General features: G+C 57.5%; 41 protein-coding genes and 1 tRNA gene (1 of these 42 running past the window's edge). 19 read left to right on the top strand and 23 right to left on the bottom strand.

Features of this window, described 5'->3' with window-relative positions; translation table 11 throughout:
- Positions 1-441 carry the final stretch of an MFS transporter gene (locus HMPREF2884_RS08505; protein ID WP_005508870.1) on the top strand. 960 nt of this gene lie to the left of the window's left edge, so the window shows 441 of its 1,401 coding nt (coding positions 961-1,401); its start codon lies beyond the left edge, outside the window; the stop codon is at positions 439-441.
- 154 nt (positions 442-595) lie between these two features.
- Here HMPREF2884_RS08505 and HMPREF2884_RS08500 read toward each other — a convergent pair whose 3' ends face one another.
- Positions 596-2,014, bottom strand: a complete 1,419-nt coding sequence (locus tag HMPREF2884_RS08500) for an NAD(P)H-quinone dehydrogenase (RefSeq protein WP_044142785.1) — start codon at positions 2,012-2,014, stop codon at positions 596-598.
- Positions 2,015-2,168: 154 nt separating this feature from the next.
- Positions 2,169-5,918, bottom strand: coding sequence for a transcription-repair coupling factor (mfd, locus tag HMPREF2884_RS08495; protein ID WP_070616770.1), 3,750 nt, complete (start codon positions 5,916-5,918; stop codon positions 2,169-2,171).
- Between the two features lie 557 nt (positions 5,919-6,475).
- Here mfd and HMPREF2884_RS08490 point away from each other — a divergent pair.
- The 12 genes from HMPREF2884_RS08490 to HMPREF2884_RS08435 all read left to right on the top strand — a co-directional run bounded on the left by HMPREF2884_RS08490 (position 6,476) and on the right by HMPREF2884_RS08435 (position 25,913).
- A complete protein-coding gene (locus HMPREF2884_RS08490; RefSeq protein ID WP_049355948.1) occupies positions 6,476-8,842 on the top strand; it encodes a fibrinogen-like YCDxxxxGGGW domain-containing protein in 2,367 nt (788 codons plus the stop codon).
- 528 nt (positions 8,843-9,370) lie between these two features.
- Positions 9,371-11,839 (top strand): fibrinogen-like YCDxxxxGGGW domain-containing protein, encoded by a 2,469-nt coding sequence (locus HMPREF2884_RS08485; RefSeq protein ID WP_070616767.1) that lies wholly within the window; start codon positions 9,371-9,373, stop codon positions 11,837-11,839.
- 344 nt (positions 11,840-12,183) lie between these two features.
- Positions 12,184-13,044, top strand: a complete 861-nt coding sequence (locus tag HMPREF2884_RS08480; protein WP_070616766.1) for a hypothetical protein — start codon at positions 12,184-12,186, stop codon at positions 13,042-13,044.
- A 213-nt stretch (positions 13,045-13,257) separates the two neighbouring features.
- Positions 13,258-16,641: a fibrinogen-like YCDxxxxGGGW domain-containing protein gene (locus HMPREF2884_RS08475; RefSeq protein ID WP_246827952.1), complete on the top strand. Its 3,384-nt coding sequence runs from the start codon at positions 13,258-13,260 to the stop codon at positions 16,639-16,641.
- A 476-nt stretch (positions 16,642-17,117) separates the two neighbouring features.
- The gene (locus HMPREF2884_RS08470) at positions 17,118-17,906 is read left to right on the top strand and encodes a CDP-alcohol phosphatidyltransferase family protein (protein ID WP_070616762.1); all 789 of its coding nucleotides are present in this window, start codon (positions 17,118-17,120) and stop codon (positions 17,904-17,906) included.
- 11 nt (positions 17,907-17,917) lie between these two features.
- Positions 17,918-18,868 (top strand): glycosyltransferase family 2 protein, encoded by a 951-nt coding sequence (locus HMPREF2884_RS08465; RefSeq protein ID WP_005506972.1) that lies wholly within the window; start codon positions 17,918-17,920, stop codon positions 18,866-18,868.
- A gap of 17 nt (positions 18,869-18,885) precedes the next feature.
- Complete coding sequence (locus HMPREF2884_RS08460; protein WP_070616760.1) at positions 18,886-20,241, top strand: O-antigen ligase family protein; 1,356 nt, start codon at positions 18,886-18,888, stop codon at positions 20,239-20,241.
- Positions 20,238-22,190 (top strand): lipopolysaccharide biosynthesis protein, encoded by a 1,953-nt coding sequence (locus tag HMPREF2884_RS09410; RefSeq protein WP_005506968.1) that lies wholly within the window; start codon positions 20,238-20,240, stop codon positions 22,188-22,190. The genes HMPREF2884_RS08460 and HMPREF2884_RS09410 overlap by 4 nt, the downstream gene beginning before the upstream one ends.
- 66 nt (positions 22,191-22,256) lie before the next feature.
- The gene (locus tag HMPREF2884_RS09405; RefSeq protein ID WP_070616758.1) at positions 22,257-23,489 is read left to right on the top strand and encodes a Wzz/FepE/Etk N-terminal domain-containing protein; all 1,233 of its coding nucleotides are present in this window, start codon (positions 22,257-22,259) and stop codon (positions 23,487-23,489) included.
- 206 nt (positions 23,490-23,695) lie between these two features.
- On the top strand, positions 23,696-24,178 hold the full coding sequence (locus tag HMPREF2884_RS08445) for a UDP-N-acetylglucosamine--LPS N-acetylglucosamine transferase (RefSeq protein ID WP_005508881.1): 483 nt from the start codon (positions 23,696-23,698) through the stop codon (positions 24,176-24,178).
- A gap of 278 nt (positions 24,179-24,456) precedes the next feature.
- Complete coding sequence (locus HMPREF2884_RS08440) at positions 24,457-25,167, top strand: glycosyltransferase (protein WP_070616757.1); 711 nt, start codon at positions 24,457-24,459, stop codon at positions 25,165-25,167.
- A 248-nt stretch (positions 25,168-25,415) separates the two neighbouring features.
- Positions 25,416-25,913, top strand: a complete 498-nt coding sequence (locus tag HMPREF2884_RS08435; RefSeq protein ID WP_005508885.1) for a DUF2505 domain-containing protein — start codon at positions 25,416-25,418, stop codon at positions 25,911-25,913.
- A 169-nt stretch (positions 25,914-26,082) separates the two neighbouring features.
- Here the strand turns inward: HMPREF2884_RS08435 and HMPREF2884_RS08430 are convergent, their stop codons facing one another.
- From HMPREF2884_RS08430 to rfbB, 7 genes are all read right to left on the bottom strand, one after another.
- Positions 26,083-26,580, bottom strand: coding sequence for an FAD synthase family protein (locus HMPREF2884_RS08430; protein ID WP_005508886.1), 498 nt, complete (start codon positions 26,578-26,580; stop codon positions 26,083-26,085).
- A 530-nt stretch (positions 26,581-27,110) separates the two neighbouring features.
- Positions 27,111-27,581: a Fe-S cluster assembly sulfur transfer protein SufU gene (gene sufU / locus HMPREF2884_RS08425; protein WP_070616754.1), complete on the bottom strand. Its 471-nt coding sequence runs from the start codon at positions 27,579-27,581 to the stop codon at positions 27,111-27,113.
- A gap of 65 nt (positions 27,582-27,646) precedes the next feature.
- Positions 27,647-28,945, bottom strand: a complete 1,299-nt coding sequence (locus HMPREF2884_RS08420; RefSeq protein WP_070616752.1) for a cysteine desulfurase — start codon at positions 28,943-28,945, stop codon at positions 27,647-27,649.
- 186 nt (positions 28,946-29,131) lie between these two features.
- The gene (gene pth / locus HMPREF2884_RS08415; RefSeq protein ID WP_005506954.1) at positions 29,132-29,719 is read right to left on the bottom strand and encodes an aminoacyl-tRNA hydrolase; all 588 of its coding nucleotides are present in this window, start codon (positions 29,717-29,719) and stop codon (positions 29,132-29,134) included.
- Positions 29,720-29,906: 187 nt separating this feature from the next.
- A complete protein-coding gene (locus tag HMPREF2884_RS08410; protein ID WP_005506952.1) occupies positions 29,907-30,527 on the bottom strand; it encodes a 50S ribosomal protein L25/general stress protein Ctc in 621 nt (206 codons plus the stop codon).
- A gap of 243 nt (positions 30,528-30,770) precedes the next feature.
- Positions 30,771-32,195, bottom strand: coding sequence for a dTDP-4-dehydrorhamnose reductase (rfbD, locus tag HMPREF2884_RS08405; RefSeq protein ID WP_070616750.1), 1,425 nt, complete (start codon positions 32,193-32,195; stop codon positions 30,771-30,773).
- A complete protein-coding gene (rfbB, locus tag HMPREF2884_RS08400) occupies positions 32,195-33,193 on the bottom strand; it encodes a dTDP-glucose 4,6-dehydratase (protein ID WP_044142793.1) in 999 nt (332 codons plus the stop codon). The genes rfbD and rfbB overlap by 1 nt, the downstream gene beginning before the upstream one ends.
- Positions 33,194-33,267: 74 nt before the next feature.
- Here rfbB and rfbA point away from each other — a divergent pair, with 74 nt between their 5' ends.
- From rfbA to HMPREF2884_RS08380, 4 genes are all read left to right on the top strand, one after another.
- Positions 33,268-34,128 carry a glucose-1-phosphate thymidylyltransferase RfbA gene (gene rfbA / locus HMPREF2884_RS08395; RefSeq protein ID WP_012904014.1) on the top strand — a complete coding sequence of 287 codons (861 nt, stop codon included), beginning with the start codon at positions 33,268-33,270 and terminating at the stop codon, positions 34,126-34,128.
- Between the two features lie 96 nt (positions 34,129-34,224).
- Positions 34,225-35,697, top strand: coding sequence for a tyrosine-protein kinase domain-containing protein (locus HMPREF2884_RS08390; protein ID WP_070616748.1), 1,473 nt, complete (start codon positions 34,225-34,227; stop codon positions 35,695-35,697).
- Positions 35,698-35,809: 112 nt separating this feature from the next.
- Positions 35,810-36,667 (top strand): nucleotidyltransferase family protein, encoded by an 858-nt coding sequence (locus HMPREF2884_RS08385; protein ID WP_070616878.1) that lies wholly within the window; start codon positions 35,810-35,812, stop codon positions 36,665-36,667.
- Entirely contained in the window at positions 36,664-36,972 is a 309-nt protein-coding gene (locus HMPREF2884_RS08380) for a PqqD family protein (protein WP_070616740.1), read from the top strand. Before HMPREF2884_RS08385 ends, HMPREF2884_RS08380 begins: the two co-directional genes overlap by 4 nt.
- Positions 36,973-37,055: 83 nt before the next feature.
- Here the strand turns inward: HMPREF2884_RS08380 and HMPREF2884_RS08375 are convergent, their stop codons facing one another.
- From HMPREF2884_RS08375 to HMPREF2884_RS08325, 11 genes are all read right to left on the bottom strand, one after another.
- Positions 37,056-38,303 carry a glycosyltransferase gene (locus HMPREF2884_RS08375; protein ID WP_070616739.1) on the bottom strand — a complete coding sequence of 416 codons (1,248 nt, stop codon included), beginning with the start codon at positions 38,301-38,303 and terminating at the stop codon, positions 37,056-37,058.
- A gap of 12 nt (positions 38,304-38,315) precedes the next feature.
- Positions 38,316-39,263, bottom strand: a complete 948-nt coding sequence (locus HMPREF2884_RS08370; RefSeq protein ID WP_049338780.1) for a glycosyltransferase family 2 protein — start codon at positions 39,261-39,263, stop codon at positions 38,316-38,318.
- Positions 39,264-39,327: 64 nt separating this feature from the next.
- Positions 39,328-40,377, bottom strand: a complete 1,050-nt coding sequence (locus HMPREF2884_RS08365) for a glycosyltransferase family 4 protein (protein ID WP_070616737.1) — start codon at positions 40,375-40,377, stop codon at positions 39,328-39,330.
- A gap of 168 nt (positions 40,378-40,545) precedes the next feature.
- Positions 40,546-41,877 (bottom strand): hypothetical protein, encoded by a 1,332-nt coding sequence (locus HMPREF2884_RS08360; RefSeq protein WP_070616735.1) that lies wholly within the window; start codon positions 41,875-41,877, stop codon positions 40,546-40,548.
- Positions 41,874-42,998, bottom strand: a complete 1,125-nt coding sequence (locus HMPREF2884_RS08355; protein WP_070616733.1) for a glycosyltransferase — start codon at positions 42,996-42,998, stop codon at positions 41,874-41,876. The genes HMPREF2884_RS08360 and HMPREF2884_RS08355 overlap by 4 nt, the downstream gene beginning before the upstream one ends.
- Positions 42,999-43,015: 17 nt before the next feature.
- A complete protein-coding gene (locus HMPREF2884_RS08350) occupies positions 43,016-45,259 on the bottom strand; it encodes an N-acetylneuraminate synthase family protein (protein WP_005508905.1) in 2,244 nt (747 codons plus the stop codon).
- A 90-nt stretch (positions 45,260-45,349) separates the two neighbouring features.
- Positions 45,350-46,078: an acylneuraminate cytidylyltransferase family protein gene (locus HMPREF2884_RS08345; protein WP_005508906.1), complete on the bottom strand. Its 729-nt coding sequence runs from the start codon at positions 46,076-46,078 to the stop codon at positions 45,350-45,352.
- Positions 46,078-47,178, bottom strand: coding sequence for an RNA-binding protein (locus tag HMPREF2884_RS08340; RefSeq protein WP_070616731.1), 1,101 nt, complete (start codon positions 47,176-47,178; stop codon positions 46,078-46,080). Before HMPREF2884_RS08340 ends, HMPREF2884_RS08345 begins: the two co-directional genes overlap by 1 nt.
- On the bottom strand, positions 47,169-48,167 hold the full coding sequence (locus tag HMPREF2884_RS08335) for a CgeB family protein (RefSeq protein WP_049327938.1): 999 nt from the start codon (positions 48,165-48,167) through the stop codon (positions 47,169-47,171). Before HMPREF2884_RS08335 ends, HMPREF2884_RS08340 begins: the two co-directional genes overlap by 10 nt.
- Positions 48,168-48,426: 259 nt before the next feature.
- Entirely contained in the window at positions 48,427-49,347 is a 921-nt protein-coding gene (locus tag HMPREF2884_RS08330; RefSeq protein ID WP_070616729.1) for a glycosyltransferase family 2 protein, read from the bottom strand.
- A gap of 103 nt (positions 49,348-49,450) precedes the next feature.
- Positions 49,451-51,268, bottom strand: a complete 1,818-nt coding sequence (locus HMPREF2884_RS08325) for an ABC transporter ATP-binding protein (protein WP_070616727.1) — start codon at positions 51,266-51,268, stop codon at positions 49,451-49,453.
- Positions 51,269-51,577: 309 nt separating this feature from the next.
- Between HMPREF2884_RS08325 and HMPREF2884_RS08320 the strand changes: the two genes are divergently transcribed.
- A complete protein-coding gene (locus tag HMPREF2884_RS08320) occupies positions 51,578-52,708 on the top strand; it encodes an arsenate reductase/protein-tyrosine-phosphatase family protein (protein ID WP_070616725.1) in 1,131 nt (376 codons plus the stop codon).
- A gap of 136 nt (positions 52,709-52,844) precedes the next feature.
- Here HMPREF2884_RS08320 and HMPREF2884_RS08315 read toward each other — a convergent pair whose 3' ends face one another.
- From HMPREF2884_RS08315 to HMPREF2884_RS08305, 3 genes are all read right to left on the bottom strand, one after another.
- Positions 52,845-53,825 (bottom strand): ribose-phosphate diphosphokinase, encoded by a 981-nt coding sequence (locus HMPREF2884_RS08315; RefSeq protein WP_070616722.1) that lies wholly within the window; start codon positions 53,823-53,825, stop codon positions 52,845-52,847.
- Positions 53,826-53,845: 20 nt separating this feature from the next.
- Positions 53,846-55,300: a bifunctional UDP-N-acetylglucosamine diphosphorylase/glucosamine-1-phosphate N-acetyltransferase GlmU gene (gene glmU / locus HMPREF2884_RS08310; RefSeq protein ID WP_049352072.1), complete on the bottom strand. Its 1,455-nt coding sequence runs from the start codon at positions 55,298-55,300 to the stop codon at positions 53,846-53,848.
- 87 nt (positions 55,301-55,387) lie between these two features.
- A tRNA-Gln gene (locus HMPREF2884_RS08305) sits at positions 55,388-55,458 on the bottom strand.
- Positions 55,459-55,691: 233 nt separating this feature from the next.
- Here HMPREF2884_RS08305 and HMPREF2884_RS08300 point away from each other — a divergent pair.
- Entirely contained in the window at positions 55,692-57,536 is a 1,845-nt protein-coding gene (locus HMPREF2884_RS08300) for an ABC-F family ATP-binding cassette domain-containing protein (protein ID WP_070616721.1), read from the top strand.
- The last annotated feature ends 135 nt before the right edge of the window (positions 57,537-57,671 follow it).

Here is a 57,671-nt window from a genome sequence, read left to right as displayed (position 1 = left end):
GGTTGGCTGGCTGACAAGTACGGCCGCCGCACCCAGCAGCTGTGGACCACCATCGCGATGGCTGTCTTCGGTCTGTCCTTCGGTCTGTTCATCTCCCCCTCCGTTGTTGGTACCGGCGCGAACGCAAACGCCGCTGTGGTTACCCTCTTCATCTTTATCGGTATGTGCCTGATGGGTCTGTCCTTCGGTTCCATGTCCGCATACCTGCCGGAGCTGTACCCCACTAACGTGCGTTACACCGCCAGCGGTATCGCCTACAACGTGGCGTCCATCCTCGGTGCGGCACTGACCCCGTTCGTGGCTGTTTGGCTGAACACTTCCTACGGTGTGGCTGCAGTGGGCGGCTACCTGGCATTCGCCTCGATCCTGAGTGTTGTCTTCATCCTGCTCACTCACGAAACCCGTGACGTGGATATGAACGCCGTCAGCACCACGAAGTAAAACTTCGCAGGGGCTAAGGCGTCTCTACAGCAAAGCGGTGGGGGTCGCCTCCTGAATCTAAGGAATTCAGGAGGCGACCCCCACCGCTTTTATACTGTTCCGGGATGCTGCACCAGGCGGGGAACGCCCAGCTCAGCACCTAACAGGTTGATGCCTACAGACCGCGAGTGTGCAGCTTACGTGCAGCCTCAGCAATAGAGCCCGAGAGCGAGGGGTAGACCGTGAAGGTATCCGCCAGGTCATCCACCGCGAGCTTCTTCTCCACCGCCAGGGCAATGGGGTAAATCAGCTCGGAAGCACGCTGACCAACCACCACGCCACCAATGACGGTGCCGGAGTGTCGGCGAGCAAAAATCTTCACGAAGCCGTCGCGCATCGCCATCATCTTCGCGCGCGGGTTCGTGCCCAGCTGCAGGGTCACCGCGTCACCGCGGTAGGCGCCTTCGGCAAGGTCCTTCTCACTCACGCCTACAGTCGCAATCTCCGGGGAGGTGAAGATGTTCGCGGCAACCTTATCGGTACGCAACGGGCGCACCGCATCACCGAGGATATGGGCCATAGCGATACGGCCCTGCATCGCAGCCACGGAAGCCAGCGGGTACACACCCGTGCAGTCGCCGGCGGCGTAAATGCTGTTCACGCTCGTACGGGACACACCGTCCACCTTAATATGACCGCTCGGAGTCTGCTCAACACCGACGTCTTCCAGGCCCAAATCTTCAGTGTTCGGAATCGAACCAATAGCAACCAGACAGTGAGTGCCAGAAACCTTACGACCATCCGACAGAGTCACAATAACGCCGGAGCCGTCCTCAGTACGCTCAACAGCAGCCGCACGGGAACGCGGCATCACTCGCACACCGCGACGTTCAAAGACGTCCTCCAGCACGCGAGCTGCGTCCTCGTCCTCACCGGGAAGCACACGGTCACGCGAAGACACCAGGGTCACCTTAGAACCCAGACCGTTATACGCCGAAGCGAACTCGGCACCGGTCACACCCGAACCAATCACAATCAGTTCCTCGGGAACCTCGGAGAGGTTGTACAGCTGAGTCCAGGTCAGAATGCGTTCGCCGTCAGGCATACCGGTCGCCATTTCACGCGGATGCGTACCCACCGACAGTAGCACAAAGTCCGCGTGCAGGGGGTAGACGAGGCCCGCCTCGTCAGTCACCTGCACGGTGTGGCGGTCAAGGAGCTTACCGGTACCGTGAATAATCTTCACGCCTGCAGAGGCCAGGGCACGCTTAATGTCGGCAGACTGCTGCTGGGCCAGGTCGCGGACTCGGCGGTTCACGCGGTCCATATCAACACGAAGCTGCGGCGCCTTACCCTTCGTGTTTTCAATGCCCAGGCTACCCGCCTCGGAGAAGCGGGTCATCATATCCGCCGTAGCAATCAGGGTTTTAGAGGGCACAACGTCAGTCAGAACGGCGGAGCCACCAATGGCATTGCGTTCGATCAGAGTCACGTCCGCGTTGGATGCGGCAGCCACCATCGCTGCCTCGTAGCCGCCGGGGCCACCACCAATAATTACAATTCGCTGAGATGCATAGTTCACCGTTGAAGTCATGCCTTAATTGTGAGCTATGCCGCCCCTACGGGGCAAACGCACTCGCCGTGCAGATGTGCCATATTGTGGCAATCTGCACGGCGAGCATCTTCATGGTTCGGCATCATGGTTCGGCAGCCCGATATGACTGGGCGGCGCCTACCCCTGTATGTCTCTACTCCTCGAGAGCCTGCGGCTTCTCCGAGTAAATCGAGTTAATGAACTTCTCAGCCCACTGCAGCATCGCGCCATCCACCAGGTCCTTACCGCCCACCGGCATGGTCTTCGGGCGCGGAACCAGCGTCAGCCAGGTGTCCATACCCTTCGGCTGGGCGTGTGTGGAGCCAGGGTACACGCGCTTCAGACGCATCTGGCGGGACTCCGGCAGCGGCGTAGCGGTTACCACGCGCACCTTCGGGCCCAGAACCACCATCTCGTGAATACCGGCGGCACGGGCGTGCATACGCACCGTCGCCACGGCAAGTAGGTTCTCTACCGCCTCCGGCAGCTCGCCGTAACGGTCGACCAGCTCCTCGCGAGCCTCCGCAATCTTCTCTTCGGTATCGGCGGCAGCAATCTGACGGTATGCCTGCAAGCGCAGACGCTCAGAATCAATGTAGGTGTGCGGAATATGCGCGTTGACGGGCAGGTCAATCTTCGTCTCGACCTCGCGCTCTTCCTTCTCGCCGCGGTAGTTTGCGACCGCCTCGCCGACCAGGCGCAGGTACAGGTCAAAACCGACCCCGGCAATATGACCGGACTGTTCGCCGCCGAGCAGGTTGCCGGCACCGCGAATCTCCAGGTCCTTCATCGCAAGCTGCAGGCCAGCGCCCAGCTCATTATGGGTCGCCACAGCCTTCAGACGCTCGTGCGCAATCTCACCGAGGGTCTTATCCACCGGGTACAGGAAGTAGGCGTAGGCGCGCTCGCGGCCACGGCCCACTCGGCCACGCAGCTGGTGTAGCTGGCTCAGACCGTAGTTCTGGGCGTGGTCGACAATGAGGGTGTTCGCGTTCGAAATATCCAGGCCGGTCTCCACGATGGTGGTGCACACCAGCACGTCAAAGCGGCGCTCCCAGAAGTCCACAATAATCTGTTCCAGGCGCGATTCACTCATGCGGCCGTGGGCGGTGGCGATGCGCGCCTCCGGCACGAGCTTGCCGATTTCGGCGGCAACATCGTCGATGTCAGCCACGCGGTTGTGCACGAAGAACACCTGTCCTTCGCGCATGAGCTCGCGGCGGATTGCGGCAGTAATCTGGCTGTCGGTTCGCGGACCGACGAAGGTCAGCACGGGGTGGCGTTCCTCCGGCGCGGTGGCAAGGGTGGAGGTCTCGCGAATACCGGTTAGCGACATTTCCAGGGTGCGCGGAATCGGGGTTGCACTCATGGCGAGCACGTCCACGTTGGTGCGCATCTGCTTGAGCTTTTCCTTGTGCTCCACGCCAAAGCGCTGTTCCTCGTCAATGATGACCAGGCCCAGGTCCTTGAATACCACGCTATCCGAGAGGATGCGGTGGGTACCGATCACCACGTCCACCGCGCCGGATGCGATTTCTTCGGTAATCTGGCGGGTTTCCTTCGCCTTCTGGAAGCGGGATAGCACACGAATCTTCACGGGGAATCCCGAGAAGCGCTCGCTGAACGTCTCGTAGTGCTGCTGCGCGAGCAGGGTCGTGGGTACGAGCACGGCAACCTGTTTGCCGTCCTGCACCGCCTTGAATGCGGCACGTACGGCGACCTCGGTTTTGCCGAAGCCCACATCGCCGGAAATGAGGCGGTCCATGGGGATTTCTTTCTCCATGTCCTCCTTTACCTCGTGGATGGCGGTGAGCTGGTCGGGAGTCTCGTTGTAGGGGAAGGACTCCTCCAGCTCTCGCTGCCAGGGGGTGTCTGCGGCGAAGGCGTGACCGCGCGAGGCCTGGCGTGCCGAGTAGAGTTTCACCAGGTCGGCGGCGATTTCCTTGACTGCCTTGCGGGCGCGGGACTTGGTCTTCGCCCAGTCGCTGCCGCCCATCTTGGACAGGCTCGGGTTCTCGCCACCCACGTAGTTGGAGATCAGGTCCAGCTGATCCGAGGGCACAAAGAGACGGTCGGGAGCGCCACCGCGCTTGGCGGGGGCGTACTCGATGACCAGGTATTCCTTCATGGGCTGCACGCCGTTGACCGGGGAGGCGCCCGCCACCGGGCGAGAAGTCATCTCGACGAAGCGACCGATGCCGTGGCGTTCGTGTACCACGTAGTCGCCGGGGTTCAGCGCGAGAGGATCAACCGCGTTGCGGCGGCGGCGCGTCTTGAATTTCTGTCCGGCGGCGCCTCGGGGTGCGTAGGTGCCGCGGCGGCCGAGCAGTTCGGCTTCAGTGAAGACGGCGAGCTTCGCCTCCTCGATGAGGAAGCCTGCGGAGGCGGGCGCCTCGCAGACCTCAACGATGCCGTGTTCGAGGTCCCCGGCGGGGTCGGCTTCGAGGCTGGTTCGGCGGGCTGCGGGTACGGCGGGTGCCCCTTCGCCGGAGTGGAAGAGGTCGATGAGGCGGTCGGTGGAGCCGCGGCCGTTGGTGAGGGCGAGGACAGTCCACTGTTGCTGGATGAGGTCGCCGACCTGGCTGAGCATGCGTTCGACGGATCCGTTGAATGCGGTTGCGGGGGTGGCGTTGACAGTGTAGGTGTCGATGCCATCTTCGATGGCGTCAGCGATGTTCTGGTTTTCGAGTGCGCCTGCGGCGGCGTCTTCGAGCAGGTCTGCGTCGGTGACGAGTTCGGTGATTTCCCACCAGCTGAGTTTGGCTTCGAGTGCCTGTGTGGTGGTTTGGTCGATGGTGCGGAATCCGCTGTCGCTCATACGCAACTGGCCCAGGTCGATGGGCGAGACGGCGTCTGCTTCCGCGGCAGTGTCCCAGGCGGCGGCGAGGAATTCTTCGTTGGTGGCGACGAGGTCTTCGGCGCGGGCACGCACGCGTTCGGGTTCGACGTTGATAATCATGGACCCAGCCGGCAGTAGCTCGGTGAGGGTGTTCATGGATTCGATGAGTAGCGGGGTGAGTGATTCCATGCCTTCGACGTAGATTCCGCCGGCAATCTTTTCGAGCATGGTTGCGGCTGCCGGGTAGTCGGCTTTCAGGCGTGCGGCGCGGCTCATGACCTCGGGGGTAATGAGCAGTTCGCGGCAGGGCAGCAGGGTGAGTTCGGTGAGCTCCTCTCCCCCGCTGAGGGTGCGCTGGTCAGCGACAGAGAAGTGGCGCATTTCGTCGAGTTCGTCACCAAAGAATTCGAGACGTACGGGGGTAGTTGCGGTGGGCGGGAAGACGTCGATGATGCCGCCTCGTACGGCGTATTCGCCGCGCTTGGCGACCAGGTCTACGCGGGAGTATGCGGCGTCGTTGAGGCCGCGCACCACATCTTTGAAGGGGTATTCTTTGCCGCGGACCAGGTGCACGGGTTCGAGCTTTTCGATGCCGGTGACGATGGGCTGGATGACGGCGCGTACGGGTGCGATAACGACTTGGGGGCGTTTAGCCGCGTCCCCGGTCATGGCGCGCAGTACCTGCAGGCGGCGGCCGACAGTATCGGAGCGCGGTGAGAGGCGTTCGTGGGGCAGGGTTTCCCAGGCGGGGAAGAGCGCGATGTCTGCGGCGGGCAGGTAGGAGCGCAGGGCTGCGGCGAGGTCTTCTGCTTGACGGTCGGTGGGGGCGACGATGAGACTGAGCGCTTCAGCGGTGGTATCACGTACTGCAGTGGAGATGTCTGCAATGAGCGCGGCGTGGGTTCCGGCGACGGCGCCGATGAGGGTGCGTGCGCTGCGTTCGGTGGGCTGTGCGGAGGCGGCGGTGCGGATTGCGGCCCAGCTGCTGAGTTGGTTGAGGGTGTTCAGGAGGGGGTGCAGGGGTGCCTCGAGGGGCTGTGCGGTAGCTTTTCGGGTGGTGCTCACGGGTTCTCCTGAATCTGGGGTCTTCGCCTGCAGCGGTTGAGCTGGTGGAGGGCTGCTATGGATGGTCGGTATTGGGCGGTGCCGGTTGGGGGTGTCCGAGTGAATTTGCCTTTATTTCACGGTGCTTTATATGTGTTTTGGGTGTGTTTTATGCAGCTTTTCCATTGTAGGGCTAGTCTGCTTTTTCTGGCATTTTTCTCTGGTGTTCTTCTGCGATGGAATATATTCCTTTTTGCACTCGATTGTCGCTTTCGTGGGTGATACTTGAGTATGGTTTTCTTCCGTGTCTGTTCCTGTGCCACAACGTTCATCGCATGGGGCGTAAATCACACACTCACGGGCATCTTTGCACTTTGTGCACCATTATTTTCACAGCTTCATCCTGTACCCTAATCATTAACGCTTACAGAAAAACCAGACAGTATATCCCCTTCCGGATTCTGTTTACCTCTTCCAACCAACCTCAGGTTTTCAGTATTTACTGCGGTTTTTCTAGTGCGCTAAATTCACCGTATCTTTCGATGTTTCTTCCGGAACGTCGCATCAGAAAGACGCATATGACAACCACATACACGAACAAACCCGCTGAAAAGCGCCATGTCCATTCATGGTCTGCTAAAAAGTGGGCCGCTTTCGCACTCGCTTTTGGTACCGCTTTCACTGCGGCACCTCTTACTCCTACTACTCCCGCCTCGGCTGCGACCGGAACCCATGACGGTTCCAGCAGCGATAAAGCAGCTGCTTCCTGTTACGAGGTCAAGCAGGTTAATCCTTCTGCCTCCTCTGGCACTTACTGGCTGTACACCCCGCAGATGAGCGGCCCGGCGCAGTTCTACTGCGATCAGGAAACTGATGGCGGCGGCTGGGTCATGATTGGTCGCGGTCGTGAGGGTTGGACCGAGTCTTACAACGGCACCGGCGACCCGAATCAACTGCACCAGAACCCCACCGGTCCTGCCGCTTTTACTCCGGTCCAGCTTCCCGCAAACACTGTCGATGCGCTGCTGAACGGCGTTAAGCCTCAGGACCTTCCCGACGGCATGCGCCTGCGCCGTGCTCACAATGCGAGGGGAACCCAGTGGCAGAACGTTTATGTTCAGCGTCCTCAGACTGAGCAGTGGACCTGGGCGATGAGCTACGGTCAGCGTTGGGGCACCGTGAAGTTCACCGGCGCCGGCATTAACCGCACCGCTCATATGGGCGGTTCCGCTTCGGAGATGGCTCCGGGCATTACCACCAGCTCTGTTCGTTTCTTCGCGAACCCGAACCAGGGCTACCAGATTGGTTTTGCGTACGGTGCACTGGTGAACTTCGGTAATGAGAATTCTGATTCGTATATTTACCACAAGCGCGGTTCCTTCGGTTACTCTATCCCCTTCACTCAGGTGTTCCTGCGCCCGAAGCTGACTCAGCGTGACTTGAACTTCTCGCAGATTGGTTCTGGCTCTGCCGCCAGCAACCGTCGTGCTCTGCCCAATAGCTACACGATGCCCGTTCGTTGGCGCACCAGTGAACAGACTGGCACCGGCAAGAAGAACGAGATGAACACTTACGTTCAGGCTATTACTCAGGTAGGCGACACCGTCTTCACCGGTGGCGACTTCAAGTATGTGGAGTCGGCTGGCGGCGAGCGCGTTGATCAGTCGTACCTGGCTGGTTACAACGTGGATTCGGGTGAGCTGGTTCGTTCCTTCCGCCCGACTTTCAACGGCCAGATTAAGGCTCTTGAGGCTCTGCCGAATAACCGCCTGGCAGTTGGCGGCGAATTTACCGAGGTGAATGGCGAGAAGGTTAACCACTTCGTCATTCTGGACGCGACCACCGGTCAGATTGACCGCACCTGGGACCTTCAGATTCAGCGTCGCAATGGCGATGCCGCACAGGTGAAGACTCTGCTGGTTCAGGACGGTTACCTGTATATTGGCGGTAACTTCACCCACGTGAAGGGCAATACTTCTAAGGCGTACGCTTACTCGCGTGGTGCCGCTCGTATTAAGCTTTCGAACGGCGAGGTGGATTGGAACTGGCGCCCGAACTTCAACGGTACGGTCAACGGCATTACTGCCGCCTCGGATAATTCCACTGTTCACGCTGCGGGTTACTTCACTGAGCTGAATAACCAGCGTGCGTTCCGTCTGGCTGCTTTGAATGGTTCTAACGCTTCGAACATTAAGTGGGAGTGGGAGCCGTCGTTGAAGCTGAACATTACTGACCGTATTGTGTACGCGTTCCAGTTCGATGTTCAGGATGCCGGCTCGACTGTGTGGACTGGCGGTGCTGACCACCTGATTGCGAACTACTCGAAGAATGGTTACGGCCGTATTTCTTCGTCGATTTCTAAGTACGGTGGCGACTGGCAGGATCTGCACTTGAGCGGTAACACCATTTACGGTGCATGCCACTGCGGTGACGTACTCTTTGAGGGCTCTACCGGTTACCACACCTACTGGAAGGAGTCGAAGGCAGTTCACCGTATGCGCCTGGTCGCAGCGTTCGATAAGGACAGCGGCGAGGTTATCGGTGAGTTCAGCCCGGTTCTGAAGGGCGCTAGCGGCTACGGTGTCTGGGAGTCCTTCGTGGATTCTCGCGGCAATCTGTGGGTTGGTGGCGACATTAACCGTTCGCTGGGTGCTAATGGTGAGCAGCGCACTGTCGGTTTCGCTCGCTTTGCTTCTCGCGATGTGACCGCCCCCTCGACTCCGTCGAACCTGTCGGTTCAGCGTGATGGTTCGACCGATAAGCTGTCCTGGTCTGGCGTTCGTGAGAGCGGTACTCGCTACCAGGTGCTACGTGATGACCGTGTGATTGCTACGGTCTCGGGTACCAGCTACGAAGTTGAGCACACCGATGGCGCTCGCTACTACGTGCGTTCCATCGATGCATCTGAGAATTTCTCAGCTTCTACAGGAGCTGCTCAGGCTTAGGTCAGGTTGTTGATCTAGTTTCTTTGAGCCGCCGCCTGATTTGGGCTCTGCTGGGTTTGCGGGGTTCGAATCAGGCGGTGGCGCACCCGGGGTGTATACCCCCTATAGTTTTGGTTTAGCCCAAGTTGCCCAGTTTGCTATCGCTTCGCCTCTGCGGCGGCTATGATGGGTTGGGATTCATTGCGTCGGATGGGTTGCTTCCATCCTTCCGATGATGGGCTGAATCTTGGTCTGTGGTGTTTTTTCACTGTTGGTACGACAGGGGAAGCTTCACAGATTTTTTAGCGTTCTGTTTCTTACGGGTGCGTTGCCGTTGTTGGCTTCGTGCGTGAGGGGCGGGGCGTATTCATTCAATTTCCGATAACTACACTCACTGATTCCGGCAGCAGACTCTCTGTTAGTGCAGTTCATAACGCTTCTTCCCTCCCCGATGCATGGTTACTATGCTGTGCCCTGTGTTGGGTGGGTGTTGCTGTGTGAATTGCATTTTTCTGTTGTGTACCGGTTGAGGTCTCTAGGAGAGACATAATGAATTTTCTTCCGTTCGCGCGTGGAGGGCGTTCGCAGGGCGCTGCTTCGTCCGCTTCTGAGGGCTCTCGAGTAGCTTCTCGTGCTGGTTCCCGCGCTTTGGGTGCTGCGGCTGCTTCTTTTGCGATGGTTGCGGCTTCTTTGGGCCCGATTGCTTCGGGGGCTCAGGCTGCTGATGCTCGCTACTATGACGGTTCGTCGAGTGAGCGCGCAGCAGCAAGCTGTTGGGAAGTTAAGCAGAATAATCCGCGGGGTAAGAGCGGCGCGTACTGGCTGTACACCCCGCAGATGAGCACTCCTGAGCAGTTCTATTGTGATCAGGAAACTGACGGCGGCGGCTGGGTCATGATTGGCCGCGGTCGTGAGAGCTGGACCGAGAACTACAACGGTCGTGGCGATGCTAAGCAGCTTCACCAGAATCCCACTGGTTTTGATGCGGTGCAGTTGCCGGGCCAGACGGTGAACGCGCTGCTGAACGGCACCCATCCGCAGGATTTGCCTGACGGCGTGCGTTTCCATCGCGCCATGAACGTGAATGGTACCGCATGGCAGGATTTTAAGGCTACGCGTGCCGCGAGCACCGAGTGGTCTTGGACCCTTCGCTCAACGATGTACTGGTCGAACATTTCGATTACTCATCCGCGACAGTACCGTGGTTACAACTACTACCGTCAGGAGAAGACGGCGGGCAATATCTTCCGTTACGACTATTCGGACGATTTCCGTTCCCTGCACTTCGTGGAGAAGCCTTCGCAGGGTTATAAGCTGGGCTTTACCTATGGCTCGCGCGCTAAGATTACGGGTTGGTTCCAGGATTACCTGTTGAATAGGACTTCTTCCTATATCTACCGCCCGGCAAATGATTCGACCACCCCCCTGGTGTTCACTCAGATGTTCTTGCGCCCGAAGGTGACTCAGAACGATTTGGCGGCTAAGGGTCTGCACGCTTACGGCCAGCAGGGTGCTCCGGCAAGTAGCCGCCGTGCACTGCCCAATAGCTACTCTGAGAAGTGGAAGTGGCGTACGAGTACTGACACCGGTACCGGCAAGAAGGGTGAAATGAACACCCAGGTTGAGGCGATTACCGAGGTTGGTGGCGCTGTCTTTACCGGTGGCGATTTCGCGTACGTTGAGTCCGCAAGCGGCGAGAAGGTCGAGCAGGCCTTCCTCGCGGGTTACGAGGTAGGTACCGGCGAGCTACGCCGGTCTTTCCGCCCGAAGATTAACGGTCAGGTGAAGTCGGTTGAGGCTCTACCGAATGGCCTGCTTGCCGTGGGTGGTTCTTTCGACCAGGTGAACGGCGAGTACTATAACGGTTTCGTGCTTCTGGATCCGAAGACCGGTCAGGTGGCTAAGGACTGGGATATCCGTGTGGTCAGCCGTATTGCTTCTGTTCCGGTTCAGATTAAGACCCTGCACGTGCGTGACGGCTACCTGTACATTGGTGGTTCATTCACTCATTTGAAGGGTCAGACCTCCCCGACCTACGCGTACTCGAGGAACCTGGCTCGCATTAAGTTGAGCAATGGTGAGGTGGATTGGAACTGGCGTCCGGTCTTTAACGGCACTGTTAACGGTGTGAGCGCTTCCGAGGGTAACAGCCACGTGTACGTGGCCGGCTACTTCACGCAGCTTAACGGTGGTGAGGCATTCCGTATCGCCAACATTACCAATCCCCGCCAGAGCGGCGGCGACTGGACTCATGAGCCCTCGTACGTTCCTTCTAGTGCCCAGACCTGGGATTTGAAGAACGAGCGTAAGATGTGGGGTTTCCAGTTCGATGTTCAGGACGCTGGTTCCTCCGTCTGGCTGGGTGGCACCGAACATATGATTAGCCGTTACGAAAAGTCGAGCATGCGCCGCACCTACAGCGCGATTACTCGCGAGGGTGGCGATTTCCAGGATCTGCACCTGAATGGCAATACCATTTACGGCGCGTGCCACTGCGGTGACTTCATCTACCAGGGTGCAACCAAGGTTGATTCGGAGTGGGTGAACGCTACGGACGCCCAGACGATTCGTTTGGTCGCAGCGTTCGATAAGGATACCGGCCAGGTGCTACCGGAGTGGGCTCCGATTATGAACGGCGCCTACGGCTATGGTGTGTGGGAGTCCTTCGTGGATTCGACCGGCACGCTGTGGGTTGGTGGCGATATCCGTAAGTCGCTGGGTGCTAATGGTGTGCAGCCGACTATTGGCTTCGCTCGTTATGCGCCTCGCGATGTGGCGCCTCCGGCTACTCCGAGCAATCTGAAGGTGACGAAGAACGGCTCCAAGGATCAGCTGACTTGGTCGGGTATTTCCGAACGTAATGTGAAGTACCAGATTCTGCGCGATGATCGTCCTATTGCGACGGTTACGGGTACGAGCTATTCGGTAGATCACCGCGATGGCGCCCGTTATTATGTGCGCGCGGTAGATACTGCGGATAACTATTCGGCAAGTACCGAGGCTGTCCAGGCATCATAACCCCTCATCAGGGCGATATGCGCTTTTGTGACAAAGAATTTTAGTGATGTTCGCCCTATTGTCCCGGGCTGGTCCATAACCAGCCCGGGACTTTTTTGCACATTGTGAATCTATTTCATTCATTTACATGAAGGTTTTTTCATTCAGAGATATATATTTACCCTCTATTCGACCCGAAATAGAGCATTATTTAGGGCCTATTCTCATCATTTATAAAAACGTTATTTTTGCGAGTCCAAGTATTCTCCCAGCTTTGCGTGTTAGCCTTTAGGTGCTTTGTCATCGTGCAAGGTATTATCTTCCGGAAATAGTCAATCTCACTCCAACCACTAAAGAGGCTTCCTATGTCAGCATTCTTCAAGCAGCCCTCCCGGTCCCGCCTTCTGGGCACCTTGGGCACCCTTGCAGTATCTGCTCTGGTTCTGAGCGCTTGCGCTACTGAAAACCCGAGCTCCGACAGCTCTTCTTCGGCTTCTGCATCCGCCAGCGTTTCCGCTTCTGGGCACGCTTCTTCCGCTCAGTCCTCGAGCACCTCTCCCCAGGTTTCCGAGCATGGCACCGCTGAAGCCTCCTCTGAAGCTTCGGGCGACGCATCCCCCAAGGCGGATGCTGAGGCTACTTCTTCTGATGGCCAGAAGCTTGAAGAGATTTACACTGGTTCGGAGGAAATGAAGAAGGCTTCTTCCGTGCCCGTGGACACTGAAGAAGTTAAGAAAACCACCGAGCTGGTCAATTCCTACGAAAACATTCTGACCAAGATTAAGGCGGCTCCTTCTGCTGCGCCTTCCCCGGAACGCACCGCTGATCCGAGTAGCGACGAAGAGGCTGAGCAGCAGAACGTTGAGCAGGCCCGCGCTGTTCTCGATGATGAGACGATTCGTTCCATCGAGGCCGTAGCGGTAGACTCCGCTGCCGCTGAGTTTGCTGTGCAGGCTTCCGAATACGCACTGGCAGGCTGGCACTATGAAGGTTCTTCCACTGTAGTGGGTAACCCCCGTATGGCTGAAACTCAGTACAAGGGCCAGCCCGCACGCATGCTGGAAGTATGCATGGATTCTTCCTCCGTGAAGATCTACGACGAGAATAATCAGCCTGTAAAGGATGACAATTCTCCCAAGCGTTCACTCAATATCTACACCCTCGTTCAGGTCGATGGTCAGTGGAAGATCGCAACCCACGACTTCCCGAACAATCCTGATTGCTAGGGTCTAATTAAAGATGCCGGTTTCCAGCTATGATTCTCTGGAAACCGCGCATTGTCGTCCATCGCGCATTAATGTTGATGCGCACTCGATAACATTTCTTGGCATTCATTTGGAGATATTATGAAAGCCCACTTTGGCATGACGGGCTCAGGCTTTTCTCGTTCTGCTATAACCCGCTCAACTCTTTGCTTGAGCATTGCTACGGCTTTGGCTTTGCCCGTAGCTATCCCCGCTATTACGCCGAGTACCGCTGTCGAACAGACTGCGGAAAAAAGGGACTCTGCTTTCTACAATGGCACGACCTCCGAGCGTGCTGCCGCCAGCTGTTGGGAAGCCAAGCAGGCTAACCCCGAGGCAAAGAGCGGCGCATACTGGCTGTACACTCCCGCGATGAGCCAGCCGACGCAGTTCTACTGTGATCAGGAAACTGATGGCGGCGGCTGGGTCAAGATTGGTGAGGGTCGCGACGGCTGGACTGAAAACTACGAGGGTCAGGGCGATACGTCTCAGCTCTACAGCGATGCCGCACCCGCATCGTCCGGTTTGACGCTTGAGCAGGGTAAGGCGCTGAGCTCCCTGCCCGCAGCGAAGACCCCGATTCAGCTTTCGGGTACCACTATTTCTCAGCTACTTAATGGTGTTCGTCCCGATCAGCTGCCCGATGGTTACCGTTTCCGCCGCGCCCTGAACACTTCGGGCACCAAGTGGCAGGAGGCGACGGTGGATCGCCGCCAGACCTCCGAATGGACCTGGGCTCTGCGTTCGAGCGCTGTCTGGTCGAATGCGACCGTCACCAACCCTGAGGAGTTCTCTTCCTATAACGACGAGGGCCGCAAGTACTGGACTAACAACACCTGGGAAGACCACATTCTGCGTGGCCAGAATAACGGCTTCAAGGCTTTGATATTTGATGAGTTGGCTTCGCAGGATTACCGTATGGGTTTCCGTTACGGTGCGAACGCCCCCATTGGGCAGGATGGCTCTGAGCCGGCGATGACCGACGCTCAGAACTCTTACATTTACGGTAAGGACGGTAGGGGTGAAACCTCATTCGGTTACACCCAGATGTTCCTGCGCCCGAAGCTGACCCAGAACGATTTGCATCTGGGCGCTATCCCGGATTCCGGTACTCAGGCGAGCGCTCGTCGTGCCCTGCCCAGTAGCCGTTCGGCGGATTGGCGCTGGCGCACCAGTGCTAAGACCGCCTCCCGTAAAACCACCGAGATGAACACCTATGTTGAGGCCATCACCGAGGTCAATCACGGCAACGGCACCTCCAGCGTGTTTATTGGCGGCGACTTCGAGTACCTTGAGTCCTCTACCGGTGAGCATGTTGCGCAATCTAATATTGCTGCTTTTGACCCGGAAACCGGCGAGTTGCGCCGCGACTTCAAGCTGACTGTTAATGGTCAGGTGAAGGCTGTTGAGGCTCTGCCGAATAACCGTCTAGCGGTTGGTGGCGCCTTTACCCTGGTTAACGGTAAGAAGCATGAGAGCTTCGTCGTTGTTGATGCCACGACCGGTGAAATTGCCCCTGAATGGGCCCAGGTTAGAGTCGAAGATCGTATTCTCACCGAGCCCATGATGGTGAAGACCATCCATCGTCAGGGTGACTACGTATACATTGGTGGCACCTTTACCCACGTTTATGAAAGTGAAAAGGCGGGTGCTGCGTATTCACGCAATATTGCCCGTTTTAAGTTGGGCGAACCTTCTAACGGCGTGCCCGGTATTGTGAGTATAGACCGTAACTGGCGCCAGGTGTTCAACGGTACTGTCAACGGTATTAGCGCCTCCGCTGATAACTCTCACGTTTACGTCGCCGGTTACTTCACCTGGCTCAACGGCGGTCTTGCCTACCGCGTGGCTGATATTACTCAGAACATGCAGAAGGGTAGTCCGTGGGTGTACCAGCACTCTGAGATTCCTACCGGCGCTAATGTCTCTGATTTGCGTAGCGAAACCAAGATTTGGGGTTTCCAGTTCGACGTTCAGGATGCCGGTACCGGCGTCTGGGTGGGTGGTACTGAGCACCTTATTTCTCGTTACGACAAGGCATCCCTGAGCCCCACCTACACTGCAATTACCCGTGATGGTGGAGATTTCCAGGATTTGCATCTGAACGGCAACACCATTTATGGTGCCTGCCACTGCGGTGACTTCCTCTACCAGGATTCGCGTAATAAGCCGTTCCCGGTGAGCGGTTCAAGCGTGATTCATTCGATCAAGCTGGTTGCTGCGTTCGATAAGGACAGCGGTAAGATGCTGCCGGAGTTCTCCCCCGCTATTAAGGGTGACCACGGCTTCGGTATCTGGGAGTCTTTCGTTGATTCTAAGGGCACTCTGTGGGTTGGCGGCGATATTCACCGTTCGCTAGGTGTTCACGGCACCCAGGATACCGTCGGTTTTGCGCGCTTTGAGGCTCGCGATGTGACCCCTCCGGCTACCCCGCAGAACCTGAAGGTAGAGCTGAAGGACGATAAGGACGTTCTGACCTGGGACGCTGTGCAGGATACCGATAGTGTCCGCTACCAGATTCTGCGTGATGACCGAGTCATCGCTAGTACTTCGGGTACGAAGTTCGAGATTGACCACACCGATAACGCACGTTACTTTGTACGCGCGGTGGACAGCTCAGATAACTACTCTGCCTCCACTCCGGTTCAGGTAGCTCCGGTTCGCCCGACTCCTACCCCCACGGAGACCGCGACCGAGACTCCTACCGCTGATCCGACGGCAAGTGCTGATCCGACCGCTACTGCTGACCCCAGTGCTTCGGCAAGCGCTACCCCGAGTGCAGAAGCAACTACTGAGGCGCCGAAGGCCCAGGATCCGGACCCGAAGACTGAGGAGCCCAAGCCCGAGGACCCGAAGCCTGCCGATCCCAAGCCCGAGGACCCGAAGGAAGAGAATCCTAAGGACGAGGCCGCTAAGGACCAGATTGTTCTGCCCTACGCGTCCGAGTGGAAGTACATGGTCTCCAGTCAGGCTCCTAACCGTAAGTACGGTTGGAAGTACAACTTCCACTTCACCTTGGAAGATATCGCGCAGGAAGCATGGCAGACCGGCAAGACCCCGATTGGTGTCGGCACCGGTAACCTCAACACCTCCGTTCATGTTCCGCTTGTGCGTAACCGCCAAAATATCTACGCCTACACCACCATCCAGCTCACTCGTGAGCAGGCGAGCCGCGACCTGGTGCTGACCACCTACGCGGATGACGCTATTGCGGTGGGTGTCAACGGGGAAGAGGTTGGCCGTTCCAACTTCAACATCAGGGGCAAACTGTGGAATAGCGCGGTTGCATCGAGCTCGATTGATACCGCTAAGGCTCAGAAGACTCCGGTGACCTTCACCGTTCCGGCGTCCAAGCTGAAGGTTGGCGAGAACCTCATCGCAGTTGAGGTTCACCCGGGCATTAGTCGACGTAACGTTCGCCCGAATGTAAGCTTCGACCTGCAGGCAACTGCTAAGGCGCCGGTTGCTGAGCAGCCCATGGTCGATAACGCGAACAACGCGGCAGCCGACCGGGGCGAGCGACGCATCGTCAATAACGGAGTCGGAACCCGCGTTCCGATGCAGGCTCGAAGGAACTAATACCTTCTAGACAATCTCAGCTAAATGGGGTTTGATTTTCTGAATGATTCAGGAAATCAAACCCCATTTGCGTGTGCTACCCGTTTTTCTGTGTTTTTTGCATCATTTATTCCTGTTATTTGTGTTTCTGTTATGTGTATCTCAGCACAATGTTCAGATATGAATTCTAAAACCATAATTCACAGGATGAAGGCGTCGATACCCCCGGTTTGTTAGGCTCCTACCCTGCTCGCAGAAACCCGCCAATCTGCACTATAGAGCATTGTCAGCGGCTTTTTGCGACACAATTGTTGACCCTGACCACACGCCCCCTGTCGCACTTTATCTCGTTGTAAAATATCTATATAGTGGTGTATGTGAAAAAGGGACCAACCACCTCTTTTTTCGCGTGCGGGACTTCCGGACTTTCTCGCAACCGCCCCGAAAGGGAGTAATTCACTCTCCTTCACTCCTCTCACCGATTAAAAGGAATGTGCATGTCCACCTCTGAGGCACCTCACACCCCAAACTCCGCGCCCGCATCGGGATTTTCTGCGAAGTTTTCTCACACCCTGCGCTCTCTTGAAGCAGCGCAGAAGCCTGGCATTGGCGTTCCCGCCTACACCCGCTGGGTCAACCGCCGAGTAGCACGCTACTTCGCTGCGGCAGCTGTCGCACTGGGCATCACCCCCAACGGCGTCACCGCTATTTCCGCCGCATGTTCCGCAGCAGGCCTCGTCGTTCTGATTACGTGCCCGCCCAGCGTTGGTGTAGGTATCTGCGTTGCACTACTCTTCGCCCTCGGTTACGGCCTGGACTCTGCTGACGGTCAGGTTGCTCGCGTGACCGGTGCGTCCTCCCCCGCCGGTGAGTGGCTCGACCATGTGGTCGATTCCATCCGTGTGCCCTCGGTGCACATGGCAACTCTGCTCTCTTTCCTGCTGTACCCGGCACACTATTCCTTCACCGGCTCTAGCGCTTTCAACGGCTGGATCATTGCGATGCCCATGATTTTCACCGCTCTGACCGCCGGTCACTTCATGAGCCAGATTCTGGCTGAACAGCTGCGCAACAACCGCAAGACCGCAGCACCGCCCACCGGTGGCCCCCTGCGCTCCTTCATCAACCTGCACATGGACGCTGGCACCCTCTGCTGGATCTACATTTTTGTTGGCTTCGGCCCCGTATTCGTCATCGTCTACGCGCTGCTTCTGCTGGCTAATGCCGCAACCGTCCTGCTGTCCATGCGTCGCAAGTACGTTAGCCTCGCGACCCCCGCTGAGTAAGGAGAATCCCAATGATGCACTTCACCTCTCGCAACCCTGCTGTTTCCGCCGTTATCGCGACCAACGGCAAGCGCCCCGAGCTGCTGCGCGTGGCTGTCCGCTCTATCCTTGAGCAGAGCTACCGCGGTTTCGTTGAAGTTGTTGTCGTCTTTGACCGTGTTGAGCCCGACCGCCTCGAGGATATTGAGGTCGGCGAAAACCGTGCCCTGAAGATTGTCTCCAATACCCGTTCCGGCGGTCTGGCTGGCGGCCGCAATAGCGGCATCATCGCCTCCAGTGGTGAGATGATTGGCTTCTGTGATGATGACGACTACTGGATGCCTTCCAAGCTCACCCAGCAGGTTGCTCTCTGGCGCGAAAACCCCGAAGCAGCCGCTATCTCTTCGGGTATTACCGTGCGTTCCGGCGGTCAGGACATCGTGCGCCTGGCGCCCGAGCGCGCGACCTTCGCTGACTTCCTGCGTTCGCGCATTACCGAAATTCACCCCTCCGCAATGCTGTACTCCCGCGAGGATCTGCTCGGCGTTGACGGTCAGCCCGCCCGCATCGGTCTGGTCGATGAGGAGTTGCCCGCCGCCTACGGTGAAGACTACGACCTGCTGCTACGCGCAACCCGCCACGGCGATGTGCTGAGCGTGCCCGAGCCGCTGATTCTGGTGCTCTGGGACCGTCCTTCCTTCTTCTCTGGCAAGTGGCAGTCCATGGTTGACGGTCTGAGCTACATTCTGCGTAAGTTCCCCGAATTTGAGCAGGACCCCAAGGGCCTGGCACGTATTGCCGGTCAGATTGCGTACGCTCAGGCGTCTTTGGGCAACAACAAGGAGGCGCGCGCGTACGCTCGCTCCGCTCTGCGCCGTGACCCCAAGCAGCTTCGTGCTTGGGCAGCATACGTTGTATCCACCGGCATTATTAAGCCCGCTACGCTTCTTGATCTCGTCCAGAAGACCGGTCGAGGTCTCTAACCAGGTATCGCACAGACATGGTTTCCTCTTCCGTTCTTTCTCATCCGGGTGCTTCGCCTGTTGCGCTGAAGGATTCCGCAGGGTCGGCTAGTACGCCGCCCAGCGGTATTCTGCGTGCCCGCGCGCGCATCCGTCCGATGTCGACAGCGCAGAAGAAGCTCCCCGCATGGCCTCTGCTGGCGTTGCTGTATGGCTTCCCGGCGCTGTGGGCTCTGGGGCTGCTTCAGATTGCGCCGCTGGTACTGGCAGCGATCATGCTTTTTTACCTCATCATTCGAGGTAATGTGCGTGTGCCCGGTTCCCTGTGGGTGTGGGGCGCATTCTGCGTATGGGTTGTTGTTGCGGCACTTGCTCTGACCCGTTCCACCGACATGATTGGTTGGGGTCTGCGCTTTGTGAACATTCTCAGCGCCGGCATTTACGCCCTGTACTACTACAACGCGCGCTCCTCTATTAGCCTCAACAGGTTGTTGGGTGGTCTGGCGACTCTGTGGGTGACCCTCATTGTGCTGGGTTATGGCGGCGTTCTCTTCCCCGAGTTCCGTCTGCGTACCCCGATGAGCTTCATCATGCCTTCTGGTTTCATGCAGAACCCGCTGGTGCGTGACTATATGCTTCCTCCTCTGGCGGAGGTTCAGCGCCCGTGGGGTGCACCTGAGGCGTATATTCGCCCCTCCGCACCGTTCCCCTACGCGAATAGTTGGGGTCTGGCGTACACCCTGCTCACCCCGGTGATGCTGGCGTGCCTGTTGCGTCTGCGTTCCATCTGGCTGCGCGTTGCGTTGCTCATCGGTATGGCTCTTTCTACTGTTCCGGCAATTGCGACTAGTAACCGCGGCATGTTTATTGGTCTGGGTATTAGCGCAGCATATGTTTTGCTGCGTCAGTTCCTGGCAGCTAATTGGCGTGCTGTAGGCATGGGTGTTGCAGCGATTGCGGCTGTCATCGTGGCACTTTTCGCTTCGGGTACTGTGGACAATATTCTGGGCCGTCAGGATTACTCTGACTCGACCGGCGGTCGTGCGGCGCTCTACCGTGCTACCTGGAATGCGACCTTGGAGTCCCCGATTATCGGTTATGGCACTCCGCGCATGGAACCGAGCATTGGTGTGTCGATGGGTACCCAGGGTTACCTGTGGACTTTGATGTTCTGCTTCGGTTTCGTAGGTCTGGCACTATTCGCACTCTTCATGATGTGCACTGTGGCAAGCGGCGCACGAGTGAAGACCTCCTCCGGGTACTGGTTGCATAGTGTGCCGATGGCGTGCTGCGTTGTCTTTATTTTCTACAGCTTCGATATTGCTCAGCTGACGATTCTGATGCTCGCTTCGATGGCGTGCATGCGTTCCATTCGGGATGGTGAGGGGCTATGACGAAGGATCAGTCCCCTCGTGGTTTAGATACCGCTTCGGTTTCGTCTTTTGATGATGCGTATTCGATGGGTGGTCATCCTAGCCGTCGTGCGCGTCTGCGTGAGAGCGGCGAGTATGTGGATCCGGTAGTGGAACAGTCTGATTCTCAGGCAGAGTCTTCTGCTGATGAGTTTGCTCCCACGGTGGATGACATCCGTTCCGGTCGTTTTCCTGCGACCACGGCGCTGTCGATTGTGCCTCCCGCTCAGGGCTTTGCTCCTGAGAAGTCGCTCTCCGATTCTTTGGAAGCGAGTTCTTCGGGTACTTCGACTGCTGGTTCTTCGGAGGCAAGCTCTGCCACTGTGGTGGGCGCTCATCTGCCCGGTTCTCGCAGGACGGCATCAGCTACTGTTGAGTCTGCCGATTCGAAGGCACAGACCGATAGTGCCTCAGCGAAGGATGCTCCAGCGAAGAAGGCTCCTACGAAGGGTAAGCAGCCCAGCCTCGCGAAGAGCGGTTCTCTCGCTTCTCTGTGCGTGATGTACGGTGCCGGTATCGCGTTCGTGACCACGATGGTGGTGTCGAATGGTATTGGTGCTGAGGGTTCGGGCGAGTTTTTCCGTCTGATGGCGTTGTTCGCGATTGCGATTTCGCTGGTGACCTTCGGCGCGGATACGGGTCTAGTTCGTACGATGAGCGCTCAGCGTGCGCTGGGTCGTTACGGCGTGTTGCCGCAGCTGATTCGGTACGGTCTGATTCCTGCGCTGATGACTTCGGTGCTTCTGGTGGCGGGTGTGTACATCTACACCGAGGTTGTGCCGATGGCTCCTGAATATCAGTCGGCTATGCGCGTCAGTTCGGCTTTCGTTCTGGTTGCGGCGCTGATGACGGTGTTCTTCGGCGCGCTGCGTGGTCTGCACCGAGTGGTGACCTTTACGGTCTTGCAGAATGTTCTGCTTCCTACTCTGCGTTTTGCGGCTGTGGGTTTGGTGGTTCTGTTCTCGGGCCAGCTCATGGATCTGGTGTATGCATGGACTGTTCCGGTGGCAATTACTGCGGTGGTTGCTTTGTGGCTTTTGGAGCGGGCGTTCCCCAACGAGGAGCATGTGGAGGTTCTTCCTTCTGAGGATTCTCCGACTGAGACGTTCCGTTCGTTCTGGGGTTTCAGCTCTGCACGCGGTGTCGCTACCGTTGTGGAGACGATCCTGGAGTGGATTGACGTGCTGGTGGTGACGGCGTTCTTGGGTGCCGCTGCCGGTGGTATCTATGGTGCTGTGAACCGTTGTGTTCGTGTGGGCACCATGATTGAACACACCGGTCGTGTGGTGACTGGCCCGTCGATTAGTGCGGCGTTGGCGACCCGTCAGCTGGACCGTGCTCGAGAGATTTTCTTGTCGACCACTCGTGTATTGACTGCTCTGTCGTGGCCGTTCTACCTCTCCCTGGCGTTCTTTGGTCCCGTGCTGTTGCATTTCTTCGGTAAGGGCTTTGAGGCTGGCGCCGGTATCCTCTGGGTGATTTGCCCGGCGGCGATGCTGTCGATGAGTGCCGGTGGCGTGCAGTCTGTTCTGCTGATGAGCGGTAAGAGCCGCTGGCAGCTGTTGAACAAGCTCTCCTCGCTGGTGGTGGCTGTGACTTTGAACTTCACGCTGGTTCCGGTTTGGGGCCTGTACGGTGCAGTGACGGCGTGGGCATCGGCTCTGCTGATTGATACCTTCCTGGCGAGCTACCAGGTATTCCGTTTGGTGGGTATTCGCGCTTCGGTCCGTGAGATGGCTCCTTCGCTCTTCTTGGGCGCGGCTGTTCCGACGGCGTGTGCTCTAGCGTCTTTGGCCGTTTTGGGTCAGAGCGTGCTGGGTGTCATCGTGTACGTGGTGCTGCTGGTGCCGGTGTACGGTGCGGTGCTGTTCCGCTTCCGCAAGGCACTCGGCATTGAGCGTTTCCTTTCCGCCCGCCGAGCGAAGTCTTAGCCTTCCGCTTCTTCTACGTTTTTCTCCGATATTTAGTGTCCGTTTCTCTTCCTCAAGGATGTCCTCATGGATAACACCTCTCATTCCTCCTCGGTTACCCTTGGCAGCCAGGTACGTCGCATTTTCCGACACCGTCTGCTGATTCTGCTGTCAGTCGTGGTCTTCGCTGCGGCGGGTGCCGCCTACGGCTACATGACCAATAGCAAGTACACTTCTAAGGCTTCGCTGGTTGTTTACCCGCTGGTGGTTGATCCCGCCGGTACCGGTAGCGCTAACTCCGCGAAGGTAGATATTGCGACCGAGTCTCGCGTTGCGTCCTCTCGTGAGGTTGCGCAGAACGCCGCGAAGTCTCTGATTGCTAATGGCGATACCCTTTCTGAGGCTCAGCTGACCAGCCGCCTGATGAACTCCGTCAAGGTGACTGGCACCTCCCAGACTGCTGTGCTGGATATTGAGGTAACCCGCCCCAACGGCACGGAGGCTGCACGTTACGCTAACGCTATGGCAAACGCGTACCTGCAGGTTCGTTCCGAGTCTCTGAAGAGCAGCGTTGATTCCGCTCTGCACCAGATTGATGAGCAGATTTCTGGCCTCGAGGGTGATAACAACCGTGCGGCTCTGCTCTCTCAGTTGCAGGATCGTCGTGCTCAGATTCAGCTGACTTCTACTACCGGTGGCCGCGTGATGAGCGAGGCTCAGGTTCCTTCTTCTTCCTCGGCTCTTGGCCCGGTGAAGATGGGTATTGTTGGTGCTGTTGCAGGTCTGCTGATTGGTGCCGTACTGGCTTACGGTCGTGACCGTACCATGCGTCACGTTGGTTACGCTGATCGTCTGGAAGATGCTGGCATCCCCGTTCACGAGCTGGGTTCCACCTCTGAGGCGAATGACGCGTTCATGCTGCTGCGCACCATGGGTGCTCCCGACGGCGATGTGAAGAGCGCTGGTGCTTCCGGCGTTGTCATTCTGCCCGGTACTGACCGCGGTGTTGAGCACCTGTACCAGATGCTGCAGCGTGTTCTGCCTACCGAGTACGCACGTTTCACCGATTACGCTTCGGTTCGTGACGCTCTGACCCGCCACACCCCCGAGTCGCTGGTTGAGAAGAGCGAGACTCCTCTGGTGATTAGCCTGAGCACCGCTACTCCCCTGTCGACCCAGCTGCGTTTTGTTCAGGCTGGCGGCGTGGCTCTGGTTCCGGTGACTGCGGCTACTTCTCTGCAGCAGGTTCGTGAGCTTTTCGCTCAGCTGGATCAGCTTGAGGGCGTGAACGCTCTGGCTGTGTTCCTGGATCGCGAGTAATCAGACCGCGAGTACTCGGGGTTCTGTTGATGGATGCCTCGCCTCTGTGCGGGTTCGTCCTTCGTCCTTGAGCTTAGGGTGCGGTGGTACCTGCTGAGGTGGATCTATTGTGATAGGTCTGTTGATGCCGGTTCCGCCGGGCCCGTCAGCTCACCCTTATCTTCTCTTCTTATTTTTCTCTTGTATTGGGGCTTTAGGAGAACACTATGACTGAGTCAACTTCCTCTCAGGCACCGAAGAAGAAGCTTCTGCTGGTTTCTAGCAGTGGCGGACACTTGAAGCATCTGACAGCTACTTCTGCTGCGTGGCAGGATTATGACCGCGTGTGGGTTAGCTTTAAGCAGCCCGATGTTGAATCTTCTCTCGCTGATGAGAAGACCTATTGGGCGTATTACCCGACCACCCGAAATATTAAGAACGCTATTCGTAATCTGTTCTTGGCATTTCGTATTTTCCCGAAGGAATGTCCGGATGCGGTTGTTTCTGCGGGTGCAGGTGTTGCTGTTCCTTTCTTTGTTGCAGCTAAACTTTTTGGCGTAAAGACTCTTTATATTGAGTGTTTTGACCGCCCGACTCTGCCGACGATGACCGGCAAGATGTTGTACACCTTTGCTGATCGAATTATTGTTCAGAGCGAGGAACAGCAGAAGAATTTCCCTGATTCTCGTGTGATTCATCCCATTTTCTAAGAGTGATGAATTTATCCTGAAAATAGCGTCCTCGCGTGTGCTGAGGGCGTTATTTTCAGGGTATAGTATTTATTAATACATACAGATACGCATAAGTCGTGCGCTCCACTGTGGACTCACCATCCAAGCGAACTAACCACTCGCCAGAGAAGCGTATGCGGAGATTACTCACCATTTTCTCCGGCACGACGCCGCCGCGTATACCAATGATGCCCTCCGGATTTTTTGCGTCAGGTATACGGGGTTACTACCGATAAATACATAGAGAGGAATAGGCGATGTCTATTCAGAACTTCCCCCACGTCAGCGTTGATACTTCCAAGTTCGACCTGCCCGTATTTACCCCTGCCGTCGCGCCCGTTCGTATTCCTACCAAGACTTACGATTTGGTGGTGTCCCTCGGCACCGACGTTCACACTTTTGATCGTCTTCTGCGTTGGGTTGAGGCTTATCTTGAAGCTCACCCCGAGGTCACCTGCCTCGTGCAGCATGGTCACACTGCGCCCATTAAGCACGCAGACAACCTCAAGCTTCTTCCCGCCTCCGAACTGCTGGACTACTACGCAACCGCGCGCGTAGTGCTGGTTCAGGGCGGCCCCGGCTCCATCCAGGATGCACGTCGCACCGGCGCTCTGCCCCTGGCTGTTCCGCGCCGCGCAGAGTTCGACGAGGTCGTTGACAACCACCAGGTCCCCTTCACCACTCTGATGGAGAAGCGCGGCCACGCTGTTGTTGTTGAGAGCCGCGAAGACCTTTTCGCTAAGCTGGATCTTGCTCTGACGAACCCCTCCCTGTTCCGCACCGCTGAGCCGTACGTATCCACCCCGGAGATTTCTGCCGCACAGCTGAGCGAGGAACTGCAGGATCTGCTTGCTGGCAAGACCCACCGTAAGGATTCCTTCTGGGGTCGCCTGAAGCAGGCTGCTCGCGCACACCGTGCGGGTAAGGCTGAGATGGCTCGCATCGACGCGATGGCTCCCAGCGCCTAAAAAGCTTTAGCTTTCTAAATCCCGCATCCTTAGTGATGCGATGTGGGAGCCGCCCGAAGGTGTTTCCCTCATTTTTAGACCGGCATGCGAATCCTCCAACCACCCTGTGAGAGGCTGTGGATGTTTTCCCTTGTTCACGGCATATTCTCAGGTGGATTCGCGTCTTTACATTGGTTGCGAAACCCCGCGCACCGTATCCTTAGAAGGGATAATGCGCGGGGTTTTCGCGCACTACGAAAGGAACAATTATGGCAGTTCAGGAATCGACCGTTATCAACGCAAACGTTGAGCAGGTTATCGAGGCATTCTCCAGCGAGGACTTCGCACGCTTCGTCTGCTCCGAGGTTGGCGTTGAATTCGGCAGCTTCTCCGTTTCCGGTGACACCTCCGCAGAGTTCACCGCAACCACCGAACGTACCGTGCCCGCTGAGCGCGTGCCGGACATCGCTCGTAAGTTCGTCGGCAACGGCGTAGCTATGACCCAGGTGGACACCGTAAGTGCACCGGCTGCTGACGGCTCCCGCACCGTCTCTACCGAGGTGAAGGTTAACGGCGTGCCCGTGTCCGCTCAGGCTACCCAGCACCTGATTCCCGAGGGTGACAAGACCCGTCTGGACGTCAACGGCGAGGTTTCCTGCTCCATCCCGCTGGTGGGCAAGAAGATTGCAGCCGCTGCTGAGCCGCAGGTTGGCCGCGTGCTGAAGGTTCTGGGCACCTCCGCTGAGAAGTGGCTGGCACAGCGCTAAAGCCTATTTAGACGCTCACCTTTGAGGTGTAGCTGATATACGGCTAGATACGCCAAGATACAGAGGATCCCCGTCGTAAGTAATTACGGCGGGGATCCTCTGTTCTTTATGGGTCTCTACGAGCTCTAGAGCCCTGATAAGGACGTATGAGCATTAGGAGGCGACAGCGTTAGGAAGCGACAATCGCCTCGGAGTATTCGCGCTCACCGAGCAGTTCGGCGAAGCGGCGCATCTCTACGCGCAGGTCGTGCTCTGCTTCGAGCAGGTCAACGACCTTGCGCAGCTTGGTGCTGGAGGTGTGCTCGGTGTAGGGGAAGTAGTGTACTTCCACGCCAACCTCTGCGAAGCGTGCTTCCAGGGCGTTACCCTTGTCAGTGCCCTTCCAGTCGTCGCCTTTGAAGAAGACATTGAAGGGCTTCTGCTTCCAGGTTTCGAGCTTGTCGGGGGTGGTTTCGACGTGCACTTCGTCCACGTAGTCGATGTGGCTGACGATGGCGGCACGCTCTTCGATGGGGATGACGGGGCGGCGGCCCTTGGTCACTTCCAGAACGTCATCGTGCACGACGCCTGCAATGAGGTAGTCGCAGTTTTCCTTGGCCTTGCGGAGAATCTCGAGGTGGCCGTAGTGGAAAAGGTCGTAGGCGCCTGCGGCGTAGCCAATAATCATGGGGCTTCCTTGTGGTTGGTAGCGGCGATGGGTATTCCGGTGTGGTTGAGGTACCAGAGGGGTGAGAAACATATCCGCGGTCTGGGGTGAGAGCCTAAGAATAAGTGAAGAATGTGCAATATTGAGAAAATATTTTCTTATTATTGCCCTATTTCTTCTCGCTGTCATCTCAGAGTGTGCGGGTCCGAAAAGAGTTTCTCGAGGGTGCTGGTTGGGCGCCCTTCGTCCTTTTATTTTACCAGTCACCTTTTTGGAGGAAAAAGAGAAAGATATAAAAATGAGGCGGACACAGTGTAGTATCCGCCTCATATTTTCTATACGTCGCTTGAAATCAAAGAAAGCTTATATAGATAAACAATTAACCGCTAGATTTTAGCGAAGAGTTTTAGCCAGTATTTTCTGCACGCTTTGACCGCATATGCTTACGTTCTTGTGCAATATTTTAGGTTCAGTAGCCATTCGGTATTTTCGATTGGCGTTCAAATACTAGCTACTCCCCCACCGGTTCAGCCTACCTTCTCAGCAAAGGTTTAGTTCTTCGCAGTTGCTTCCTTAGTGGCTTCCTCAACGGCAACCCAGGAGAGCATCGCGCACTTCACGCGCGCCATGAACTTCGAAACACCGGAGAATGCAGCCATATCGCCGTACTCTTCTTCGTCCAGGGTCACCTTGCCGCGCGAGCGCAGCATCTCGCGGAACGCATCCACGTGGCGCTGAAGCTCGGAGGTCGTCATGCCAGGAGCCATTTCAGAGAGCACAGAAGCGGCAGCCATGGAGATAGAGCAACCGTCGCCTTCCCAAGAGATCGACTCGATGGTCTTCTCGCCATCCTTCAGTTCATCAGAGAGCACCACACGCAGGTTGATTTCGTCACCGCAGGTGGGGTTGTACTGGTGGTTATCGGCACTTGCGTGACCGGCGGGTACCTCTACGAGGTGCTCGCCGCTACGCTGCTTAGAATGCTCCAGAATAATTTCCTGGTACAGGGATTCAAGAGACACAGTGTTCTTCTTCCGTCAGTTGGTATGTCTGAAAATTCGGGGCGTTAGCGTCTAACACGCCTGTTTTAGAAGCCGAAGTAGGGGCGTACCTCGGCGAGTGCCTTCAGGAAAGCGTCCACATCTTCGGTGGTGTTGTAGATGTAGGTGGAGGCGCGGGTCGAGGCAGTCACGCCGGCGCAGCGGTGTAGCGGCTGGGCGCAGTGGTGACCCACGCGCACGGCGATGCCCTGAGTGTCGAGTAGCTGACCCACATCGTGCGGGTGTACACCCTCGATGGCGAGAGCGACCAGGCCGGCACGCTTGGTGGGATCGGTGGGGCCAAGCAGTCGCACGCCTTCAATCTTCTGAACGCCCTCAACGAGGCGAGCGCCCAGTTCGTGTTCCCACGCCTCAACGTTCTCCATGCCCAAGTGCTGCAGGTAGCACACAGCAGCAGCGAAAGCGACCGCCTGCGAGACACGCTGGGTGCCGGCCTCAAACTTGATGGGGGCGGGCATGTACTCGGCGTCCTGCAGACCCACACGGGTAATCATGGAGCCGCCGGTCAGGAAGGGCGGCAGGGCGTTCAGCAGCTCTGCGCGGCCGTAGAGGGCGCCAATACCGGTGGGTGCCAGCATCTTGTGGCCGGAGAACGCCGCAAAGTCGACGTCCAGGGCGTGGAAGTCTACGGGCATGTGCGGCACGGACTGGCAGGCGTCCAGTACAACGATTGCGCCGTACTTACGAGCCATAGCAACCATGCGGGGCACATCAGTAATTGCGCCAGTCACGTTCGAGACGTGGGTGAACGCCACGATGCGGGTCTTCTCGTTGATGATGCCCTCGGCTGCCTCGTAGTCGAGCTGACCGTCCTCGGTGGAGGGGATGTGGCGCAGGGTTGCGCCGGTTCGCTGAGCAAGAATCTGCCAGGGAATGAGGTTCGCGTGGTGCTCAATCTCGGTGGTGACAATTTCGTCGCCAGGGCCCAGTGCGAAACGCTCAGCAGCCGGACCGCCGATACCCTGAGAGGCGTTGCCAATGGAGTAGGCGACCAGGTTCAGCGCCTCGGTTGCATTAGAGGTCCACACGAGCTCTTCATCAGTGGCGCCAACGAAGTTCGCAACGGTGATGCGCGCGTCCTCGAACAGGTCGGTTGCCTCAACCGCGAGGGTGTGTGCGCCACGGTGTACAGCAGAGTTAGCGTGCAGGTAGAAGTTACGTTCAGCGTCGAGCACCTGAAGCGGTTTCTGACTGGTCGCCCCCGAATCCAGGTAGACCAAGGGGTGCCCGTTGACCTCAGTGTTGAGGATCGGGAAATCCTGGCGAAGCTGGCGTACGAGGTCGTCGCTCAGCGGGGTGTTGGCGGGGGTGGAGTATTCAGCCACGGGTACCTTCTTCTCTCGCTCATACGCTCCACGGGTCGGGTATTTTCCCGTCGTGGAGCGTATAACGTCATTCTTTTCTAGCTTATTCCCTCACCGGGCTCTTGCATAGTTAGGTAGAGCCTAGTTCACGCATCAACCCACACCATGCATTGCCCAGTTCAGCGCATGCCCAGTGCGGTCTTATGCTTAGGAGCCTGCGCCGTGGTAGCGCTGCTGGGTCGCCAGCAGGCCTTCCTTCACAAGCATCATGGTTGCGTCTGCAGCGTTCGAGATGAGGAAGGGCAGGTCCTTCGCTTCGGTGCTGCTGAAGGGCTTGAGCACGAAGTCTGCGGTGTCCATGCGTCCGGGAGGTCGACCGATGCCGGTGCGCACACGGTAGTAGTCCTTGGTGCCCAGTGCCTTGGTGATATCGCGCAGACCGTTATGACCGCCCTCTCCCCCACCAATCTTGAGCTTAATGGTGTCGAAGGGGATATCGAGTTCATCGTGCACAACAATGATATGGTCGGGGTCGATACCGTAGAACTTGGCGACGGCGCTGACCGGGCCGCCGGAGGTGTTCATGTAGCCGAGAGACTTCATGAGGATGACCTTGGGGCCACCAAAACCGAGGCGCCCCTCCACCACAACCGCGGAGGCCTTGGAATGCTTCTTGAAGCTGCCGCCAACTTCCTTGGCGAGCTCGTCCAGAACCATCTGACCAATATTGTGGCGGGTTTTCTCGTACTCCGGGCCCGGGTTCCCCAGACCAACAATGAGCCACGCATCAGACATATCTTCGCCCTTTCCACGGCGCTGTAAAAGGTTTTTTAGAAAATTCATGGACTACACCATTCTATGAGTATGGCCCGCTACCACCTCAGAAGAGAGGTAGCGGCGGGCCATCCACAGATCACTGTTGCGCTAGGCGCAGGGCGCGGTCTTAGTGCTTTGAGTTATCTGAGTCGTGAGCTTCGCCAGCCTAATCTGATTCCTCGGAAGCTTCAACGATGTCACCCTCGGGTGCGTTTTCGCCTTCTTCACCGGGCTCGGGAACGTCGAGTTCCTCGGGCTCAGAAACGTTAACGATCAGCAGTTCAGCGTCTGCAACCAGGGTTACGCCTGAGGGCAGTTCAACATCTGATGCCAGAACGTGAGCGCCAGCTTCGCGGCCTTCGATGCTCACGGTCAAAGCTTCGGGTGCCTTCAGTGCGTCAGCTTCAACCAGAAGAACGGTTTCTTCCTGGTTAGCAACGGCGCCAACAGCGGGCTCGCCTTCAACGTGTACAGGAACCTCGATCTCAACGCGCTCGCCGCGCTTAACGGTCAGCAGGTCGATGTGCTGCAGTTCGGGGCGGATTGCGTGACGCTGGATGTCCTTGATCATTGCGAGGTGTGATTCACCTTCGATGTCGAGGTCGAGGATAGCGTTGGGGACGCGGGCAGCCAGGGTGGTTGCGTGGCCGGGGAGTACTACGTGCTTGGGCTCTTCGCCGTGGCCGTAGATGACGGCGGGGATGTCGCCTGCCATGCGGATGCGGCGCGCGTAGCCCTTGCCGAAGTCGCTACGTACGGTAGCTGAAATTTTGATGGTATCTGACATGAGTCGTCCATCCTTTCTTGGTTAGAAGTGATGCGCCAAGTGGAATAGGGACTGGCGCCAGAAATCTCTTTCCAACCAGCCACCGTCAGTTACGGACCTACACGTTTCGTGTATTCCACCGCCTTGGCCAAGACAATATTGTACAGGTTCCCGGCTCTTCTTCAAGGGCCGGGAACCTGTGATATGGCGCTTTTCACGCCTTTTATGCTGTTATCAGCAGATATAGGACCAAATCCTAGAGGATTAGGAACCCATTTCTGCAAGGTAGGCGGCGAGCGCCTCGCGGTGATTGCGCGGGGTGAAGCCTGCAGCAATCAGCTTGGACAGGTCCATTGCCGAGTTCGTCGGACGGTGAGCGAAGAGCTCAGCGTTGGCGAAGTATTCCTCGGTGGTGGTGTCGCTGACTCGTGCCGGGTCGTGGCCGGTGCCTTCGTACACTGCACGAGCGAACTGTGCCCAGTTGATGACTTCACCGGTGTTCGACACGTTGTAGGTGCCGTATTCAGCGCCGGAAAAGAGCAGGTGCAGGGCAGCTGCTGCCAGGTCCTGGGTGAAGGTCGGGCGGCCCCACTGGTCGGCGACCACGGACGGGTCGATACCGCGCTCAGCCAGGGATGCCATGGTGCCAACGAAGTTCTTGCCGGCGCCAACAACCCAGCTGGTGCGCAGGGTGTAGTGCTTACGCCATGCGGCGGCGGCAACCTCACCGGCAGCCTTGGATGCGCCGTAGACACTCAGCGGTGCCAGGGGGTAATCCTCCGGGTATTCCTCGCCCAGAGGCAAGGAACCGTCAAAGACGTAGTCGGTGGATACGTGAACCAGCGGCAGGTTAGCTTCTTCACAGATGGAGGCAAGAGCGCTCACGCCCAGAGCGTTAGCTGCCCAGGCGTCGCGGCGACCCTCGGGGGTTTCTGCCTGATCCACTGCGGTGTACGCTGCAGCGTTAATGACCGCGCGGAAGGAGCGCCAGCGGAATGCGTCACGCCACTGCTCGGGCTTGCCCAGGTCGAGGCGGTCGCGATCCACAGCCAGGAAGGGTACGTTCTGCTCGGTGAGCTGGCGAACCAGCTCGGTGCCGAGCTGACCGCCAGCGCCAATAATCAGGATCGGGTCGGCTTCCAGGGGCTTGATCTCGTTCAGACGCGGGTGGTTACGGTCCTTCTCGGAGAGCTCTGCCTTCGCCAGGTCGATAGGCCAGTCGATTGCGACGGTCTCATCGGCAAGGTTCAGGAAGCTGTAGCCGGATACTGCATCCGCCGACCAGTGGTCGTTCACCAGGTAGGTGTAGGCGGTGTTCTCTTCCAGGGTCTGGAAGGAGTTACCCACGCCGCGAGGCACGAAGATTGCGGTGTCCGGGCCCAGCTCCACAGTGACGACCTTACCGAAGGACTCGCCAGCACGCAGGTCAACCCACGCACCGAAGATACGGCCGGTCGCAACAGAAACGTACTTATCCCACGGCTCGGCGTGGATACCGCGGGTGGTACCTACCGAAGCATTGAACGAGATGTTGTTCTGCACGGGGTTGAAGTCGGGCAGACCGGCTGCGACCATCTTCTCGCGCTGCCAATTTTCCTTGAACCAGCCGCGGTTATCGCCGTGAACCGGCAGGTCAATGATGAGCAGGCCGGGAATCTCGGTTTCAGTAACCTTCAATTCCTTGGTCATTACTGGCCAGCCTTTGCGTACTTTGCCTCAACCTCAGCCTTCAGGGGCTCCCACCAGCCGCGGTTGTCGGTGTACCACTTAATGGTGTCGGCAAGACCGGATTCGAAGTCGGTGAACTTCGGCTCCCAGCCGAGCTCTGCACGCAGGCGGCTACCGTCGATTGCGTAGCGCAGGTCGTGACCGGGGCGGTCAACCACGTGCTCGAAGTCGTTCTCGTCCTTGCCCATAAGACGCAGGATGGTGCGCAGAACGGTGATGTTGTTCTCTTCGCCGTCTGCACCGATGAGGTAGGTTTCACCAATCTTGCCCTGCTCCAGGATGCGCAACACAGCAGAAGAGTGGTCGGATGCGTGAATCCAGTCACGAACGTTCAGGCCCTCGCCGTACAGCTTCGGGGTCAGACCCGAGAGGATGTTAGTGATTTGGCGGGGAATGAACTTCTCGATGTGCTGGTAGGGGCCGTAGTTGTTGGAGCAGTTAGAGATGGTTGCTTCAATACCGAAGGAGCGGACCCATGCGCGCACGAGCAGGTCGGAGCCTGCCTTGGTGGAGGAGTAAGGGGAAGAGGGGTTGTAGGGGGTGGTTTCGGTGAACTTTGCCGGATCGTCCAGCTCGAGGTCGCCGAAGACCTCGTCGGTGGAGATGTGGTGGTAGCGAGTGCCGTGCTTACGGACTGCTTCCAGAAGACTGAAAGTACCGATGAGGTTAGTGTGGATGAACGGTTCGGGGTTGGACAGGGAGTTGTCGTTGTGCGATTCCGCAGCGTAGTGGACAACAGCGTCTGCCTTGCCGACCAGTTCGTCGGCCAGCTCGCGGTCAGCGATGTCGCCTACGACGAGCTTGAAGCGGGATTCGGGAAGACCCTCCAAAGACGCAGCATTTGCGGCATAGGTCATCTTATCCAGCACAGTAATAGTGTGATCAGTGTTATCGATGAGGTGGTGAACAAAGTTCGAACCAATAAAACCGGCACCGCCGGTAACAAGAATGTGAGCCATACGGTAGATTTTACCTGGCTAAACAGTGATTTTTATGCCTCAACAACGAGATAAACATGACACAATAAGAAGTTATGAAGGGAATTATTCTTGCCGGCGGTACCGGAAGCCGTTTGCACCCTATCACTCAGGGTATTAGCAAGCAGCTCACTCCGGTCTATGACAAGCCGATGATTTACTACCCGCTGTCCACTCTCATGCTGGCGGGTATCCGCGATATTTTGATTATTACCACTCCTGCCGATCAGGAGCAGTTCCAGCGACTGCTCGGTGACGGTTCCCGTTTCGGTATTAATCTCGAATACAAGGTGCAACCTTCCCCGGATGGTCTTGCACAGGCATTTATTCTGGGTGCCGATTTTATTGGTAACGACCCTGTAGCACTTGTGCTCGGTGACAATATCTTCTACGGCCCCGGTCTGGGCACTCAGCTTGCCACCTACGAGCAGAAGGACGGCGCAACCGTCTTCGCTTACCGGGTTGCTGATCCTCGCGCTTACGGTGTGGTGGAATTCGACGAGAACTTCAACGCACTGTCCATCGAAGAGAAGCCTGAGAACCCCAAGAGCGACTACGCTATTCCAGGTCTGTACTTCTACGACTCGAAGGTTGTAGAGTATGCACGTCAGATTAAGCCTTCTCCGCGCGGTGAGTTGGAAATCACTGACCTTAACCGCGTCTACCTGGAACAGGGTAAACTGAAGGTTGAGGTTCTACCTCGCGGCACTGCGTGGCTCGATACCGGAACCTTTGATTCACTCGCTGATGCCACTAACTTCATCCGCACTGTCCAGAGCCGTCAGGGTCTGTCGGTTGGTTGCCCGGAGGAAATTGCGTGGCGCCACGGTTGGCTCTCCGATGAGCAGTTGCGCGACATTGCTACCCCCCTCGTCAAGAGCGGTTACGGTAGCTACCTGCTCGGATTGCTCCGCTAATAAACACCAGGGGATTTCCGTATCCCTTCACCGCCTGCAACAACACTCCACTTTGCAGGTACACTAACTCAAACTTTCTGGAGTATTCTCACTACCATGACCATTTTGGAATTTTTCCGCACCACGAGGGCTAACCTCTGGCTGCTGATCATTGGCATCGTTGTCGGTGCCGCAGCGGGCTTCGGCTATGCCTCTCTCCAGCCGAAGGTCTACGCTGCATCATCCTCGGGCTACGTGACCGTGGGCGAGTCCGGCACTGTGGATGTCCTCTCGGGTTCTTCCGCCGCTAAGGAACGCGCTCGCTCCTACGCAGCTATCGTCTCCTCCGAGGCCGTGGCACAGAAGATTAAGCAGAACAACCCCGAGCTCTCCCTGACCACCGGTCAGATTCGTGCGAGCCTCACCGCAACCGCAGGTGACAACGCTGCACTGATTACCGTGAGCGCGCAGGCTTCTTCCCCGAAGAACGCACAGCTGCTCGCTAACGGTGCACTGCAGGCTACCGCCGACTACATTAAGGAAATTGAGCAGAACCCCGGTAACGCTCAGGCACTGGTGAACGGAGAAAACACTGGCGCATCCCCCACCACCAGCAACACCGTCCGTGTGATTCCGCTGAACAACGCAAGCGTGAACCCGCCGCTGGTGGCTCCGAACTACCAGCAGAACGTACTCGTTGGTGCCGCTGCTGGCCTGGCGCTGGTGTACCTGGCTATCTTCCTGCGCCGCGCACTGGATCAGCGCATCCGCACCCGTGACGACGCTACCAAGGCAACCGGCGCAAGCATCCTGGGTGTTCTACCCGTCAGTGATGACCTGAGCGAAGAGAACATCGTTAACGGTGACACCGACGACCACATCGCTCAGGAGTCCATCCGTCAGCTGCGTACCAACCTGCGCTTCGTGAACGTTGACACTCCCCCTCGTTCGTTCATCGTCACCTCCGCGGTGCCCGGTGAAGGTAAGTCGACCGTGTCGCTGTCGCTGGCTCGTGCAATGGCTGACGCAGGTTCGCCCGTCATCCTCATTGACGCCGACCTCCGCCGCCCGACCGTGGCTAAGAAGCTGAAGCTCGACGCTAAGGTTGGTCTGACCCAGGTTCTGGCTGGCCAGGTTGAGATTGCTAACGCTGTACACCAGCTAGGCGATTCGAACCTCTTCGTCCTGCCCGCAGGCCGCATCCCCCCGAACCCCTCCGAGCTTCTGGGCTCGGATAAGATGCGCCAGCTGATCAACGAGCTCTCCGAAGAGTTCATCGTGGTCGTCGACGTTCCGCCGCTGCTGCCCGTGACCGATGCTTCGCTGCTCTCCCACTCGGTGGATGGCGTAATCCTCGTTGGTTCTATCGGTCGAAGCCACCGTGAGCAGATGACTGAGGCTGCAAGCACCCTGAAGAAGGTCAACGCTAACCTCTTCGGTATGGTTCTGAACCGTGCACCCCGTAAGGGCCTGGGTAACTCCTACTACGGCTTCGGTTACGCAAGCTCGTACGTCGGTTACTCCACCTACTACGGTTACAGCAAGGACGGCGACAAAAAGTCGTCGAAGAAGTCCTCGGCTAAGAAGTAATAACGTAATTAGCGCCCTAAATCATAGGGAGCGACTTAGGGCGGGATGGGCAGTATTTTCTGCCCATCCCGCCTTATACTTATCTGGTATACATGTGCACCGAAAGGCTATTGTGACCACTCACTCACCCAATACCCCGGAGCCGCAGACCACTCCTCTTGCGGCACGGATTCGGCTTGCGCACGCCTACTTCCAGCGGATTGCCGACATGCATTCCATCGATATTCTGCATGTCAAAGGCTACGCTTTCTCCCAGGAAATTTACCGCAAGGGCAGGTACAGCTCCGATGCCGACCTGCTCGTCCGTCCCTCTCACGTGGACCGCTTTGTAGAGATCCTTCTGGCAGATGGATGGCGTATCCAAGCCCACTTCGAAACAGGCTCTGTCTTCGAGCATGCAATGACGCTCTACCACGCTTCGTGGGGTCTGACTGATATTCATCGTTTCTTCCCCGGTCTAGGACGCCACGGCGACTATGAGAAGGCGTTTGACCGTATCTGGGCGGCGCGTAAGACCCGTATGATCGCTCACCGTCCCTGCGTTGTACCCTGCGATCTGGATGCGCGTCTTCTCGTGGTACTTCACCGTGCCCGCGCAGCGTCACGCTACAGCGCTGATATTAACTACTTGGTCTCTCTGCTCTCCTACAGTGATTGGGAGCGTCTGCGAGCCCGCGCGGAAGAACTTGACTCCTCCCTCGCATATAGCGCGGCCATGGGCGGCTTGGAGCAGTATCGTGGCGACCGCGACTACCTGCTGTGGCTGTCGGTCTCGCAGGACGTCTCCCACTATATTCAGTGGATCGGACGCCTGCAATCAGCAACGACCCTGCACGATAAGCTACGCACCCTCAAAAATATTTTCTTTGTGAATAAGGACCATTTGGCGATGCAGCTGGGACGCACCCCCACTAAGGCAGAGATACGTGCAAAGTTCTTTGAGCGTTTCGGAATCAAGGTGAAAAAATGAGCAATCCGGTAGATTCCCGTCAGACCGTATACGGCATCCCAGAGAACATCGCGTACGTTCATTCTGAAGAGTTCGCTAAGTACTCCCCCACGGCAACTTATCTCGCGAATCTTGCCAACGGTGAGCTGTCTGTTCTTCAGGATTCTGCCTCCATTATTTGGAGTATTTTTGAGGACCCGATGTCTCTGCAGGATGCTATCGCTGAGCTCTGCGAAATGTATGAACAGCCCATAGAGACCATGGGACCACAGATTGAGGGTTTTATTCCTGAACTGCTCTCCAAGGGGCTCTTAGAAGCCCGCTAAGGCCCTCAGAACGAATAAAGAAGGCGGGGCGGTAGAACTTATATAGTTCTACCGCCCCGCCTTCTTCTATGGGCCGAGCTCTTTTAGTCTTCGGGCAAAGCCTGCACGTAGGTCTTCAAGCGGCTGATAAAACGAGCCTCCGAGAAACCGTCAACGTGCTCACGGATATAGTCCGCGTCCCAGTCGTCCGGGTTGAAAGCCTTAAGAGCTTCCACCAGCTGCTCCACGGTCGGCTGGTTGATGAACATGCCGGTCTTGCCTTCCTGAATGGTATCCAGGAAGCCGCCCGCACGGTAGGCAATCACGGCCTTACCACTAGCACCCGCTTCCAGCGGAGTAATACCGAAGTCCTCATACGAGATAGCCAGCAGTGCCAGGCAGTGACGGTACGCGTAACGAAGCTGCGCGTCTGAAACACCCGAAGCAATACGAACAGTCGGGCCCGCAAGCGCTTCCAGACGTTCCTTCTCCGGACCGCGGCCAATCACCAGCAACTTCTTACCCAACTCATTGCAGGCTTCAACAGCCTTATCAACATTCTTGTAGGGCAGCAGGCGAGAAACAATCAGGAAATAATCGTCCGATTCGGTGAACTCTTCCAGACCCGGAATAGGCTCAACCGGTGCGGTGGTGTCTACCGAGTGCGGCGGGAAGAAAATCGGAACATCCTTCTTGCCGTACACGTTCTCGATGCGCTTCTTAATCACGCTCGCGTTCGCCACATACACCGCCGAGCGGTGAGCCGCCCAGTGATCCCACAACATCAGTGCAGGACGCAGGGTTTTCAGCAGCAGAGGTACGGGGCCGGTACTCTTCTCGCCCAGGTACTGATCGCTCAGGTACAGCCAACGCGCGGGCGAATGGCAGTAGATGAACTTGCGGCCGGCGAAGTTGAAGCCGTGCGCCCAACCGGTCGTTGATACCACAGTGCGCTCAGCCGGCACCTTCATGAAAGAAGAAGCAAACGGCAGAATCGGCAAAGCCATGCGGTGGTTACGGCGCAGATAACCAATCTTGTTCAGCGGGCTGGTTATAATCTTCGCGTCTTTGAACTCGGGGAAGGTGCCCTCCGGGTCGTACAAAGTCGTGTAAATCGGTGCATCCGGGAACGCACGGTGCATTGCCAGCACAACACGCTCCGCGCCGCCGCGCTGAGTCAGGTAGTCGTGGGCAATTGCGATCTCTTCAGTAGCCTCAGGTTTAACCAGCGGCACGTAACGGCGCACCAGGCGGCCAAGCTTCTTGAGGCTCTTCGGGATATCCGCGAGCACCGCGTCGGGGTTCTTCGGCCCGGTAAACGGAGCGGAGGTCAAGAGCTGAGTGAGTGACATTTTCTTTTCCTCCTAGAAAACTTTCTGAGCTCGCTCAGGATAGTGAATACCGGCGTAAGATGCAGCCTCAACCTGCAAAGCCACAAGCTTCTCAGCCGCCTTAGCCGGCAGGTTGAGCAGAATCTTATCGCTCGCATCCCCCAGAGCCTTGATGGTCTTCTCGGTGGTGAAACGAGCGAGGGTCTTGACCAAGAAACCCCAGGGACCGGTCGGGTTCGGGGCAGGGTGCGCCGCATCGCCGTGCTTACGCACGAAGATGGTGCGAGCAGAACCCGAGTGCAGGGCACGCAGGGCACGCACCGCAGTGGTGGTAGCCTCAGCATAGTGCTTGACCTCAACCTCATCAGAGATGATGATGCGGCCACCAGCGTCATGGACCATTTTGCCCATGTCTACGTCTTCCCACCCGTAGAGGCGGTACGCAGGGTCGTATCCGCCAGTACGGTCAAAGTACTCCGCAGAGATAGAAGAGTTGCCGTTCCAGTACAGCCAACGGCCTTCTTCAGCTACGCTGAGGGCTCCCTCTTTGAATCGGGCATCGCGGAAGTTACCGTACACACGAGAATAGGGAGTGTCCGGGTACACGTTCTTCAAGGTACCAATCACACCGTCATAATCACGGTGCAGGCGAATCTGCGCCTCGACATAGTCAGCAGCAGGCTCAAGATCGTCATCGCAACGGATGAGGATATCCGCATCAGCCGCACGGTGACCAGCGTTCAGCGCTGCCACACGACCGCGGTTCTCCTCGAAAACGATCTTGGTCAGGTTCAGCTTGCCTTCCGCAATATAGCGGTCAAGCACAGCTTCGCTGTTGTCAATATCGCCGTCGAGGACCACGATAACCTGGAAGTCCTTCTCGGTCTGGGCGGCAAGCGCATCCAGCGGGTAGTGCAGAATATCTGCACCACCGCGAGAGGGGATGATAACCGCAGCCTTGTAACGGTGGGTAGTCGTCATAATTTTCCTTCGGGTTTGAGTGAGAGGATATCCGTTGGGAATGATTTATAGGGTTAGAAGCACCTTAGCGGATAAAACGTTCCAGAATCTCACCAACACGGACCTTACCTGCTTCAGGCGAGTAATTCTCCTGCCAACGCCAGAACAGCTCGGAGGTACGTTCTGCCAGCTCTTCAGTCTCTTCACGGATTTCCTGACCCAGCTTCTCAATGGCCTGAGCAAGTACCTGCGGCTGGTTCACCGGGACGATGTAGGGGTAGGAGCCGTTGCCGCCCACGACCTCCATCAAGGGTGCAGCGTCGCTGATAACGACAGGAATGCGTGCGCTCATCGCTTCAGCAACCACAAGGCCGAAAGACTCTTCAGCACCCGCCGAGGGGACAACCAGCATGTCAATGTTAGAGAACAGGCGGTCCGGAGTGGTCCAGCCCAAGCGAGTGCTGAACGGTGCGACACGGGCCAGAGCAGTCTCAACCTCAGCACGGCCCTCTTCAGAAGCGAATACAGGCTCGCCACCGATGATGAAGTCGTAGATAATCTCGTCCTTGTTGAGGATACTCAACGCCTCGCACAAAGTAGGAATACCCTTAGCAGGAGTCAGACGACCCAAGAAACCAACACGCAGACGACGATCGCCAACGTGATGGTCCAGCTCAGTTGAGACACCGTTGACCCAGTTAGCGAAAACCTCGCTACCAGGGCATGCACGTGCGACGTAACGGCTAGGCACCAAAGTAACCGATGCATTACGACGAGCGAACGGTACCAGCTTGGCATTGATACCAGTAGCGTACTGATGCAGGTGTACGATGCGGTTCTTACGGCCACCCGTTGCTACTGCGGGAACCAGACCATTGCACCAGAGCAGTACGTCCTTGTTCTGGGCATGCCATGCACGCAGAGCAAGCATGTACTGTGCGCGGTTCTTAGCAGGCAACATAATGCGAGGGAAACCCTCATCCGCGGCAGCTTCCATGAGTTGCTTCGGTTCCGAGGGGCCCACAATGGTGACCTTGTACCCAAGGTTACGGGCTGCGCGGGCAATGTTCAGAAGCATGACCTCGCCGCCACCAATATCACCGTTATTGGTAGCAATATACAGTTCTTTCTTCATTGTTCTACTCCTAGAGCAATTCACAAGGGGAAGGGGATATTGTTCTTCTACAGAACCGTCTAGGTTCCCCGGATACGTCAGAACAAGGCGCTCCAATAAGCGTTGCGCGCTATGCTCAAGACATAGAGAAACTACCTGTCGAGGCAGAGGATACAAAGTGAATATCCTCTACGCCTTATGGGCGTTCTGGGCAGCTAGTACGTGGTTATCGGCTTCTTCAGCATCACGAACCTCAATCCGCTCGTCAAAGCCTTCGATACTTGCCTCATCGTGGCCGGTACCCAAACGCTGTTCACGCTCAAGCAACAACACGCGCAGAGCAAGACCGCATGCAATAGCCCACGGCCAGGTGTAGAACACCTCGCCCAGACGGGATGCACAAATCATGATGGCAACGCCAGCGCCCTGCACAACATAGAACTTCGGCGGCAGAGTCTTTTTGCCGCTAAACACGTTCACGATAAAGAGCAGGGTGATGGTAACAACCAGAATCATCCATGGCCAGCCGCCCTCAATCAGAGCAGACCAGTACGAGTTATGGAGGAACCAGGTCTTCGAACCGGTATGTGCCAGGTATACGTATGCCTCACCCAAGCCCTGGCCGAAGAAGCCAGAAGCCTGAACCTTAATCTCAGATGCCTGGTCAATCAGTGAACGAAGCGCATCCGTACCGGTACGGTCCGCAAAGACGCCGGACTGCGCGTAATCACTAGTCAAGATATCAATTAACCAGTACAGCGCTACACCCAACGTAATACGACCAAAGGTCTTCATACGGTGAGCAACAACGATCCAAATCAGACCCGCTGCATACGCCGCGATAGAGGTACGAGAACCCGTAGCCCATAGCAGCCCGGAGAAAACAGCAATAGTGCCGATAACTTCAATTTTGTTACGGGCAAAGCTCAGAATCAACAGACCAAACAGACAGTACACCAGACCCGAGAAGTTCTTGTCATTCAACCAACCGGTCAAAAAACCGTAATAACCAGTCACCGGCGCAAACCCAGCAAAATAAGCTACTGCGTTAAACATAATCGCTAGTGAGTAGCCCAGAATAATCGAGCGGATATGCAGACGCCCAGCGGCAATAGTCCAAATCAATACCGTTGCCGCTACAAGACGAAGCAAACGACGCGTCCAATCCGATGCGTCCTCGGAATGTACACCGTAGAACGAGACAATTGCGAGGTAACCCATTGCAATAAACATAATTGCGCGCAGACCCGAAAAATGACTCACGTCAAAAGTTGGCTTACGGGTCAGACCGTACAGCGCCAGCAAAAGAATGATTACCTGGTTAAAGGGCAAACCAACACCCGGTACCGCCTCGCCAAAAAGCAAGAGGAATGCCATTATGAACTCAGGCATACGAATCTGGCTGGTCTGATGGCGGACGTAATTACTACCGCGAGACACAGTTTCAGAGAAACGCGAAACCTCTGGCTTCTCGGTGGGTTCGTTCAGATGCGCGTAAACCTGCGAAGTCTGGCTCATCATCGGCCTCCTCGAAGTACACGAGTGTAAATATCAACCGTCTGAGCAGCCATCTGCTCATTCGAAATCCAGGCGAAAGGCTCAGACTCATCCTTCTGCAGCTGCGCACGCATAGCCTGCAGAACATCCTGAGTCAGGGTTGCACTCTGGCGGTCCACCAGCTCGTCGGCACCCAAAATCTCCGGGTTACCACCCACAGCGGTAGCGACCGTCTTCAGGCCAGCAGCCTTAGCGTCCAGCAGAGTGTAGGAGCAGTTCTCCCACACCGACAGCTGAACAATCATGTCACTACGACCCATCGCTTCAATCGGGTTAACGAAGCCGCTGAAGGTCACCGAATCACCCAGGTTCAGACGCTGAGCCTGAGCCTGCAACTCGGACGCCAAATCGCCAGAGCCCGCAATCTCAAGATGAGCCTGCGGGTAATCAGCACGAAGCTGTGCAAAAGCATCCAGCAGCACGTCAATGCCCTTCTCAGGGGACAGACGGGACAGCGAGAGAATACGCGGACCTCCCTCTGCGGGAACACGCTGCTGCTCAACAGCCGCGTGCACCTCGGGGATATCCACGCCGTTGTACACCCGCTCCACGCCACGAGCGCCCCACTTGGCACGCATCTGATCAGCGGTAGAACGAGAAACAGCAATCGCCTGATCGGTACCCCACAGGCGCACACGATGCACGGTCTCCATGAGCTTAGAACGCCAGGAGCTACCGTGGTACACCGAGTCATTACCGGCAATGCCGTGCTCAGTGGTCAGGAGCTTCGGCACGCAGGTGCCGCGCTTGATAACGCTACGGATACGCAGAGCATTCACCACAGCGGTTGCGACAACGTCCGCATACGCCAGGTGGCTGTGGACGATGTCCGGGCGGAGCTGCTCAACAGCCTTCTGCAAAGAAGCAAAAGAAGTCTTAAAACCGTAGTCGGGGCCGAACTCAGCCTTGATGACGGTGACGCCCAGTTCCTCAAGACGGCTCGTGAGCTTACCCTCGGGTGCGAGAACCACCAGGTTAAAGCCGGGGAGCCCGGCACGTGCCATATCGACAACGTGCCGAGCTACTCCACCAAACTCGGGAACCGGAACGACCCACAGGGCCGTGGGAACTCCGTTTGAATTCATAAGTAAGTGTCTACTTTCTACAGCCACTTCTCGAGGCGGTCCAGTGCAGTGAAGAAGCCCTCACCGTTGTTGATGTGGCCCTGCCAGATCTCGGGAATGAAGGATGCCTTCGGTGCCAGCTCACGCAGCTGCTTGCCCAGGGATGCCCAGTCGACATCGCCTTCGCCGACCTGAACGCCCTCACCGTCAACGCCGGTGCCGTCCACCAGGTGCAGGTGGATGGACAGCGGTGCCAGCTGCTCAACAGCCTCCGACAGCGGAATGTTCAGGAAGTTACATGCCAGCATGGTGTGGGAGATGTCCAGGCAGAGCGCGGTGTCGAACGCACGCGAGAACTCTGCGGTGTCCTTCGGATCCAGGAACAGGTTGTGGTACTGCTGACCACCCATCAGCCAGGGGTACGGGGGCAGAGTCTGAGCCGCAAGGCGGACACCGGATGCGTCCAGACGCTTCAGCGCCTCACCGATACGCTCGTACTTCTCAGCACGTGCGGATGCGGGGATGTGCTTGTCCTTGGTGAAGCCACCCATGGTCACGACCATGACCGGATCCTCGTCTACGGTGAAGTAGCGGGTCAGGTCACGGGTGATGTCGATGGTGCGCTGAACCTCGGCGATGGAGCGCTCCCACACCTCGGGGTCCTTGGATGCCAGGTCCACCAGGAAGTCGCCTGCGAACAGGTCGGGCAGGTGGGTGGTGAAGCCCATGTCCAGCTTGGAGTCAAAGACGTCGTCGATGTTAATCTCGAGGTCCTTGTAGGAGAAGTGGAACTCCAGGAAGTCCGGCTTTGCCTCTTCAATCAGCGGCTTGTAGTCGTGGTAACGAACCGGCAGACCCCAGGGACGGTCGAACTTGAAGTCGCGGCGGGTCACCAGGTCGTCCTTCAGGTCGCCCTCGAAGAAGAACGAGCCTTCTTCAACGTCGCGCTGCATGGTGCGGCCCAGCAGCTGCGGCAGGTAGTTCGGCTGCAGACCGCGGCCGGGGGACTTCACAGCAACGTCAGCCTCGGTCACGACCTCGCCCTTAGCAATGTGGCGGGTAGCAACCAGGGACTTAGCCAGGTTCACGCGGTTCATCAGCTCACCGGTGGACACCTCACGAGGAGCAGCAGAACCAATAGCCGCCTCAACCTCACGAATCTGCTGAACCATTGCCTTGAATTCCTCAGGCAGCAGGGAGACGGTGTGGTCGTTGCCCTCGAGGGTCTTGTCGGTGGTGAAGTGCTTCTCGATGATCTTCGCGCCGCGAGCAACAGCAGCAATCGGCACGTGGTAGCCACGCTCGTGGCCGGAGTAACCGACCAGGCACTGACCGATCTCAGCCAGGCGGTCCATGTACGCCAGGTTGACGTCCTTGAAGGGTGCCGGGTATGCGGACTGGCACTGCAGCAGAGCGTAGGATGCGCCAGCGTTACGCAGCAGAGCCACGGACTCGCGGATTTCCTCTTCACGGCTCATACCGGTGGAAACCAGCATGGGCAGGCCGCGGGAAGCCACGTCGCGCAGCAGCTCGTGGTTGGTCAGGTCGGCAGAAGCAATCTTCATGCCCTGGATACCGTAGTCAACCAGTGCCTGAACGGAGGGTGCGTCCCAGGGGGTGCACATGATGTCCATGTCGTGCTGCTTGACGTGGTCGAAGACCTCGTACATCTGGTCAACGGTCAGGGAGAAGCGGGACAGCAGGTCCAGGGTGTACTGAACACCCAGGTCCTCACCTGCGGTTGCTGCGCCGCGCTGGCGGTACAGAGCGTCCATGTCACGCAGCTGGAACTTCACAGCGTCCGCGCCGGACTCAACAGCCAGGTCCACCAGTTCCTTAGCGAAGTCAACGCTACCCTGGTGGTTGTTACCAATCTCAGCAATGATGAAGGAGGGGGAATCCTCGCTGATGGTGTGCTTACCGATGCGCAGGACGTCCTGCTCATCCATTGCCAGTGCCACGAGGTGACCGCGCTCGTCGGTCAGCGGCACGTGGTTGATACCCTTCGCGAAGTATGCGCGCAGGGTCTCGGGGTCAGCGTCAGCCGGGGCGGTCTGCGGGTTGGTGTTCGCAGCGTCCAGGGCGCTGGTCTCCAGGGATGCGGTCGGGTTGGCAATCAGCCAGCGGCGGAAATCGCCGTCAGAGAGCGAACCGCGCAGGATGCCGGACTCGTTGACCAGGAAGATGATGCGCTGGCCGTTGGCAGAAATCTTCTGCAGTGCGTTGAGAATCGGGTCTTCAGCGAAGACCACGTAGGGGGCAATATTGCGTTCAATAATCACGATTTTGACCTTTTCGTTTGAGTGTTTAGTTGAATGCCTGAGTGCCGGTCAAGCCGGGAGCGGCAGACGAGGTACTGCCGCAGGTGAAGGTTACTTGCCTTCGGCCAGGATCTGAGTGAGCTGGTGCTCTGCCACGGAGAAGTCAATCGGTGCGTCAATGTCGACACCCTCAACCTCGTCCAGCATGAACAAATCAATAGTACCGCCGGGGTAGCCCGCCAGGCGGTTGTGGTGGTCCGTGTACACGTGGGTCTTGGTGATGTACATTGAACCGTTCTCACGGTAGCGGAAGGTTTCCTTGGTCAGCTCCTGGCGGCGCGGGCGAGCCATAATCTCGAACGCCGCGGTGGGCTCACCGTCAGCGTGCCAAGTCCAGATGAACGGACCAATCGGAATCACACCGACCATGGAGTCCTTACCGTTCTCCGCGAACTGGCGGACCGCACGAGCCAGAGTACCGGGCAGACGCACCGGGCTGGTTGCCTGCAGCAACATGACAGCCTCGGGTTCCCAACCGTTTTCGGTGTAGAACTCGATGGCGTGCTCGATGACCGGCTCGGTTGCGGTGGTGTCTTCAGCCAGGTGTGCCGGACGAATGAACGGTACCTCAGCACCGTACTCGCGGGCGATATCAGCCAGCTCAGCATCGTCGGTGGAGACGACAACACGCAGCTCGTGCTCGCCGGCTACTTCTTCCTTAGCAGCCAGTGCCTGCTCGATGGTCCATGCGACCAGCGGCTTACCCGCGATGGGGCGCAGGTTCTTACGCGGAATGCCCTTTGAGCCACCGCGCACGGGGATGACGCAGAGAATACGCATTATGCCTCCAAAGTTTCAATCATGAGTTCAGCGATACGCTGTGCCGGTTCCTTCTTCGGCTGAACCGGTGCCGGGGTCGGTTCCTGACCCCACTGGTTCATGCCGTAGCGGTCCCAGAATTCCACAAGCCATGCCGGCGGTGCCGGGTGGTAAACCCACGCCGGGATACCGCGGATTGCAGCCTCCAGAACACCGGTAGAGAAGATGGACACCACCGGGTTCGGCACCTCGTTCAGCGGGGTACCGGAGCGGTCAATGCGGATACCTTCCTTCTCCCACAGCTTGTGGGTCAGCACCGACAGCTTATCCTTCTCGCTCGGGTGCGGGCGGTAGGTTCCACCAAACTTCTTCAAGAAGGAGTGCGAAGCGTACGCGAAGGATGCGCGCGGCAGTTCCGCACCGTGCATCTGTCCCAGGAAGATCGGTTCCAGGTCGTTCTGCTTCTGTGCCTCAGCACCGGCAGCCTTCTGCGCCGCGAGGTAGAGCAGCTGCGAACCCACCGCGTGAGTGGTGACATCGCGGCGACCCGATGCCCAAAATTCTGCGTCAGCTTCGCTGAAAGCCAGCAGGGTGCATCCGACCGGTAGCGGCGGCGCCTGAGGCACCAGCAGGCCGTGCTGAACCACCCAGTACTCAGCGCCAATCGCGCGAGAGAACTCGTAGGCTGCCGCACCGCGTGCCAGGTAGTGGCCCAGGGAGAGAACTACGCGCACACCGGGCAGGAGCTCCTGCAACTGGTCTCCTGTCGCTTCCTGCTCGCTCCAGGCATCGCGGTCGTAACGTTCAGTGGCGTACTGGCCGTTGAGGTACTCCGAAGCGTCCTCAGGGACCCACAGGGCCACACCCACGTTTTCGAGGTACTTGAGCGGCTCCAATAGGGAGTTACGGCTCGTCGGCGTGAACGAATCGAGCACGATGAGCACGCGGGGTACGGCACCGCGGGTGTACAGCACGCCGCCGACGGGGCCTTCCTGTTCAGCCGCGCCTGCGCGCAGACGTCCCACAAGAGCGCGAGCCTCGCTCTTAGCCCAGCGCAGGGTGTTTTGACGCTTCTGCCAGGCAGCCCATGCATCAATATCAACGGGATAGGTTAGGCCCATAGCTGCTCCAAAATCTTGACACGCTGATCGAAGGTGTGCTCAGCCAGAGTACGCTTCTGACCGGCTTCACGAATCTGACGAGCCCACTTCGGCTCACGGAAAATACGGGTACAGATCTCAATGAGCTCATCAATGCTCTCGTAGACCAGAACCTCTTCGCCAGGGATGTAGTAGCGATCCACATCAGCACGGTCAATCACCTGCAGAGCGCCCACACCGGGAGCCTCAAAGGTACGCATGGTGAAACCATCCTGATTATTGTGGATGTTCAGCGTTGCCGGGGAGGACGCCATAATGCCATACGCCTCAGAGCGGTCAATATCGCGGCCTGCGGGCACGCCGGAATCCTTGAACTGCTTAGTGCGCAGAATATCGTAGGGGTGACGCGACCAAGCACGACCGTAGGCACGCACCGGCAGACCGGCAGCGACCAGCGCCTGCAGGGTCTCCTCACGGTTGGGGTACTTAGCGCCGACAAAGTTGATGGAGTCCTCGCGCATGGGGACAACCGGGCAGTGGGTGTCGTAGGCGTTAGGCATGTCGAGCACCTCGAAGCCCTGCTCACGCAGGTGCTGTGCATCCAGCGGGCTGTAGCTTGCCAGCGCGCCCAGGTGGTGCAGGTCCTCTTCGGTGTAGCTCATGCGGCGCATTTCGTCGTAGAGCCAGGTGCCGTAGCGAACGCCGGAAGTCTCCAGCAGGTCCCACCATTCGCGGGAGAGCATATCGCCCTTAATGACCAGCACAATATCGGGGCGGAATTCGTTGAAAGCGTCAATAGCCTTACGGGTTGCCTGCGCTGCGAAGCTTTCGGGGCGGTACTTCTCGGGCAGTTCGTGGGCAAGCTTGTTGAGGATGCGCTCGGGCAGAGTACCCGGGGCATCGTAAATGTGGGTGCGCACTTCGTATCCGTGCACTTCCAGGGATGCCTGAATTGCCTTCCAGTACCCGTGGAACGCGGGTGAGAGCAGTAGAAGTTTGGGCTGAGTCATATGAGGATTGAATCCTGTCGGCGTTTGCTATATGAACCCGCAGGGTAGAACCGTGCGGTGCTATGTGTTGGAGTGAAGAGGAACGGAAAGTTTCACCTGCTACTTAGAGGCAAAACATACCTATTGAAATTTTACAACGAAAGCAGGAGACGACACACTCGAGTGCACTGTGTCGCCTCCTACGTTCTATGTGAGCCTTCTTATGAAGAGTGCTAGAAATCTTGCGGAACTACCGCTGTAGATTCCGCACGTTTCGCGCCTAGTTCTCGCGGCGCTCTGCCTTGGCGATACGATCCAGCTCGGTGGCGAGGAATCCACGAGCGTCCACATCCTTATTGCGCAGGCCGCGCACCGAGTTCACCAGGAAGTTCGCGTAGCTGGTAGCACGCAGAGCAACAGCAAGCTTCTTCTCCCAGCCCCACTTATCCGCATAAATGAAACGAGCAGTGGTCAGCCACTGTACACGGCGCTCGGAGGGTGAAGACCCGCCTCCCTCGTGGGTGACGGTTACCGAAGGAATCAGGTAACGATCCACACCAGCGTTCGAGAGGCGGTACTGGAAATCCACCTCTTCGCTGTTCATGTAGAAACGCTCATCCATGCCACCAATGCGGTTGAAGGTCGCACGAGGAACGACCATGCATGCGCCCATAACCCAGTCGACCTTCGCGTCCGAGGTGCCGGTGCATGCCTCAACGTCGTGGCCAACGCCGCGGTGCCACCAGTTAGTCGGCTTGAAACGAGCCAGCGGAGTGAACCATTCCCACGCAATATGCGCTGCGGTGGGGAACTTGCGTGCGACCCACTGCTGCTTGCCGTCGTGGCCAATAATCTGCGGGCTAGCCAGCACCTCGCCGTGGCGTTCCACGGCTGCGAGCATGCGCGAGACGAAGGTGTTATCCAGTTCCAGGTCGCTGTTGAGGATGAAAACCCATTCACCGGTCGCGGCAGCAACACCGGAGTTCACAGCTTTACCGAAACCACCGTTAACAGGGCGGCGAACCACGGTCACGCCCTCAACCTCGGGGAAGGGGGTGGGCGAAACGTCATCCGAGACGACGATTTCAATATCGGCGGGGTCAACACCCTGCTGAGCACGCAGAGTGTCAATAATGGCAAGAACCGGCTCCGGCTCGCCGTAGAAAGGAATAACCGCAGATACGCGGGGGGTATGAGTCACAATATGTCCTTTTGAGTGAGGTGCCTGAAAACACAAGCTATAGAAGGCTAAATATGGGGGCGACCGTATCTATATCTCTATACGATCACCCCCATAGTTACAATTAGTCGGGCAGCTGGCCCAGGCGAACGAGGTTCGCAAATTCTTCGTTTGCAGCCTGAACTTCCTTGAAAGTTCCCTTATTCGCGATGCGTCCCTGGGAGAGGTACACCAGCTGATCAACGTTACGCACCGTGGAAAGACGGTGAGCAACAATAATCACGGTTATCTCCTTGGAGATGCGGTTAATGGTCTGAGTAATCTTGTGCTCAGTCTCATTGTCCAGTGCACTGGTTGCCTCATCCATAACCAACAGGCTCGGGTTGCGGTACATCGCACGCGCAATACCCACACGCTGACGCTGACCACCGGAAAGGCGGTTACCATTCTCACCAATCGAGGTGTTGATGCCGTCTTCCAGGGTCTCGACGACGGGCATCAGCTCCGCCAGCTCGAGGCAGTAGATCACACGGTCATCATCAATGTGCTTTGCGGGGATACCGAAGGCAACTGCCTCACGCAGCGTGCCGTTACCCAGGTAGGGGTCCTGAGGGACATAACCAATCTTCTGGTACCAGGAATGCAGGTCAGTATGGATGTCCTTACCCTGGCTAGAGATCGTACCGTTCGTCGGGGTCAACAGACCAAGAATCAAGTCAACCAGAGTAGTCTTACCCGAGCCGGAACCACCCACGAAAGCAACCGAGGTACCAGCCGGCACATCCAGCTGAATGTCCTTGAGAACGTCCTTATCACCGTCCGGGTAACGGTAGACCAGGTTATCGATCTGAACATCCACGGGCTCAATACCCGAGTTAATGATGGTTGCCGGATCAATTTCATCCTTGAACTCAACCATCTGCAAACGCTGCTCTTCCGGGCTCATCGAGCGAATAACCTTAGCAACCTCTTCACTAGCGAACTCGTTCGCGCGAATACCACCCAGGGAAGCAATCATACGGGTCGCATTCGGAAGGATGCGGATACATGCGGTTGCGAAAAGCATGAGGAAAGGAAGACCATCAGCACCCTGAGTTGCGGTCACCAGAGCCAACAGACCTGCGATACCCACAATGAAAATAACTTCAAGGGAGTACTTGGGGAAGTCATTCAGGAACGAGAGGTTAACGTCGCTTTTAACGCTTCGTGCTGCGGGCCCGCGGTACTGCTCGATAGCAGCCTTGTGTGCATTCGTAATACGAATTTCGCGGAAGCCCCTGATGTCATCCAAGAGGAAGCGCAAAGCGTCTCGACCCGCACGTGCCGTTATCTCACCATACTTCGCGTTACCGCGGCGCAAGAAGAACTGCATGACAGCAATGGTGATGCCGAAGTATGCGAAAGCAATCAGCGCCGGAACCGGCATGACGCAAAGAATCATGATGAGCAACACCATGATAGACAGGAAATCGCCCACAAAGTTAATAATCGATCCCACAAAACCGCGGTATGCAAACACCACGTAGGTGCTAATCAGGAATGCGGTTTCTTCAGGCTGAGACTTCCTGTGGTTAAAGTAGCTATCCTTCATGTAATGATTGAGGATTGTCGTCGACGTCGCCAACTGCTGGTAACCCGTAAATTTCAGGCTCCAGCGCTTAAAGAGGAGTGCAGCAATACCTTTAATAACAAAGGCGAGCACCAGAACGATACCCAGATAGACCACCAAATCAGAACGCTGAGGGTTGCCGAAGATATCGGAAAGTACAGCCAGGTAACCGGTAAGTTCCGCACCCATCGCAATATTCACAATGGGAAGAATTGCAGCAACACCAACCATCTCCATCAAAGATAGGAGGAACAGGCCGATCAGGTTAAAGACAAGCAGCGTAAAGCTTCGTCCCGGGAAAAGCAGGCGAAGCTTAGTATAAATACTCTTCATTGGTCCTCGTTGGTGGATGTACTCGCTGGCTCCTGAGTGAGAAGAAGACCAGCATTTCACGCCAATTTTAGCACGCACCCTCTAAACATTTTCGGCATCAAGCTTGTACTTTTGGTCATCTTTAGTCGAAAGAAGAACCTCTACTTCATAGCTAAAACATAAGACATTTATGGGTATTCGCCACACACAGGAAAAGGAACCGCTGAAGGTGCAAGTAACTCGGTATGATAGATACTATTCATTCAACCAACCCGACACTTCCGGCTTCCCTGTTCACTGTTGGGTACGTCAATTAGAAAAGGCTTTTTGATGGGCATCTTCAACATTAAGTCCCTCAAGGACAAGTACGCGTGGGGCTCCTCCGAGGACAAAACCAACTCCGCAGAAACCGCTGAGGAACACCCGGCGACCGTTGCTTCTTCCTCCGCAAATATTGCCGACGGAGTCCGTTCCCTCATTAAGAGCAACCCCGAACTGGCGGGCAAGAACCGCCGCGGGGTAGCCAGCCGTACCATCACCCCCGACGGTTCGCTCCGCGAAGCCATCGAAGACTACGAAGTCCGTTCCCCCGCCGAGGTAGCCAGCCAGGAAGTCACTCCCGAGGAAGAGCTCAGTGCCGACGGCACTGCAACCGTCTCCGCACAGCCCCTCACCCACACCAACATCGAGGCCACCCCCGGCGACATCCTCGACGTAGACGGCAAGACCACCGGCCCCAGCATCATCCGCGTGGGCCACCACAACGCGCCCACGGTCGATGCCGAAGAGCTCGCCGACCCCGAAGAAGCCAACAACCAGAGCGCAGGAAACGTACAGTCCTCCCCCGCTACTGACTCCCGAGGCGAGCGCACCCCGCTGTTCAAGCTCTCCCCCAAAACCCTCAACCGTACCGGCAGCACGAGCGGCGACGGCCCCTTCGAAGCTGTCTTCGTCTGCACCGGCAACATCGCCCGCAGCGCATCCGGCGAGGTCATCTCCAAGCACCTTGCCGCCGAGTACGGTCTGGAAGACAAGTGGATCTTCTCCAGCGCAGGAACCGGCGCCCTCGTCGGCCACGGCGTCTACGAACACGTAGCTAACGAGCTCATCAAGCGAGGCTACAACCCGGAGGGCTTCGCATCTCGCCAGCTCAACGAGCAAATTATTGAGAACGCCACCATCATCCTGGTCGCTGAGAAGGTACACGCCGACTGGATCGTGCGCGAGTGGCCCCAGCACCACTCCAAGATCAAGTTGCTCAAGCAGACCGCACGTATCCGTGAGGAAGCGCGCCGCGCCGAGCCGCTTTCCTACCTCTACTCCTACGGTGCCCGCCCGCTCGATATCGACAGGTTGGAAGACCCCTACCGTCGCGGCCCCGCAGCAGCAAAGGTTGCAGTGGATGAAGTGGAACAGTCCCTGCGTGTGATTCTGCCCTGGCTCGCACAGGCACACCGCTAAGCACGCGGCGCTAAATACAGCACTAACCCGGCAGGAACAGATATCTATTCCTGCCGGGTTAGCTTTAGCCTCATACAACAGAAAGTCCCCCACCGACCTAACGGTCAGCGGGGGACTTTCTTTAGGCTTTAGAAGGTTAGTGCTCGAAAATCTCGGTCACAGAGCCCTCATCGAAGACCTCGCGAATAGCACGAGCAATCAACGGAGCGATGGAGAGAATAGTCAGGTTATCGAACTGCTTATCTTCCGGCACGGGCAGGGTGTTGGTCACAACGACCTCCACGGCACCGCACTGGGACAGACGCTCAGCAGCCGGATCGGAAAGAACCGGGTGAGTTGCCGCAATGATAACTTCCTTCGCTCCCTTATCCATGAGAACCTTCACCGCACCAGCAATGGTGCCGCCGGTGTCAATCATGTCATCAATCAGCACGCAGGTACGACCCTCAATGTTACCCACAACAGTCTTAGAAACAGCCTGGTTGGGGACGTTAATGTCGCGGGTCTTGTGCACGAACGCCAGAGGCGCGCCGCCCAGCAGATCAGCCCAGTGCTCAGCCACACGCACACGACCGGTATCCGGGGACACAACGGTCACGTTGGACAGGTCATCCACGCGCTCACGGATGTGCTTAGCCAGAACCGGAATCGCGAAGAGGTGATCCAGCGGACCGTCGAAGAAGCCCTGAATCTGCGAAGTGTGCAGGTCCACGCACATTAGGCGGTCAGCACCTGCAGTCTTGTACAGGTCCGAAATCAGACGTGCCGAGATAGGCTCACGACCCTTGTGCTTCTTGTCCTGACGAGCATAGGGGTAGAAAGGAGACACCACGGTAATAGAGCGAGCAGATGCACGCTTAAGTGCATCAATCATAATGAGCTGCTCCATGAGCCATTCGTTGATGGGTGCCGGGTGCGACTGAATCACGAAAGCGTCCGCACCGCGCACCGACTCCTCAAAACGGACGTAGGTCTCGCCATTGGCGAAGGTGTATGCGGAGGTGGGCAGCAGGTCGTGGTCAAGAGCCTGTGCGATCTCCTCGGCAAGCTTGGGGTGTGCTCGACCGGAGACCACTACAAGCTTGCGCTCACCGGGGTTGGTAATCTCGCTACTCATGGTGTTGTTCTTTCCTCGAATTAGGATTCTGCCGGTTCCTGAGCGCCAGCAGCCTTGGCGGCTTCGGCGGGTTCGGTACCAGCACGGTTCTTCAGGACCCAGCCTTCGATGGTGCGCTGGGAAGTCTCAGAGTAGGCGAGGGCGCCCGCAGGAACATCCTTACGGATGAGCGCGCCCGCGCCAGAGTAGGCACCGTCACCAACGGTAACAGGTGCGACGTAAATACCCGCGGATCCCATGCGGGCATGTGCTCCAATAACGGAGCGGTTCTTCACCAGACCGTTATAGTTCGCAAAAATAGAGCCTGCACCAATGTTTGCGCCTTCACCGATGGTGGCGTCACCAACGTAGGACAGGTGCGGGACCTTGGCACCATCACCAATCTGCGAGTTCTTAGCCTCGCAGAAAGTGCCAAGCTTAGCGCCCTTGCCCAGGGTGGTACCGGGGCGCAGGTATGCGAAGGGTCCAACAGTTGCACCTTCGCCGATGACAGCACCGAAACCGTGAGCGCGGATGACAGTAGCGTCAGCCTCAACGGTCATATCGGTCAGGGTGGTGTCCGGGCCAATGGTGGCACCGGTAGCAACGGTGGTGGAGCCATGCAGTTGCACGCCGGGCAGCAGGGTCACATCGTTCTCAATGGTGACGGTAACGTCAATCCAGGTGTTCTGCGGATCAACGATGGTCACGCCGTTGCGCATGTGTGCCTCAAGGATACGGTTGTTGAGCATACGGCCCAGCTGAGCCAGCTGCACGCGGTCGTTAGCGCCTTCAACCTCCCAGCGGTCCTCAATAGCCAGAGCGGAGGTGCGGTGGCCCTTCGAACGAGCAATGGACAGAACGTCGGTAATGTACTTCTCGCCCTGTGCGTTGTTGGTGGTCACCTCGAGCAGTGCCTCACGCAGAACAGCGGCGTCAAAAGCGTAAATACCGGAGTTAATCTCGGTAATTTCGAGCTCTTCGGGGGAAGCGTCCTTCGCCTCAACAATAGCGGTCACTTCGCCAGCCTGGTTACGGACAATACGACCGTAGGCGCCGGGCTCATCAATGTGGGTGGTCAGGACGGTTACGGAGTTCTTGTCTTCCTCGTGGAAGGCAATCAGTTCGCGCAGAGTCTCGGGGCGCAGCAGAGGAACATCGCCGTAGGTCACCAGGACGGTGCCGGAGACGGGTGCCTGCGCATCCAGAGCGTTCAGACCGACCTCAACAGCGCGGCCGGTACCCGGAATCTCATCCTGATCAACGATGGTTACCTCAGGGTCAAACGCAAGCACATGCTCAGCAACCTTATCGCGCTGGTGACGTACCACAACAGCGAGGCGCTCAGGGCTCAGGTCGCGTGCAGCAGCGACAGCGTGCTCAACCATGGAACGACCACCAATGCCGTGCATGACCTTGGGGGTCGCGGACTTCATGCGCGTACCAGCGCCTGCGGCGAGAACGATCACTGCAGAGGGTGCCAGTTCAGTGTTCACTGGGAAGACTCCTTAGACGAGGTTGTAAGAGTGAGGAGTGAGCGCGGACCGCCAACTCTCTATCAACGGTGCCGTTGAGTGCTTACGCTCCGCCACTAGGACTCGAACCTAGACAAACGGCTCCAAAGGCCGCTGTGCTGCCATTACACCATGGCGGATTATCCATACATTCATATGAGTTCCCAGCTACGGGCCCCCATTGTCATTGACCGCCATTTTGGGCACAGAACAGCGCAATGCAGGAAATGCTTTCCTCAGTTTATCAAATATCTGTGCTCAACTTAGCCGCGCGCCCCGCAATCCCACAGCTTTTCTCAGCACCGCCAAGTACCCCCTCATCAAAGCTTGGAGCGCTACTTGAACTGAAGGCTCACCCTGTACCCTAGAAGGCGTGGCACATCTACTTGGCGGCGAATCGCTGCACCTCGAATTCCCTACCCGAACCATCTTTGAGGGCATCACGGTCGGTTTGAACGAAGGCGACCGCATCGGCATTGTCGGTCGCAACGGCGACGGCAAGTCCACCCTCATGAAGATCCTTGCCGGCCGGCTCGAACCGGACTCCGGCCGCGTTACCGTGCGCGGCGGCACCCGCATCGGCTACCTTGACCAGTCCGATGTTCTTGACGACGACCACACGGTTGGCTACGCGATTGTGGGCGACACCCCCGAATACGAGTGGGCCTCGCAACCTCGTATCCGCGATGTCATCTCGGGCCTGGTCTCCGATCTGCCCTGGGATGCGCCCGTCTCTTCGCTCTCTGGCGGTCAGCGTCGACGCGTAGCGCTCGCATCCCTGCTCGCGCAGGAGTGGGACGTGCTGATGCTCGACGAGCCCACCAACCACCTGGACGTTGAAGCCATCACCTGGCTCGCTAACCACCTGAAGTCCCGCTGGTCCAAGAATGCTGGCGGACTCATGGTCGTCACCCACGACCGCTGGTTCCTCGACGAAATCTGTACCGACACCTGGGAAGTGCACGACCGCATCGTCGAGCCCTTCGAGGGAGGCTACGCGGCGTACATTTTGCAGCGTGTGGAGCGTGACCGTCAGGCAGCCGCAGCGGAGGCGAAGCGTCAGAACCTGATGCGCAAGGAGCTCGCTTGGCTGCGCCGCGGTGCGCCCGCGCGTACCTCCAAGCCGAAGTTCCGCATTGATGCCGCCAACGCCCTCATTGCGGACGTCCCGCCGGTGCGTGACACCGTGGAGCTGAAGAAGATGGCGGTCTCCCGCCTCGGCAAGGACGTGGTCGACCTCGAAAATGTTTCCGTCGTCTACGACGACCCCTCGATGCCCGGCGGCAAGCGTCCCGTGCTGAAGAAGGTCACCTGGCGTATTGCCCCCGGCGAGCGCACCGGGATCCTGGGCGTGAACGGCGCGGGTAAGTCCACTCTGCTCTCTCTGGTGACCGGTGATCTTAAGCCGACCGAGGGCCGCGTCAAGCACGGTAAGACTGTGAAGATTGCGACCCTGACCCAGCAACTCGATGAGCTCAACGAGGTTGCTAACGACCGCGTCTCGGATGTGATTGGCCGCAAGAAGCGTAGCTACATTGCCGATGGTAAGGAGCTGTCCCCCTCGCAGATGCTGGAGCGTCTGGGCTTTACGAGCGCGCAGCTGTCTACCCCGGTCAAGGACCTGTCGGGTGGTCAGAAGCGTCGCCTGCAACTCATGCTGATTCTGCTGGATGAACCGAACGTGCTGATTCTCGACGAGCCGTCCAACGACCTGGACACCGACATGCTCGCAGCCATGGAGGATCTACTGGACACCTGGCCCGGCACCCTGCTGGTGGTCAGCCACGACCGTTACCTTATGGAGCGCGTAACAGATCAGCAGTACGCGGTGATTGATGGCTCGTTCCGTCACCTGCCCGGCGGTGTGGACGAGTATTTGGCGCTCTCTGCTGCCGGTGCTGGCGGCTCGGCGGCAGGCTCCGCACAGGCGCGTTCCACCGCTCCGACGCAGAAGGCTTCGGCACAGGAGGCGGAGGCGCCCGCCAGGCCGAAGATTTCCGGTGCCGAGCAACGTGCAGCACAGAAGGAATCCGGTGCGATTGAGCGTCGCCTCGCCAAGCTCGCTACAGAGCAGGAGAAGCTCTCCGAGCAGATGAGCGCGCACGATGCCTCGGACTACGCCGGTTTGGCCGCTCTGGGCGAGCAGCAGCAGGTTCTTCAGGACGAGATTGACGAGCTAGAAATGCGCTGGCTCGAGCTCTCCGAGATACTGGGCTAACGTCTACTTTATGTGCCATATATAACAGTGGGTTTCTTATCTACTTCTGCGGGATATCGCCTCGTCGGGGTGATATCCCGCTACCATTAGATAGTAACCTTTAATGGCTCTTCCGAGTTGAGTGTGGGTGACCGG

Source organism: Rothia sp. HMSC073B08 (assembly GCF_001812975.1).
Classification (GTDB): Bacteria; Actinomycetota; Actinomycetes; order Actinomycetales; family Micrococcaceae; genus Rothia; species Rothia mucilaginosa.
This window is presented reverse-complemented; position numbering and strand designations above follow the sequence as displayed.

Coding starts and splice junctions, on each gene's coding strand:
- HMPREF2884_RS08500 (WP_044142785.1), bottom strand. CDS start 2,014: ATGACTTCAACGGTGAACTATGCATCTCAGCGAATTGTAATTATTGGT.
- HMPREF2884_RS08490 (WP_049355948.1), top strand. CDS start 6,476: ATGACAACCACATACACGAACAAACCCGCTGAAAAGCGCCATGTCCAT.
- HMPREF2884_RS08485 (WP_070616767.1), top strand. CDS start 9,371: ATGAATTTTCTTCCGTTCGCGCGTGGAGGGCGTTCGCAGGGCGCTGCT.
- HMPREF2884_RS08480 (WP_070616766.1), top strand. CDS start 12,184: ATGTCAGCATTCTTCAAGCAGCCCTCCCGGTCCCGCCTTCTGGGCACC.
- HMPREF2884_RS08470 (WP_070616762.1), top strand. CDS start 17,118: ATGTCCACCTCTGAGGCACCTCACACCCCAAACTCCGCGCCCGCATCG.
- HMPREF2884_RS08465 (WP_005506972.1), top strand. CDS start 17,918: ATGATGCACTTCACCTCTCGCAACCCTGCTGTTTCCGCCGTTATCGCG.
- HMPREF2884_RS08460 (WP_070616760.1), top strand. CDS start 18,886: ATGGTTTCCTCTTCCGTTCTTTCTCATCCGGGTGCTTCGCCTGTTGCG.
- HMPREF2884_RS09410 (WP_005506968.1), top strand. CDS start 20,238: ATGACGAAGGATCAGTCCCCTCGTGGTTTAGATACCGCTTCGGTTTCG.
- HMPREF2884_RS09405 (WP_070616758.1), top strand. CDS start 22,257: ATGGATAACACCTCTCATTCCTCCTCGGTTACCCTTGGCAGCCAGGTA.
- HMPREF2884_RS08445 (WP_005508881.1), top strand. CDS start 23,696: ATGACTGAGTCAACTTCCTCTCAGGCACCGAAGAAGAAGCTTCTGCTG.
- HMPREF2884_RS08440 (WP_070616757.1), top strand. CDS start 24,457: ATGTCTATTCAGAACTTCCCCCACGTCAGCGTTGATACTTCCAAGTTC.
- HMPREF2884_RS08435 (WP_005508885.1), top strand. CDS start 25,416: ATGGCAGTTCAGGAATCGACCGTTATCAACGCAAACGTTGAGCAGGTT.
- HMPREF2884_RS08430 (WP_005508886.1), bottom strand. CDS start 26,580: ATGATTATTGGCTACGCCGCAGGCGCCTACGACCTTTTCCACTACGGC.
- pth (WP_005506954.1), bottom strand. CDS start 29,719: ATGTCTGATGCGTGGCTCATTGTTGGTCTGGGGAACCCGGGCCCGGAG.
- HMPREF2884_RS08410 (WP_005506952.1), bottom strand. CDS start 30,527: ATGTCAGATACCATCAAAATTTCAGCTACCGTACGTAGCGACTTCGGC.
- rfbD (WP_070616750.1), bottom strand. CDS start 32,195: ATGACCAAGGAATTGAAGGTTACTGAAACCGAGATTCCCGGCCTGCTC.
- rfbB (WP_044142793.1), bottom strand. CDS start 33,193: ATGGCTCACATTCTTGTTACCGGCGGTGCCGGTTTTATTGGTTCGAAC.
- rfbA (WP_012904014.1), top strand. CDS start 33,268: ATGAAGGGAATTATTCTTGCCGGCGGTACCGGAAGCCGTTTGCACCCT.
- HMPREF2884_RS08390 (WP_070616748.1), top strand. CDS start 34,225: ATGACCATTTTGGAATTTTTCCGCACCACGAGGGCTAACCTCTGGCTG.
- HMPREF2884_RS08380 (WP_070616740.1), top strand. CDS start 36,664: ATGAGCAATCCGGTAGATTCCCGTCAGACCGTATACGGCATCCCAGAG.
- HMPREF2884_RS08375 (WP_070616739.1), bottom strand. CDS start 38,303: ATGTCACTCACTCAGCTCTTGACCTCCGCTCCGTTTACCGGGCCGAAG.
- HMPREF2884_RS08370 (WP_049338780.1), bottom strand. CDS start 39,263: ATGACGACTACCCACCGTTACAAGGCTGCGGTTATCATCCCCTCTCGC.
- HMPREF2884_RS08365 (WP_070616737.1), bottom strand. CDS start 40,377: ATGAAGAAAGAACTGTATATTGCTACCAATAACGGTGATATTGGTGGC.
- HMPREF2884_RS08360 (WP_070616735.1), bottom strand. CDS start 41,877: ATGATGAGCCAGACTTCGCAGGTTTACGCGCATCTGAACGAACCCACC.
- HMPREF2884_RS08355 (WP_070616733.1), bottom strand. CDS start 42,998: ATGAATTCAAACGGAGTTCCCACGGCCCTGTGGGTCGTTCCGGTTCCC.
- HMPREF2884_RS08345 (WP_005508906.1), bottom strand. CDS start 46,078: ATGCGTATTCTCTGCGTCATCCCCGTGCGCGGTGGCTCAAAGGGCATT.
- HMPREF2884_RS08340 (WP_070616731.1), bottom strand. CDS start 47,178: ATGGGCCTAACCTATCCCGTTGATATTGATGCATGGGCTGCCTGGCAG.
- HMPREF2884_RS08335 (WP_049327938.1), bottom strand. CDS start 48,167: ATGACTCAGCCCAAACTTCTACTGCTCTCACCCGCGTTCCACGGGTAC.
- HMPREF2884_RS08325 (WP_070616727.1), bottom strand. CDS start 51,268: ATGAAGAGTATTTATACTAAGCTTCGCCTGCTTTTCCCGGGACGAAGC.
- HMPREF2884_RS08320 (WP_070616725.1), top strand. CDS start 51,578: ATGGGCATCTTCAACATTAAGTCCCTCAAGGACAAGTACGCGTGGGGC.
- HMPREF2884_RS08315 (WP_070616722.1), bottom strand. CDS start 53,825: ATGAGTAGCGAGATTACCAACCCCGGTGAGCGCAAGCTTGTAGTGGTC.